This is a genomic window from Streptomyces sp. NPDC006458 (assembly GCF_040612135.1).
In the GTDB taxonomy this organism is placed as follows: Bacteria; Actinomycetota; Actinomycetes; order Streptomycetales; family Streptomycetaceae; genus Streptomyces.
Window position 1 is genome coordinate 112290 of record NZ_JBEXPR010000011.1, and the last position, 55851, is coordinate 168140.

The 55851-nt window shown below is 73.0% G+C and carries 48 protein-coding genes and 3 pseudogenes (1 of these 51 cut by a window edge); 18 read left to right on the forward strand and 33 right to left on the reverse strand.

Features of this window, described 5'->3' with window-relative positions:
• Positions 1–136: 136 nt before the first annotated feature.
• A pseudogene (locus tag ABZZ79_RS17120) lies at positions 137–241 on the forward strand (DUF6314 family protein); the annotation flags it as partial.
• On the opposite strand, the gene ABZZ79_RS17125 reads toward ABZZ79_RS17120, so the two are convergent.
• From ABZZ79_RS17125 to ABZZ79_RS17135, 3 genes are all read right to left on the reverse strand, one after another.
• Entirely contained in the window at positions 223–810 is a 588-nt protein-coding gene (locus ABZZ79_RS17125; RefSeq protein ID WP_356689733.1) for a histidine phosphatase family protein, read from the reverse strand. The pseudogene ABZZ79_RS17120 and the gene ABZZ79_RS17125 sit on opposite strands and share 19 nt — an antisense overlap.
• 73 nt (positions 811–883) lie before the next feature.
• Positions 884–1324 (reverse strand): GNAT family N-acetyltransferase, encoded by a 441-nt coding sequence (locus tag ABZZ79_RS17130; protein ID WP_356689734.1) that lies wholly within the window; start codon positions 1322–1324, stop codon positions 884–886.
• 20 nt (positions 1325–1344) lie between these two features.
• On the reverse strand, positions 1345–2805 hold the full coding sequence (locus ABZZ79_RS17135; protein WP_356689735.1) for a PLP-dependent aminotransferase family protein: 1461 nt from the start codon (positions 2803–2805) through the stop codon (positions 1345–1347).
• Between ABZZ79_RS17135 and ABZZ79_RS17140 the strand changes: the two genes are divergently transcribed.
• A complete protein-coding gene (locus ABZZ79_RS17140) occupies positions 2804–3718 on the forward strand; it encodes a DMT family transporter (RefSeq protein ID WP_356689736.1) in 915 nt (304 codons plus the stop codon). The genes ABZZ79_RS17135 and ABZZ79_RS17140 overlap by 2 nt on opposite strands.
• Positions 3719–3806: 88 nt before the next feature.
• Positions 3807–4007, forward strand: coding sequence for a DUF1918 domain-containing protein (locus tag ABZZ79_RS17145; protein WP_356689737.1), 201 nt, complete (start codon positions 3807–3809; stop codon positions 4005–4007).
• A 10-nt stretch (positions 4008–4017) separates the two neighbouring features.
• On the opposite strand, the gene ABZZ79_RS17150 is transcribed toward ABZZ79_RS17145, so the two are convergent.
• Positions 4018–5247 carry a family 10 glycosylhydrolase gene (locus tag ABZZ79_RS17150; RefSeq protein WP_356689845.1) on the reverse strand — a complete coding sequence of 410 codons (1230 nt, stop codon included), beginning with the start codon at positions 5245–5247 and terminating at the stop codon, positions 4018–4020.
• Between the two features lie 179 nt (positions 5248–5426).
• Here ABZZ79_RS17150 and ABZZ79_RS17155 point away from each other — a divergent pair, with 179 nt between their 5' ends.
• Positions 5427–6287 carry a 3-hydroxybutyryl-CoA dehydrogenase gene (locus ABZZ79_RS17155; protein WP_356689738.1) on the forward strand — a complete coding sequence of 287 codons (861 nt, stop codon included), beginning with the start codon at positions 5427–5429 and terminating at the stop codon, positions 6285–6287.
• A 229-nt stretch (positions 6288–6516) separates the two neighbouring features.
• Here the strand turns inward: ABZZ79_RS17155 and ABZZ79_RS17160 are convergent.
• From ABZZ79_RS17160 to infC, 10 genes and pseudogenes are all read right to left on the reverse strand, one after another.
• Positions 6517–7061: pseudogene (locus ABZZ79_RS17160) on the reverse strand (NUDIX hydrolase).
• A gap of 128 nt (positions 7062–7189) precedes the next feature.
• A complete protein-coding gene (locus ABZZ79_RS17165) occupies positions 7190–8530 on the reverse strand; it encodes a transcriptional regulator (RefSeq protein ID WP_356689739.1) in 1341 nt (446 codons plus the stop codon).
• Positions 8531–8801: 271 nt separating this feature from the next.
• A complete protein-coding gene (locus ABZZ79_RS17170; protein WP_356689740.1) occupies positions 8802–9857 on the reverse strand; it encodes a PP2C family protein-serine/threonine phosphatase in 1056 nt (351 codons plus the stop codon).
• Positions 9858–10183: 326 nt separating this feature from the next.
• Positions 10184–12733 (reverse strand): phenylalanine--tRNA ligase subunit beta, encoded by a 2550-nt coding sequence (gene pheT / locus ABZZ79_RS17175; RefSeq protein WP_356689741.1) that lies wholly within the window; start codon positions 12731–12733, stop codon positions 10184–10186.
• Positions 12733–13854: a phenylalanine--tRNA ligase subunit alpha gene (gene pheS, locus ABZZ79_RS17180; protein ID WP_356689742.1), complete on the reverse strand. Its 1122-nt coding sequence runs from the start codon at positions 13852–13854 to the stop codon at positions 12733–12735. Before pheS ends, pheT begins: the two co-directional genes overlap by 1 nt.
• Before the next feature lie 137 nt (positions 13855–13991).
• Positions 13992–15239 carry an ATP-binding protein gene (locus ABZZ79_RS17185; protein WP_356689743.1) on the reverse strand — a complete coding sequence of 416 codons (1248 nt, stop codon included), beginning with the start codon at positions 15237–15239 and terminating at the stop codon, positions 13992–13994.
• A 93-nt stretch (positions 15240–15332) separates the two neighbouring features.
• On the reverse strand, positions 15333–16181 hold the full coding sequence (locus tag ABZZ79_RS17190) for an RNA methyltransferase (RefSeq protein WP_356689744.1): 849 nt from the start codon (positions 16179–16181) through the stop codon (positions 15333–15335).
• Positions 16182–16366: 185 nt separating this feature from the next.
• On the reverse strand, positions 16367–16750 hold the full coding sequence (rplT, locus tag ABZZ79_RS17195; protein ID WP_003989074.1) for a 50S ribosomal protein L20: 384 nt from the start codon (positions 16748–16750) through the stop codon (positions 16367–16369).
• Between the two features lie 101 nt (positions 16751–16851).
• On the reverse strand, positions 16852–17046 hold the full coding sequence (gene rpmI, locus ABZZ79_RS17200; protein ID WP_004933563.1) for a 50S ribosomal protein L35: 195 nt from the start codon (positions 17044–17046) through the stop codon (positions 16852–16854).
• A 112-nt stretch (positions 17047–17158) separates the two neighbouring features.
• On the reverse strand, positions 17159–17860 hold the full coding sequence (infC, locus tag ABZZ79_RS17205; protein WP_356689846.1) for a translation initiation factor IF-3: 702 nt from the start codon (positions 17858–17860) through the stop codon (positions 17159–17161).
• Between the two features lie 365 nt (positions 17861–18225).
• Between infC and ABZZ79_RS17210 the strand changes: the two genes are divergently transcribed.
• Positions 18226–18582 (forward strand): DUF1844 domain-containing protein, encoded by a 357-nt coding sequence (locus ABZZ79_RS17210; RefSeq protein ID WP_356689745.1) that lies wholly within the window; start codon positions 18226–18228, stop codon positions 18580–18582.
• A 55-nt stretch (positions 18583–18637) separates the two neighbouring features.
• Here the strand turns inward: ABZZ79_RS17210 and ABZZ79_RS17215 are convergent, their stop codons facing one another.
• On the reverse strand, positions 18638–19369 hold the full coding sequence (locus ABZZ79_RS17215) for an SseB family protein (RefSeq protein ID WP_356689746.1): 732 nt from the start codon (positions 19367–19369) through the stop codon (positions 18638–18640).
• A 110-nt stretch (positions 19370–19479) separates the two neighbouring features.
• On the opposite strand from ABZZ79_RS17215, the gene ABZZ79_RS17220 reads away from it, so the two are divergent.
• On the forward strand, positions 19480–20424 hold the full coding sequence (locus ABZZ79_RS17220) for a serine hydrolase (RefSeq protein WP_356689747.1): 945 nt from the start codon (positions 19480–19482) through the stop codon (positions 20422–20424).
• A gap of 349 nt (positions 20425–20773) precedes the next feature.
• Here the strand turns inward: ABZZ79_RS17220 and mycP are convergent, their stop codons facing one another.
• Complete coding sequence (gene mycP, locus ABZZ79_RS17225; RefSeq protein WP_356689748.1) at positions 20774–21943, reverse strand: type VII secretion-associated serine protease mycosin; 1170 nt, start codon at positions 21941–21943, stop codon at positions 20774–20776.
• Positions 21940–23253, reverse strand: coding sequence for a hypothetical protein (locus ABZZ79_RS17230; RefSeq protein WP_356689749.1), 1314 nt, complete (start codon positions 23251–23253; stop codon positions 21940–21942). Before ABZZ79_RS17230 ends, mycP begins: the two co-directional genes overlap by 4 nt.
• A gap of 272 nt (positions 23254–23525) precedes the next feature.
• On the opposite strand from ABZZ79_RS17230, the gene ABZZ79_RS17235 reads away from it, so the two are divergent.
• Complete coding sequence (locus ABZZ79_RS17235) at positions 23526–24728, forward strand: amino acid deaminase/aldolase (RefSeq protein WP_356689750.1); 1203 nt, start codon at positions 23526–23528, stop codon at positions 24726–24728.
• 120 nt (positions 24729–24848) lie between these two features.
• On the opposite strand, the gene ABZZ79_RS17240 is transcribed toward ABZZ79_RS17235, so the two are convergent.
• The 4 genes from ABZZ79_RS17240 to ABZZ79_RS17255 are packed head-to-tail and all read right to left on the reverse strand — an operon-like array spanning position 24849 to position 29322.
• Positions 24849–25772: a DUF2510 domain-containing protein gene (locus tag ABZZ79_RS17240; RefSeq protein WP_356689847.1), complete on the reverse strand. Its 924-nt coding sequence runs from the start codon at positions 25770–25772 to the stop codon at positions 24849–24851.
• A gap of 27 nt (positions 25773–25799) precedes the next feature.
• A complete protein-coding gene (locus ABZZ79_RS17245) occupies positions 25800–26591 on the reverse strand; it encodes a 3-oxoacyl-ACP reductase (protein ID WP_356689751.1) in 792 nt (263 codons plus the stop codon).
• Positions 26588–27955 carry an aldehyde dehydrogenase family protein gene (locus ABZZ79_RS17250; protein WP_356689752.1) on the reverse strand — a complete coding sequence of 456 codons (1368 nt, stop codon included), beginning with the start codon at positions 27953–27955 and terminating at the stop codon, positions 26588–26590. Before ABZZ79_RS17250 ends, ABZZ79_RS17245 begins: the two co-directional genes overlap by 4 nt.
• An 8-nt stretch (positions 27956–27963) precedes the next feature.
• Positions 27964–29322 (reverse strand): glutamine synthetase family protein, encoded by a 1359-nt coding sequence (locus tag ABZZ79_RS17255; RefSeq protein ID WP_356689753.1) that lies wholly within the window; start codon positions 29320–29322, stop codon positions 27964–27966.
• A 96-nt stretch (positions 29323–29418) separates the two neighbouring features.
• On the opposite strand from ABZZ79_RS17255, the gene ABZZ79_RS17260 reads away from it, so the two are divergent.
• Together ABZZ79_RS17260 and ABZZ79_RS17265 are read left to right on the forward strand one after the other, a co-directional pair.
• On the forward strand, positions 29419–30138 hold the full coding sequence (locus ABZZ79_RS17260; RefSeq protein WP_356689848.1) for an FCD domain-containing protein: 720 nt from the start codon (positions 29419–29421) through the stop codon (positions 30136–30138).
• A 204-nt stretch (positions 30139–30342) separates the two neighbouring features.
• A complete protein-coding gene (locus ABZZ79_RS17265; RefSeq protein ID WP_356689754.1) occupies positions 30343–31029 on the forward strand; it encodes a gamma-glutamyl-gamma-aminobutyrate hydrolase family protein in 687 nt (228 codons plus the stop codon).
• A 349-nt stretch (positions 31030–31378) separates the two neighbouring features.
• Here ABZZ79_RS17265 and ABZZ79_RS17270 read toward each other — a convergent pair whose 3' ends face one another.
• On the reverse strand, positions 31379–32314 hold the full coding sequence (locus tag ABZZ79_RS17270; protein WP_356689755.1) for a LysR family transcriptional regulator: 936 nt from the start codon (positions 32312–32314) through the stop codon (positions 31379–31381).
• A gap of 71 nt (positions 32315–32385) precedes the next feature.
• Here ABZZ79_RS17270 and ABZZ79_RS17275 point away from each other — a divergent pair, with 71 nt between their 5' ends.
• The gene (locus ABZZ79_RS17275) at positions 32386–33663 is read left to right on the forward strand and encodes a TDT family transporter (RefSeq protein WP_356689756.1); all 1278 of its coding nucleotides are present in this window, start codon (positions 32386–32388) and stop codon (positions 33661–33663) included.
• Here the strand turns inward: ABZZ79_RS17275 and ABZZ79_RS17280 are convergent.
• Both ABZZ79_RS17280 and ABZZ79_RS17285 read right to left on the reverse strand, forming a co-directional pair.
• Complete coding sequence (locus ABZZ79_RS17280; protein WP_356689757.1) at positions 33590–34309, reverse strand: helical backbone metal receptor; 720 nt, start codon at positions 34307–34309, stop codon at positions 33590–33592. The two genes, ABZZ79_RS17275 and ABZZ79_RS17280, sit on opposite strands and share 74 nt — an antisense overlap.
• 164 nt (positions 34310–34473) lie before the next feature.
• On the reverse strand, positions 34474–35040 hold the full coding sequence (locus tag ABZZ79_RS17285; RefSeq protein WP_356689758.1) for an XRE family transcriptional regulator: 567 nt from the start codon (positions 35038–35040) through the stop codon (positions 34474–34476).
• A gap of 402 nt (positions 35041–35442) precedes the next feature.
• On the opposite strand from ABZZ79_RS17285, the gene ABZZ79_RS17290 reads away from it, so the two are divergent.
• From ABZZ79_RS17290 to ABZZ79_RS17300, 3 genes are all read left to right on the forward strand, one after another.
• The gene (locus ABZZ79_RS17290) at positions 35443–36372 is read left to right on the forward strand and encodes a 5'-3' exonuclease (protein WP_356689849.1); all 930 of its coding nucleotides are present in this window, start codon (positions 35443–35445) and stop codon (positions 36370–36372) included.
• A gap of 98 nt (positions 36373–36470) precedes the next feature.
• On the forward strand, positions 36471–37316 hold the full coding sequence (locus tag ABZZ79_RS17295; RefSeq protein WP_356689759.1) for a siderophore-interacting protein: 846 nt from the start codon (positions 36471–36473) through the stop codon (positions 37314–37316).
• Positions 37317–37558: 242 nt separating this feature from the next.
• Positions 37559–39220 (forward strand): amino acid permease, encoded by a 1662-nt coding sequence (locus ABZZ79_RS17300; protein ID WP_356689760.1) that lies wholly within the window; start codon positions 37559–37561, stop codon positions 39218–39220.
• A gap of 54 nt (positions 39221–39274) precedes the next feature.
• On the opposite strand, the gene ABZZ79_RS17305 is transcribed toward ABZZ79_RS17300, so the two are convergent.
• Positions 39275–39856, reverse strand: coding sequence for a GNAT family N-acetyltransferase (locus tag ABZZ79_RS17305; RefSeq protein WP_356689761.1), 582 nt, complete (start codon positions 39854–39856; stop codon positions 39275–39277).
• Positions 39857–40011: 155 nt separating this feature from the next.
• Here ABZZ79_RS17305 and ABZZ79_RS17310 point away from each other — a divergent pair, with 155 nt between their 5' ends.
• On the forward strand, positions 40012–40962 hold the full coding sequence (locus tag ABZZ79_RS17310; RefSeq protein WP_356689762.1) for a pseudouridine synthase: 951 nt from the start codon (positions 40012–40014) through the stop codon (positions 40960–40962).
• A gap of 17 nt (positions 40963–40979) precedes the next feature.
• Here the strand turns inward: ABZZ79_RS17310 and ABZZ79_RS17315 are convergent, their stop codons facing one another.
• From ABZZ79_RS17315 to ABZZ79_RS17345, 7 genes are all read right to left on the reverse strand, one after another.
• On the reverse strand, positions 40980–42503 hold the full coding sequence (locus ABZZ79_RS17315) for a cytochrome P450 (protein ID WP_356689763.1): 1524 nt from the start codon (positions 42501–42503) through the stop codon (positions 40980–40982).
• A gap of 132 nt (positions 42504–42635) precedes the next feature.
• Positions 42636–43256 carry an ATP/GTP-binding protein gene (locus ABZZ79_RS17320; protein WP_356689764.1) on the reverse strand — a complete coding sequence of 207 codons (621 nt, stop codon included), beginning with the start codon at positions 43254–43256 and terminating at the stop codon, positions 42636–42638.
• Positions 43237–43644 (reverse strand): DUF742 domain-containing protein, encoded by a 408-nt coding sequence (locus tag ABZZ79_RS17325; protein WP_356689765.1) that lies wholly within the window; start codon positions 43642–43644, stop codon positions 43237–43239. The genes ABZZ79_RS17320 and ABZZ79_RS17325 overlap by 20 nt, the downstream gene beginning before the upstream one ends.
• On the reverse strand, positions 43641–44048 hold the full coding sequence (locus ABZZ79_RS17330; protein WP_356689766.1) for a roadblock/LC7 domain-containing protein: 408 nt from the start codon (positions 44046–44048) through the stop codon (positions 43641–43643). The genes ABZZ79_RS17325 and ABZZ79_RS17330 overlap by 4 nt, the downstream gene beginning before the upstream one ends.
• Entirely contained in the window at positions 44045–45670 is a 1626-nt protein-coding gene (locus ABZZ79_RS17335) for an ATP-binding protein (RefSeq protein ID WP_356689767.1), read from the reverse strand. Before ABZZ79_RS17335 ends, ABZZ79_RS17330 begins: the two co-directional genes overlap by 4 nt.
• A 276-nt stretch (positions 45671–45946) precedes the next feature.
• Complete coding sequence (locus ABZZ79_RS17340) at positions 45947–46345, reverse strand: hypothetical protein (RefSeq protein WP_356689850.1); 399 nt, start codon at positions 46343–46345, stop codon at positions 45947–45949.
• Between the two features lie 291 nt (positions 46346–46636).
• Complete coding sequence (locus ABZZ79_RS17345; RefSeq protein WP_356689768.1) at positions 46637–47263, reverse strand: TetR/AcrR family transcriptional regulator; 627 nt, start codon at positions 47261–47263, stop codon at positions 46637–46639.
• 207 nt (positions 47264–47470) lie between these two features.
• On the opposite strand from ABZZ79_RS17345, the gene ABZZ79_RS17350 reads away from it, so the two are divergent.
• The 4 genes and pseudogenes from ABZZ79_RS17350 to atzF form a co-directional block, all read left to right on the forward strand.
• Complete coding sequence (locus tag ABZZ79_RS17350) at positions 47471–48295, forward strand: urea amidolyase associated protein UAAP1 (protein WP_356689769.1); 825 nt, start codon at positions 47471–47473, stop codon at positions 48293–48295.
• The gene (locus ABZZ79_RS17355; protein WP_356689770.1) at positions 48292–48915 is read left to right on the forward strand and encodes an urea amidolyase associated protein UAAP2; all 624 of its coding nucleotides are present in this window, start codon (positions 48292–48294) and stop codon (positions 48913–48915) included. Before ABZZ79_RS17350 ends, ABZZ79_RS17355 begins: the two co-directional genes overlap by 4 nt.
• Entirely contained in the window at positions 48912–52427 is a 3516-nt protein-coding gene (locus ABZZ79_RS17360; protein ID WP_356689771.1) for a 5-oxoprolinase/urea amidolyase family protein, read from the forward strand. The genes ABZZ79_RS17355 and ABZZ79_RS17360 overlap by 4 nt, the downstream gene beginning before the upstream one ends.
• Positions 52428–52440: 13 nt before the next feature.
• Positions 52441–53685 (forward strand): annotated as a pseudogene (gene atzF, locus ABZZ79_RS17365) (allophanate hydrolase); the annotation flags it as partial.
• A gap of 65 nt (positions 53686–53750) precedes the next feature.
• Here the strand turns inward: atzF and ABZZ79_RS17370 are convergent.
• Positions 53751–55851, reverse strand: the 3' portion of a protein-coding gene (locus tag ABZZ79_RS17370) for a DEAD/DEAH box helicase (RefSeq protein ID WP_356689772.1). Its footprint extends 749 nt past the window's final position; only the last 2101 of its 2850 coding nucleotides appear in the window; its start codon lies beyond the right edge, outside the window; its stop codon occupies positions 53751–53753.

Genomic DNA, 55851 nt, shown 5'->3' on the forward strand with positions numbered 1-55851 from the left:
CCGCCCGCCATGAGCACCGTTCGGAACAGCGGACATCGGTCGGCGTCTCGAACGGCAGGATGAGGAGGAGGCATTGAGGCGTGAGCGGGTCGCGCGACGACGGACGGAACGGAGAGCGGGAGGCGATGGGCGATGGGGCGAGTTCACGGTCACCGGCGCGGACCACTGGCGCACGGTGTGGCGGGTCGGCGGACCGGCCAAGGACCTGCTGCTGGTGACCGACTACGAGGCGCGGGCGTAGGAACCGTCGAAGCGGAGGTTCCAGCGGCCCGAGTGGCCCGCCAGGGTCGTGATCGACAGGGGCCGCACGTCGAGGTTCCAGTAGGTCGCGGGGGGCGCCTTCAGGGCGTAGACCAGCGCGGCCCGGATGACGGAGGGCTCGGCGACGGCGACGATCCGGCAGCCGTCCTCCGGCGGCCGGGTGTCCAGCCAGCCGCCGACCCGGGAGATGAACCCGATCAGCGACTCACCGCCGTGCGGCATCGAGCGCGGGTCGGCGAGCCAGGCGTCGACCGCGCCCGGCTCACGCGCCATCGCCTCGCCGAGGGTGAGCCCGCGCCAGCGGCCCATGTCGCAGTCGCGCAGGGCGAGCTGCACCAGCGGCGCGTAGCCGAGGGCGTCGCCGGTCGCGCGGCTGCGCGGGGTGGGCGAGCAGTAGCGCAGGTCGGCGCCCGCGAGCGGGAACAGCCCGCCGGCCTCGTACTGGATCTCGTCCCAGCCCGCCTGGTCCAGCGGCCGTTCGTCCTGGAAGCGCTCCGCGAGCAGCGAGGAGCTGCGCGCGGCCGCGACGAAGGTGACCCGAAGTGCCATGCCGGGATGGTCTTCCGAGAAACGGGGCAGGTCAAGACCTGTTACCTGTGGGTCACCCAGGGTGTTCCGGATTTCACTGGCCGAGAACGAGCGCCATCCACAGGTCCGGCTGCTCCAGCGGGGCGAACCCCGCCTTCGCGTACACGCCGTGGGCGTCGTGCGTGGCCAGCAGGATGCGCCGCAGCCCGAGAGGTCGCAGGTGGTCGCGTACCGCCGCCGCCAGGGCGGTGCCGATGCCCTTGCCGCGCACCGAGGGGTCCACATACACATCGCACAGCCAGGCGAAGGTGGCCCCGTCGGTCACCACGCGCGCGTACGCCACCTGCTCGCCCGAGGCGCTGTCGTAGACCCCGAGATTGAGTGACGCGGCGATGGCCCGGTCCTGCTTCTCCCGCGGCCGGCCGATCGCCCAGTACGCGTCGGTGGACAGCCAGTGGTGCACGCGTGCCGCGTCGACGCGGTCGGGGTCGGTGGAGATCTCGTAGCCGTCGGGCAGGGCGGTGGTGTCTGTCATGCGGGGAGGCTCGCAGGTCGTCACCGGCCGGAGCGAGGGGTTTTCGACCGGAGCACCTCGTCGCAGGCCGCCCGCAGCCGGCGTACGCCCTCCGTGATCTCGCCGGTCCCGGCGACCGCGGCGAAGCTCAGGCGCAGATGGCCCGCGGGCGGTTCGGCGCAGAAGTAGGGGCGGCCGGGGGTGAGGGCGACGCCCGCGCGCGCCCCGGCGGCTGGGAGAGCGGACTCGTCGAGGCCTTCGGGCAGCCGCGCCCAGAGCTGGTAGCCGCCGGAGGGCACATGCGGCAGGTCGAGCTCGGGCAGCGTCAGCCGCAGCGCCGAGACCATGGCGTCGCGCCGGACCCGCAGCTGCGCCCCGAGGGCTCGCAGATGGCGGGGCCAGGCCGGGGAGCCGACCAGTTCCAGGGCCGCCTCCTGCAGGGGCCGGGGCACGAAGAAGGTGTCGACGACCTGGATGGCGCGCAGCCGTTCCAGCACCGGCCCGCGGGCGGCCAGGGCGCTCACCCGGAAGCTCGGCGAGGTCGCCTTGGTGAGCGAGCCGACGTGGACGACCACGCCGTCGGGGTCGTCGGCGGCCAGCGGGCGCGGCAGTTCCCCGGCGTCCTCGTGCGCCAGCCGCCGGACGAAGTCGTCCTCGACGACGAACGCGCCGGCCTCGCGCGCGATGCGCAGCACCTCGCCGCGGCGCTCGGGGGCGAGTACCGCGCCCGTGGGGTTCTGGAACAGCGGCTGGCAGACGAACACCCGGGCCCCGGTCGCCCGGAAGGCGTCGGCCAGCAGGTCGGGGCGTACGCCCTCGGCGTCCATCGGCACCGGCACCGGGCGCAGTCCGGCCGCGCGGGCGATGGCGAGCATGCCCGGGTAGGTGGGCGACTCGACGAGGACGGGGGCGCCGGGCGGGGCAAGGGCGCGCAGGGCGGTGGTGAGCGCGGACTGTCCGCCGGCGGCGATCAGGACGTCGGCGGCACCGACGGTGTCCCCGATGCCGCGTGCGAACCACTCGCGCAGTTCGGGCAGTCCGTCCAGCGGTGGCCGCCCCCAGGCGCCGGGGCGGCGCCCGGCTCGCGACAGGGCCGCCGCCATCGCCCTCTCGGGCTGCAGGGAGGGGTGCAGATAGCCGCCGTTGAACTCGGTCACGCCGGGCGGCGGAGCCGCGAGCGACACCGTCACCCCGGAGGCGTCCACCGTGCGCGGTACGACATCGGCGGCGCCGTCGGCGCTGAGGGCGACTTCCTGCCAGGAGGTGTCCCCGGCCGCAGCGGGCGTCTCGCGCGGCCTGGCCCGGAAGGCACCGGCTCCTGGCCGGGTCACCACGAGGCCCTCGGCGGCGAGCTGGGCGAGGGCCCGCGACACGGTCACCGGGCTGACCCGGAACCGTTCGACGAGGGCCCGGCTCGACGGCAGCTTCTCATCCGGAGAGTAGCGGTTGAGCTCACTCCGCAGACTGTTGGCCAGGTCACCGACACTGCTACGCTCTTGCATGAGAGCACAGAGTAGCGCTATCGCCCCGAGCCGGATAGCAGTCGACGCCCCGCAGCAGCCCGCCCTCGGCATCGTCCAGGCGGCTCTCGGCGTCATCGCCTTCTCGCTCACCTTCCCCGCGACCGCGTGGGGCCTGGAGGGATTCGGCCCCTGGTCGCTGGTGGCGGTGCGCAGCGTGCTGGCCGCGCTGATCGCGGGCGGCTGCCTGCTCGCGCTGAGGGTGCCGCCGCCCGCGCGGGCGCACTGGCCGGGGCTCGCCGTGGTCGGCGCCGGGGTCGTCGTCGGCTTCCCCCTGCTGACCACCCTCGCGTTGCGGACCTCCACCACCGCGCACGCGGCCGTCGTGGTCGGCCTGCTGCCGCTGACCACCGCTCTCTTCTCCGCGCTGCGCATGGGCAACCGTCCCTCGCGCACCTTCTGGACGGCGGCCCTGGCCGGCGCGGCCGCGGTCGCGGCGTTCACGGTGCAGCAGGGCGGCGGTGCCCTCAGCAGCGCCGACCTCTATCTCTTCGCCGCGCTGCTGGTGTGCGCGGCCGGCTACACCGAGGGCGGCCGGCTGGCCCGGGTGATGCCCGGCTGGCAGGTGGTGGGCTGGGCGCTGGTGCTGTGTCTGCCGCTCGGTGCGGCCGGGGCGGCGGTGGCGCTGTCCCACGAGCCGGTCGAGCTCACCGCGCACAGTGTCGGCGGGCTGCTCTGGGTCGCGGCGGGCTCGCAGTTCCTCGGTCTGGTCGTCTGGTACCGGGGCATGGCCGCCATCGGCATTCCCAAGGCCAGCCAGTTGCAGTTGGCGCAGCCCCTGCTCACACTGGTGTGGTCGGTGCTGCTGCTGGGCGAGCACCTGACAGTGGCCGCCCCGCTGACGGCCGCGGCGGTGCTGGTGTGCATCGCCGTCACCCAGCGGGCCCGCGGCTGAGCGGACCGCACGGACCGCTCTCCCGCGCGCCCGTCCGCCGTGGACTCAAGGCCACGGACCGCTGCTCCGCACCCGTGAGGAGACCCAGATGCGTGCAACCGTGGGCGACCAGCTTGTCCAGCACGGAAGGGTGGTCGGCCAACACGACAAGATCGGCGAGATCGTCGAAGTGATGGGCCAGAAGGGCAATCCCCCGTACCGCGTCCGCTTCGAGGACGGCCACGAGGGCATCTGCTCGCCCGGACCGGACACCGAGATCCGGCACATGAAGCCGATGGCAGGACAGTGAGCCGGCGCGGTCAGCGCGGGGGCACCGCCGGCCCGGTGTAATGGTCGGCGATCACCCGCTTCATCGCCCCGACACGGTCGGCGGCCACGTCCGCCGCCGCGAAGAAGACGTGCCCGCGCACCTCGGCGTGGCTCCGGGCCAGCGTGAGGTGCCGGGAGAGTTCCGCCGGTTTCTGCCAGGCCGCCGGCTGCGCCGGGTCGCCCGCCCTGTACAGGGCCTCACCGATGTAGAGCTGGGTGCCGCTGCCCTTGGCGACCTGGGCCCACCAGGGGACCAGCTCGGCGTAGTCGGCGGGGGCGTGGCCGATGTGCCAGTACAGCTGCGGGCAGACGTAGTCGATCCAGTTCTCGCGCACCCATTTGCGGGTGTCGGCGTACAGGTCGTCGTACGCCTGGAGAGCCTGGGTGTCCGAACCGCGCGAGTCGCTCGCCTTGTTGCGCCACACGCCGAACGGGCTGATGCCGAAGCGGGTGCCGGACCGGACCTGCCTGATCCCGGCCGCGGTGTCCCGCACGAGGCGGTCGATGTTGTCCCGCCGCCAGGCGGCTCTGCTGGTGAACGCGCCGCCGTAGGTGTCGTAGGCGCGGCCGTCGTCGAAGGTCTGGCCGGGGACGGGATAGGGGTAGAAGTAGTCGTCGAAGTGCACGGCGTCGACCGGGTACCGGCGGACGGCGTCCAGCATCGCGTCCCGCACGAAGGAGCGGACCTCCGGCAGGCCCGGGTTGTAGTAGAGCCTGCCCGCGTGAGCCACCACCCAGCCGGGGTTGCGGCGGGCCGGATGGGCGGCGACCAGCCTCCCGGGGTCGGCGTGGAGCGCGATCCGCAGCGGGTTGAACCAGGCGTGCAGCTCCAGCCCGCGAGCGTGCGCCTCGGTCACGGCGGTGCCCAGCGGGTCCCAGCCGGGGTTGCGGCCCTGCACCCCGGTCAGGCACTCGGCCCACGGCTCGTACGGCGAGGGCCACAGCGCGTCGGCGGTCGGCCGGACCTGGAAGATCACCGTGTTCAGACCGCACGCGGCGGCCCGGTCGAGATGGGCGATCAGTTCGCGCCGCTGCGTGGCGGCGGACAGTCCGGGGAGCGAGGGCCAGTCACGGTTGGAGACGGTCGCGAGCCACATCCCCCGCATCTCCACGAGGGCCCGCGGACGCCGGAGCGGGGCCGCGCCGACGCCCCCGGCCTCGGCCTCGCCCGCCGTCACCAGGCTGGACAGTGCCGCCACCGCGAACGCGCGCCGTGACATCCGTCCCATGCGGGCACCCCTTGCTTTCCGTATCGGCTCCAGCACGCTTCGAGTACTCGCCCAGCATGCCCCGACCCCGGCGATCGATCATCGATTCCTGGGGGTAACGTGCACGAACGGAGCACGGCGGAGACACCGCCGACTGCCCACAGCCGTACACAAGCAGCGAAAGGGACGATGTGACAGACATCGAGCGCGTCGGAGTGGTGGGCTGCGGTCAGATGGGCGCGGGCATCGCCGAGGTGTGCGCCCGCGCCGGACTGGACGTCAAGGTCGCCGAAACCACCGGCGAGGCCCTGGAGATCGGCCGCACCCGGCTGTTCAACTCCCTGGCCAAGGCCGCCGAGCGCGGCAAGCTCTCGGAGGAGGAGCGGGACGCCACGCTGGCGCGCCTGAGCTTCACCACCGATCTCGGCGAGTTCGCCGACCGCGATCTGGTGATCGAGGCGGTCGTGGAGAACGAGCAGGTCAAGACCGAGATCTTCCAGGTCCTGGACCAGGTCATGACCCGTCCGGACGCGATCCTGGCCTCCAACACCTCCTCCATCCCGCTGGTGAAGCTGGCCGTGGCGACCTCGCGCCCCGACCATGTGATCGGCATCCACTTCTTCAACCCGGCCCCGGTGCAGAAGCTCGTCGAGCTGATCCCGGCGCTGACCACCTCCGAGGGCACGATCAGCCGCGCCCAGGTCTTCGCGGAGAAGCTGCTCGGCAAGCACGCCATCCGCGCCCAGGACCGCTCGGGCTTCGTGGTGAACGCGCTGCTGGTGCCCTATCTGCTCTCGGCGATCCGGATGTTCGAGTCCGGCATCGCCAGCCGCGAGGACATCGACAACGGCATGGAGTTGGGCTGCGCCCACCCGATGGGCCCGCTGAAGCTCTCCGACCTGATCGGTCTGGACACCATCGTCTCGATCGCCGACTCGATGTACGCGGAGTACAAGGAGCCGCTGTACGCCGCTCCCCCGCTGCTCCAGCGCATGGTGGACGCGGGCCGGCTGGGCCGGAAGTCCGGATCGGGCTTCTACACCTACGGCTGATCACGCTCGGTCTTCGTCGCGGGCCCGGCACTCTTCGGAGTGCCGGGCCCGCGGCGTTCGCACACCGTGTGCGCGCCGGGCACGCATATGCCCCTCGCACACTCTCCCCACGCGCTCACCAGGCGAGTCGACTCCTGATGCGCATGCAAGGGATGTGAACCGACTACGGGAAGGAGTCGTGACCGTCTGGCAGGTGCTGGGACGTCAGGACCCGTCCGACGGACAGGCCCTAGACACCGACGTCCTGGCCCAGTCTGAGGCGGTGCAACAACAGCAGTGCGGCCGCCATGTTGGCGGCCGGGACCTCGCCGCGGGCGACCATGTCGGGAACGAGCTTGAGGGGGATCCATTCCCGGCGGTCGGACTCGAAGTCGTCCACGGGGTGCCCGACGTACTCGCCCTCGTCGGACCAGTAGATGTGGTGCCGGGCGTCGGTGAGGCCGTTGGACGGCTCCACGCTCATCAGGTGGCGCAGGGGTCCCGGCCGCCAGCCGGTCTCCTCCTCCATCTCCCTGGCGGCCGCCCGCGCTATGTCCTCGCCGTCCTCGACGACGCCCGCCGCGAGTTCCCAGCCCCAGCTGTCGGTGATGAAACGGTGGCGCCACAGAAGCAGGACCTCGTTGGCGTCGTTCACCACCGTCCCACGGCGACGGGCCGCATCCGGATCAGGAAGTGGTCGAGATGCCGGCCGTCGGGCAGCTCGACATCCGCCAGATTGACGCTGAACCAGCGGTTTGAGTACACAGTTTGTTCGTTCTGTTTCGTCCACTGCACGGTTCTGCCACCTTCCGTCGAGTAAGTGGCAATATCGCAGCAGGAGCGGTCCGGCAGCAGGCGCAGGGACGAGCCATCGCAGCGCGATGGGCGCACGGATTCACACGGGCGCCGGGGCCCTCAGGCCGTCACAGCGGTACGCGCAGGGCCCCGTCGATGAGTTCCGCCGCCTCGGTGGTACCCGCGCAGCCGCTGCTCACCAGGTGCTCGCGCACCGCCCGGAGTCTGTCCCGCAGTCGCTGCGACTCCATGCCCCGGGCCTGCTCGGCCATCTGCACCGCGGTCACCACCGCTTTGTCCGCGTTCCCCTGGCGCAGCTCGATCGTGCTGAGCATGGCCAGGCGGTGCACGCGCCCCCGGTCGTGGGCGGGGTTGTCCACCGCGGCCGCGGCGTGCTCCGCGGCGGCCCGGATCTCCCCGAGGCTGAGCAGCGCCTCCGCCACCTGGACGTTGACCAGGCCCGGCTGGACATAGCCGGTCTCATCGGGTTCGTGCCCCCGCCGGATGCGTCCGGCGGCCGTCTCGGCCCGCCGGATGCAGGACAGCGCGCTCGTGCCGTCGCCCAGGTGCGCGTACGCCTTCGCCTGCATCGCGTACAGGTCGGAGGCGAGCGCGGGCGTGATGTGCTTGCCCGCGGCCCGCAGCGCGGCCTCCGCGAAGGCGACCGCCTGGCGGTGCTCGCGCATGAACAGCGCCTGGTTGACCAGCAGCGCGATCACATACGCGCCAAGTCCCCGGTCCCCGCTGGCCTTCGCCAGCCGCAGCGCCTGGTGGAAGTAGCGCTGGGCGAGCCCGTGCGCGTCGGAGTCGTAGGCGCAGATCCCGGCGATGGCCACCAGTCCGCCGGTGGCCCGGTGCAGTTGACGGCCCGTCGCGTCGGTGTAGCCGCCGCGCAGCAGCGGGGCGGCCTCGGCGTTGAGGAAGCCGACGATACGGCTGCGGGTCGCTATGCCGCCGGCCTTGCGGTACAGCTGCTCGTAGTGCGTACGGGCCGCCCGCAGCATGTCCAGGTCGGCCGGGGTGACCCGGTGCCGGCCGCCGCGCGAGACATCCACGTCCTCCGGCGGGTTCTCCCACTCCCACACCGGCATCACCGCGGGCGTGCCGGTGACCGCGGGCGCGCCCAGGATGTGCGGGCGCTGCTGCTCGTCGGAGCGCCACAGGGCGGTGGCCCGCTCGACGAACCCGCACAGCGTGCCGGAGTGGGCGACGGTCGGCTCGCCGGGGACGCCCAGGCCGATGTCGTCGAGGGTGACCGGCCGGTGCAGCCGGGCCGCGAGCACCTCGCAGATCAGGTCGGGGACCTGGCCGCGCGGGCGCTGGCCCTTCAGCCAGCGGGCCACGGCCGTGTGTTCGTAACGCAGCGTCAGGCCACGGGCTCTCCCGGCCTGGTTGACGTGCGCGGCCAGCCCCGCGTGCGAGACCCCGGCCTCGTCCAGGATCGCGTCGAGCAGAGTGTTGGGCTGCATGGGTGCCCCCCGAAGACTCGGTGCCGGACAGCGTAGTGGTTCGGACTTCACACGGGGTGTGAACGGAGTGCGCGAATCCGCACCGTGTGCGCGCTGTTGCGCAGAGTTTCCGGCCGGTTGACTGAGGTGCCTCGCAAGAGGCCGGCCGGGCCGTCGGCTCCCCCTCGTACAGTACGGCGGCCCGCTCTCCCGCCGTCCGCCCAGCTGCCTGCCCGACACTCCGTGGCGGGGCGGACGGCGACGCCGGCCAGTGCGATGAAACGCCATGGGGTCAAAGGGGGTTGGTCGGCTGCGGGTGCATCGTGGTCTCTCGCGGCCGCCCGGCTGAGGCGCTGATGTCGGCGTCCCGCGCTCCCAGGGGCATGCGCTGAGGCCCTGTTCTCTCGTTGCGCAGCACCAGCAGGGCGACGTCGTCCGCCGGTCTGCCGCCTGTGTGGTGCAGCAATGAGCGCAGGACCGTACGGAGGATCAGGCGGGGAGAGCCGTCCGCCGTCAGGACCAGTGCCTGGCGGAGGTCGAAGTAGCGGCCCCGGCGGTCCCGGGCGTCCTCCGCTCCGTCCGTGTAGAGCACCAGGGACTGGCCCGACTGAAGGTGACCGCAGGGCAAGAGGGGGAGGTCGGAGGGCAGTGGGAAGAGGCCGAGAGGAGGCAGCGGGTCCGCCCTCGCCAGGAGTTCCACGGCACCGCCCGCGATGCGATAGGGCCAGGGGTGACCGCAGTTGAGGGCGGTGATCTCGCCGTCCCGGTGGATCTCCAGGAGCAGCAGGGTGACGAACTCCTCCGCCACAGAGGTCTCGTGGGCCCGTTCGCGCAGATGCCGGGCCAGGGCGCGGTCCATCCGGCGCAGCACCCGCCCCAGATCGGGTTCGTCGTGCGCGGCCTCCCGGAAACTGCCGAGCAGCGCGGCGACGGTCCCGAGCGCGCCGATTCCGTGCCCGCGTACGTCGCCCATCACCACCCGGACGCCGTGCTCGGTGGCGACGGCCTCGTACAGGTCGCCCCCGACGCACGCGCCGCGGTCGGCGGAGAGCTGGGCGGCGGCGGTGTTCAGCCCGTCGATCCACGGGGGCAGCGGCCGCAGCAGCACGCTCTGGGCGGCCCGGGCGACGCGGCGCGCCTGCCGCAACTCCCGCAGCAGAAGCCGCCGGACGTGGAGTATCAACCCGGTTCCGACGGCGAAGAACACGGCGCTGGTGACGATCCGCTCACCGAGCCCGGACGGCTGCTCGGCCGGCCAGGCCAGCTTGTACGTGATCGCCATGGCACCCCACACCGTGGGCGGCCCCAGCAGTCGGGCCCCGCGCAGCGGCCGCCTGATGCGGATCATGTCCTTGGCCCCCCCATCCAGGCCCTGACAGCACAGATCGACCGGCCTCGAAAGGCCGGTCCGATTCTGTCGACGTCATGGCCCGCAGAGGCCAGGAGGACGGAGATTGTCACTCGGATGAGTGACTGAACAGCAGGATCCCTCTATGGGGGCACATCAAGAGGCGCGGGGAACTGCGCGACCAGCCGCGGACAACCCGCAGCCGGCGTCAAAGCGCAGTCCCCCGGCACTCAGCCGCGAGGAGGCGCCCCTCAGGGGGCGCGGGGAACTGCGCGAGGAGCGACCGCGAACCCGCGGCCGGACCCCTCACGCAGCCCCCGTCGCACTCACCCTCGAAGAACGGCGCCGGTCCGCTCGCCCGCGAGGGCCACCGCGGCGTCACGGGCGGCCGAGGCCTCGTCCACCGTCAGCGTCCGGTCGACGGCCCGGAACCGCAGGGCATAGGCGAGGGACTTGCGCCCGTCACCCAGCTGCTCGTCGTTCTCGTAGACGTCGAACAGCCGGATGGCCTCCAGCAGTTCACCGGCCCCGTCACGCAGCGCCGCCTCGACCTCCGCGGCCGGCACCGGCTTGTCCACGACGAGCGCGACATCCTGCGTGGCCACGGGGAACGTGGAGATGCTCGGCGCCTGGGGCGTGCCGTCCGAGGCCCGCTCCAGCGCGTCCAGGTCCAGCTCCATCGCACAGGCGCGATCGGGCAGACCGAAGGCCTTCACGACCCGCGGGTGCAGCTCACCGGCGTACCCGACGACCGTCTCCGCGCCGTCGGTGACGACGACGAACTCGGCGCAGCGGCCCGGGTGCCACGGCCCGTAGGCGCCCTTGCGGACGACCAGGTCGGCCCCGGCCTCGCGCGCCACCAGCCGACCGGACTCGACCGCGTCGGCCCAGTCCGCCGGACGGCCCTTGCCCCACCAGCCGGCCTGCTCACGGGCGCCCGCGAGCACCGCGGCGACATGGCGCGGCTGCTCGGGCAGCGCGGCGTCGAGCTCGGCGATCTCCGCGTCGGTGGGACGCCGGTCGACCGGCAGGTGCGTGGCGGCACGCCGCCGCTCGCGCGGCCGGAAGACCAGCCCCGTCTCGAACAGGGCGAGGTCGTGCGAACCGCGGCCGTCGTTGCGGCGCAGCGCGCCGAGCAGACCCGGCAGCAGCGACGTACGGAGCGCGGGCTCCTCGTCGTTGAGCGGGTTGACCAGCTTCACGACGCGGCGGGCCGGGTCGTCGGCCTCCAGCGCGAGCTGGTCGAAGACCTGCTCGCCGATGAAGGGGTAGTTGGGCGCCTCGACGTAGCCGGCCCCGGCCAGGGCCCGGCCGACGCGGCGGTGCAACCGCTGGCGGTGGGTCAGACCGCGGCCGGACGGGGGCTTGGGCAGCGTGGAGGGCAGGTTCTCGTAGCCCTCCAGGCGGATGACCTCCTCCGCGAGGTCGTTGACCTCCTGGAGGTCGGGGCGCCAGGACGGGACGGTGACGATCAGCTCGTCCTGCCCGTAGACATCACAGCCGATCTCCTGCAGGCGGCGGACCACGATCTCGCGGCCGTAGGTGACGCCCGCGACCTTGTCGGGGTGGTCGGCCGGCAGGGTGATGCTGTGCGGCGCGGAGGGCCCGACGACCTCGGTGACACCCGCGTCGGCGGTGCCGCCGGCGAGGAGGACCAGCAGGTCCACGGTCCGCTGGGCGGCGGCCGCGGCGGCGGCCGGGTCCACGCCCCGCTCGAAGCGGCGCGAGGCCTCGGAGGACAGCTTGTGGCGGCGGGCCGTACGGGCGATGGAGACGGCGTCGAAGTGCGCGGCCTCGATCACCACGTCACTGGTGGCGTTCTCCAGGTCGATGGGGGTACCCCCGGTCGAGCCCGTTCGGGACAGGGGGACGTCGGCGATCTCGGTGTTGGCGCCGCCCATGACACCGGCCAGGCCGATGGGACCGCGCTCGTCGACGATGACCAGGTCCTCGGCGTGCAGCCTGCGCTCGACCCCGTCGAGGGTGACGAGCTTCTCGCCCTCCCCGGCACGGCGTACGCCGATGGTGCCCTGGACCAGCTTGCGGTCGTAGGCGTGCAGCGGCTGGCCGAGCTCCATCATCACGTAGTTGGTGACGTCGACGGCGAGGGAGATCGGGCGCATGCCGACCTTCTGCAGCCGGCGCTGGAGCCAGATCGGGGAGCGTGCCTCGGGGGCCAGACCGGAGACGGTCCGGGCGGTGAAGCGGTCGCAGCCGACCGGGTCGGAGACCTGGACGGGGTAGCCGTAGGCGTTGGGCGCGGGCACGTCGAGCAGGGCCGGGTCGCGCAGCGGCAGGCCGTAGGAGATGGCGGCCTCGCGGGCGACACCGCGGATGGACAGGCAGTCGCCGCGGTTGGCGGTGACGGCGATGTCCAGGACCTCGTCGACCAGTTCCAGCAGCTCGACCGCGTCACGGCCGATCTCGGTCTCCGGCGGCAGGATGATGATGCCCTTGGTGCCGTCGTCGCCCATGTTCAGCTCGTCGCTGGAGCAGATCATGCCGCGGGAGATCCGGCCGTACGTCTTGCGCTCGGCGATCTGGAAGTCGCCGGGCAGCACGGCGCCGGGGAGGGCCACGACGACCTTGTCGCCGACCTGGAAGTTGCGGGCGCCGCAGATGATCTCCTGGGGCTCGCCGGTGCCGTTGGCCTGGCCGACGTCGACGGTGCAGAAGCGGATCGGCTTCTTGAAGTCCGTCAGCTCCTCGATGGTCAGCACCTGGCCGACGGCGAGGGGGCCCTTGAGGTCGTGGCCGAGCTGCTCGACCGTCTCGACCTCCAGACCGGCCGAAATGAGCTTGGCCTGGACGTCACGGCCGGTCTCGCTCGCCGGCAGGTCGACGTACTCCCGCAGCCAAGAAAGCGGGATCCGCATCAGATCTCCATCCCGAAGGGCCGGGTGAACCGGACGTCACCCTCGACCATGTCTCGCATGTCATCGACGTTGTGGCGGAACATCAGCATCCGCTCGATGCCGAACCCGAAGGCGAAGCCGCTGTACTTCTCCGGGTCGACTCCGCAGGCGGCCAGCACCTTCGGGTTGACCATGCCGCAGCCGCCGAGCTCGATCCAGCCCTCGCTGGAACAGGTACGACAGGGCCGGTCGGGGTTGCCGACGGACTCGCCGCGGCAGACGTAGCAGACCATGTCCATCTCGGCGGACGGCTCGGTGAAGGGGAAGAAGTTCGGGCGCAGCCGGGTCTTCATGCCCTCGCCGAACAGGGACTGGACCATGTGGTCCAGGGTGCCCTTGAGGTCGGCCATGGTCAGGCCCTCGTCCACGGCGAGCAGTTCGACCTGGTGGAAGACCGGGGTGTGGGTGGCGTCCAGCTCGTCGGTGCGGTACACGCGGCCGGGGCAGATGACGTACACCGGCAGCTCGCGGTCGAGCAGGGAGCGGATCTGCACCGGGGAGGTGTGGGTGCGCAGCACGACGCCGGACTCGGAGCCGCCGTCGGGCGCCTGCACGAAGAAGGTGTCGGCCTCGCCGCGGGCGGGGTGGTCCGGGCCGATGTTGAGGGCGTCGAAGTTGAACCACTCGGCCTCGACCTGGGGGCCCTCGGCGACCTCGTAGCCCATGGCCACGAAGACGTCCTCGATGCGCTCCGACAGCGTGGTCAGCGGGTGGCGGGCGCCGGCCGGTACGCGGTCGTACGGCAGCGTGACGTCCACGTCCTCCTCGACCAGTACGCGCGCGTCACGCTCGGCCTCCAGCTCCACCTGGCGGGCCGCGAGCGCCTTGTTCACCGCGCCGCGGGCCTGACCGACCAGCTTTCCGGCGGCGGCCTTGGCGTGCGGGGGCAGGGCGCCGATCTCGCGGTTGGCGAGGGCCAGCGGGGAGGTGCCGCCGGCGTGGGCGGTCTTGGCCTCCTGGAGCGCGTCGAGGGAGTCCGCGGCGGCGAAGGCGGCGAGCGCCTCGTCCCGCATGCGCTCGATCTCTTCCGGTTTCAACGCCTCGACCTCGACAGGGTCGTACGACTTATTCGGTGCCGACATCTCTTCCCGTGCTTCCGATTGGCTGGCGGATGGTCCCCGTGACCGGCCGGTGAGCTCGGCAGGGCCGTGTGCAGGACACAAAGGTGCCAAAGGCCGAGTCTAACGGGGTGGAGGTACGCGTATGCGCCCGTGGGCCACTAGGCGAGATACGCCGGGGCTGCCACGGGCAGGGTAAATCGGAACTCCGCGCCGCCGACGGGGGCGCGTCCGACCGTGATGGTGCCGCCGTGGGCCTCGACGATGCCCTTGACGATGTAGAGCCCGAGCCCGGTGCCGCCGCGCTTGCTGCCCCGCCAGAAGCGGGTGAAGACGCGGTTCATGGACTCCTCCGGGATGCCGGTGCCCTCGTCGCTCACCGTGACCGACGTGCCGGTGTCCTCCCCCTCACGGGGGGACGGGGCGGGCCTGACCTCGATCGTGACAGTTCCCTCACCGTGCCGCACGGCATTTTCGAGCAGGTTGCCGAGCACCTGGTCGATCTTGTCGGGGTCGGCCCACAGGTCGGGCAGCGGCTGTTCGAGCCGCAGCAGGAACCGGTCGGCGGGCTGTCCCGCGGCCACGTACGCCTGGATGTGCCGGCCGACGGCGGCGCCGATGTCGACGGGCTGCCGGCGCACCTCCAGGCGCCCGGAGTCGATCCGGGAGATGTCGAGCAGCTCGGCGATCAGCCGGGTGACCCGGTCGGCGTCGGCGTCGACGGTCTCCAGCATCAGCCGCTTCTGGTCGTCGGTGAAGCGTGCCCACTTGGCGAGCAGGGTCGCGGTGAACCCCTTGACCGAGGTGAGCGGGGAGCGCAGTTCGTGCGCGACCGTGGCGATCAGTTCGGCGTGGCTGCGCTCGGTGCGCCGGCGGGCCTCGGTGTCCCGCAGACAGACGACGACGCGCTGGACGGGCCCGGTGGGTTCGGTACGCACATAGCGGGCGGTCACCAGCACCTCGCGGCCGCCCGGCAGCAGCAGGTTCCGCTCCGGCTGCCCGACCCGGATGGCGAGCCCGCCGTAGGGGTCGGTGATCTGCCACCACCGCCGCCCCTCCAGGTCCTCCAGCGGCAGCGCCTTGTCCAGCCGTCGCCCGAGCGCGTCCGCGGCGGCGACCGCGGTGATGCGCTCGGCGGCCGCGTTGAAGCAGACGACCCGCCCGTCCCCGTCGGCGACGACGAGCCCGTCGGGCAGGTCGTCGGGGTGAACGCCGAGGCCGGCGGGGTCGGGGTGCCCGGAGCCGGCGGGATCGTGGCGCGTGGGGCCGGCGGTGGAGTCCGCGGGGACCTGGCGCCGGGGGCCGGTGGGCGGCCCGGCGAGGTCGTGGGGCCCGGGGGCGTCGGGGCGTGGCTCGGGCGGGCGGCCTGCCTCGTTCGCCCCCGGTGCGCTGCCCGTGCCGACGGTCATATCCCCGTACCCCACCTCTCAGACGGCATGGAGGTGCCTCCCCGCTCAGCGCAGCCGAGAGCTTGGGGGAGGGCCCCCGGGCAGGTCACCCTACTAGCTCCCGGTGACAGAGCGGCAGCCTCCGGCGGCGCGCTGTGCACGGGCCGAGGCGTACAGGCATACGGCCGCGGCGGTCGCGAGGTTCAGGCTCTCGGCCCGGCCGTGGATGGGCACCCGCACGACGGCGTCGGCGAGGGCACGGGTCTCCTCCGGCAGCCCCCATGCCTCGTTGCCGAACACCCAGGCGGTGGGCCCGCCCATGGTCCCCTTGTCCAGTTCCTCGTCGAGGTCCCGGTCCCCCGCCCCGTCGGCGGCCAGGATCCGCACACCGGCCTCCTGGAGCCCGGCGACGGCCCGCTCCACCGGGACCCCGACGGCCACGGGCAGATGGAACAGGGAGCCCACGGAGGCCCGTACGGCCTTGGGGTTGTACAGGTCGACGGAGGCGTCGGTGAGGACGACCGCCTCGGCGCCGGCGGCGTCGGCGCAGCGCAGCACGGTGCCGGCGTTGCCGGGGTCGCGCACATGCGCCAGTACGGCGACCAGCTTCGGCCGCGCCCGCAGGATCTCCTCGAAGGGCGTGTCCAGGAACCGGCACACGCCGACCAGGCCCTGCGGCGTCACGGTCGTGGAGATGTCCTCGATGACCTGCTCGGAGGCGAGGTGCACCCGGGCTCCCGCGTCCCGCGCCTCCCCCACGATGTCGGCGTACCTCTCGGCGGCCTCCACCGTCGTGAACAGCTCCACGAGGTTGTCCCCGTACGCCGCCGCCTCCCGCACGGCCTGCGGCCCCTCCGCGAGGAACAGCCGGTCCCTGCCCCGGAAGTTCCGCCTGGCCAGCCGCCGGGCGGCGGCCACCCGGGCGGAACGCGGAGAGATCAGCTCGGGGCTGACAGGAGACATGCGGTTCACCTTCATCAACTCGTTCTCGCCGAGTGGCGATCAGCACCTCTTCTCCGCCGCGACGGCGATCAGCCACGACGGCGGGAAGCGGCGGTGCCCGTCACACGGGCACCGCACAAAGCAACGGACCCGTGGGCGAAAACCCACGGGTCCGTCCAGTACGTCGACTCAAGGCCGGCGCGGCGTCACGCGGCCTTCGGCGCGTTGACGTCGCTCGGCAGCGCCTTCTGGGCCACCTCGACCAGCGCGGCGAACGCACCCGCGTCGTTGACGGCGAGCTCCGCGAGGATCTTGCGGTCGACCTCGACGTTGGCGGCCTTCAGACCCTGGATGAAGCGGTTGTAGGTCATGCCGTTGGCGCGGGCAGCGGCGTTGATGCGCTGGATCCACAGCTGACGGAAGTCGCCCTTGCGCTTCTTGCGGTCGTTGTAGTTGTAGACCAGCGAGTGGGTGACCTGCTCCTTGGCCTTGCGGTACAGGCGCGAACGCTGACCGCGGTAGCCGGAGGCCTGCTCCAGGATCGCCCGGCGCTTCTTGTGGGCGTTGACTGCCCGCTTGACGCGTGCCACTTGTTAACTCCTTGTAGCGGGGCCGTGGGTGTCCTCACACGGCCCGAAATCGATTGGGTCCCGGTCCTGACGTACGGCGCTCGATGTCGGCGCCGCTCACGTCACTTGCCGAGAAGCTTCTTGATCTTCGCGGCGTCGCCCGGGGCCATCTCGGCGTTGCCGGTGAGGCGACGCGTCACGCGGGACGACTTGTGCTCGAGCAGGTGGCGCTTGCCGGCGCGCTCACGGAGCACCTTGCCGGAGCCGGTGACCTTGAAGCGCTTGCTGGCACCGCTGTGCGACTTGTTCTTCGGCATAGCGCCGTTATCTCCTCGTCGGTGGCGCTCCTGTGCCCGGTCGTGAAACCGGGCACGGTGGAGCGTCGCTCTTGTTATCGGTTACATCCTCGGGGACTCGCGTCCCTGGGGATCACGCCTCGGCGGAAGCCTCGGCAGGGGCCTCGGCGGCCTCGGGCTCCGCGGCGGTGTCGATGTCCGCGGCGGTGTCGATGTCCGCGGCGTCGTCGATGTCCGCGGCGTTCTGCGAGCGGCCGGGGTTGGCCTTCGCCTCAGCCTTGCGGGCTTCCTGCGCCTGGCGGGCCTCGGCCATCGCCTCGGTCTTCTTCTTGTGCGGACCGAGAACCATGATCATGTTCCGGCCGTCCTGCTTCGGGTTCGACTCGACGAAACCGAGGTCCTGGACGTCCTCCGCGAGACGCTGCAGCAGTCGGTAGCCCAGCTCGGGCCGGGACTGCTCGCGACCACGGAACATGATCGTGATCTTGACCTTGTCGCCCTGCTTGAGGAACCGAACGACGTGACCCTTCTTGGTGTCATAGTCGTGCGGGTCGATCTTCGGCCGGAGCTTCATCTCCTTGATGACCGTGTGCGCCTGGTTCTTGCGCGCCTCACGGGCCTTCATGGCCGACTCGTACTTGAACTTCCCGTAGTCCATGAGCTTGCACACGGGCGGACGGGCGGTCGCCGCCACCTCGACCAGGTCGAGGTCGTACTCCTGCGCAAGCTCCAGTGCCTTCGCGAGCGGCACGATGCCGACCTGCTCGCCACTGGGACCGACAAGTCGCACCTCGGGAACGCGAATCCGGTCGTTGATGCGGGGCTCGGCGCTGATGGATCCTCCTCGGTAGCACCACGCGACGGTCTGGCTTGAGCGCCGCGATATGTGTGTTTTCGTTAGACGTAACCGCGCCGAAGCACAAAAAATGCCCCGGACGATCACAGACGGGGCTCCGAGAACACTACCGGAGCACCGCCGCGATGATCACGGGGCGCACTTTCGGGCGACTCCATCGTCCGTACGGAACGATGGTGGCCGCCTGACCGGGGTGACCCGCCGTCCCTGAGGGCGGTCGGGTGGGAGATCGGAGCCTCCACTTGTGGGCCGGACACGCGAGCGTCCAGCCGGTCGTCACACAAGGTTAGCAGCATCCCGGGGGTGGTGCTAACCGGCGTACACCGGGGCCTATCGTGTGGGACATGAGTGAGACCTCCCCAGAACCGCGCCCCTTCGACGAGCTGACCCGCGACATCGCCGAGGTGCCGGCGGTCGAGGTGATCGTGACCGTCGCCGTCAACCTGATGAGCGCCGCCGCCGTGAAGCTCGGCCTCACCGAGGAAGGCGACAAGTTCAAGGACCTGGACGAGGCCCGCAAGCTGGTCACCGCCCTCGCCGGTCTGCTGGACGCGAGCGCGACCGAGATCAGCTCCTTCCATGCCGCCCCGCTGCGCGACGGCCTGAAGTCCCTCCAGCTCGCCTTCCGTGAGGCGTCGATCGTCCCGGACGAGCCGGGCCAGGGCCCGGGCGAGAAGTACACCGGCCCGGTCTACGGCTAGCGCGCGGGCGGGTGCGGCCACTGCCTCACCCGCGTACGGCTACGGGGCCCAGGCCTCAGCCACGTACGAACAGGGGCTCGCCCGGAGGCGTGGTCCCGGCCGGCAGTACTGCCAGGTCGAGGCCGCGCACCAGGCGGGCCCTCAGCGTCTCGTCGGCGGCGAGCCGCCGGGCGACCGCGCGGGCGGCCTCGGCCGGGGGCGTCGCCGGGGCCAGGACCAGTGCGAGCGTGCCGTCCGCCTGTCCCGGGCCGAGGTGGGCGCTGAGCACGGCGGGCTCGGCCGCGACCGCGGCGCGCACCGCCGCCACCACCGCCGGGTCCGCCAGCGGGTCCGTGGTCGTACGGCCCTCCGCGAGCGCCAGCAGCGCCGGCCCGGTCAGCTCGAACGCCACCGGACCCGACAGGTCCAGCACCACCGTGTCGGCCTTCTCGTGCGCGGCCGCCCGGAGCGCCTGGTGCAGGGGCACGGCCACGGGGCGGGCCTCGGGGTCCCAGCGCGCCAGCGACTCGGTCGAGGTGAAGGCGGGCAGCGCGGTACGGTTCCCGGCCTTCAGGGTCGGCACGGCCATGTCGCTGGTCTTCTCCCGGCGCAGCCCGTTCTCGTCCTCCTCGACCTCGCCGAGCACGGCGACGACGGGGACGAGGAGCCGGGCGCCCTTGAGGGCCTCCAGCACGGGTCCGACGGCGGTGCGGTCCTCGGCCCAGACGGCGAGGGCGGCGGCCAGCCGGGGGTCGGCGGAGCCGTCGTCGTCGCGGAAGCCGGGGTCGGGGATGTTCTTGTTCACCACGTGCCCGACCCTATCGGGGGCGGGTCGCTCACCTTTTTCTCAGGGTTCCCGTACGCGGATCTAACGTCCGTCTAACGGCCCGCACATACACGGCCCCCACGATCTCGGGCATGCAGTCGTCGCCCGGAGTCCGCCCCAGCCGCCGTCCGCTTCTGTGGATCCTGTGGTTCCTTCTGTCCGTCCTCGCCTGTGCCGTCGTGATCGCCGGTGCGGCCGCCGGGGTGGTCCGTGTGCAGGCGCACCCGCGGGCCTTATCGTCACCCACCGGATCCGCGACGGGGTCCGTCGTGGTGGAAGGGGAGGCGTCTGTGGAACCTGTGGTGAGGCCCGTGGTGGACCGTGACGCGCTGCTGGCCGAGGCCGTGGGCGCGCTGTCCGTGCCGGACGGGGTCCGGCTGTCCGTCGCCGTGCTGGACGTGGGGTCCGGGGCCCGCGCGGTCTACGGCGACGACTCCTTCGACACCGCGAGCATCGTCAAGGTCGACATCCTGGCCGCGCTGCTGCTTCAGGCGCAGGACGCGGGGCGGGAGCTCACCTCTGCCGAGAAGGCGTACGCCGTGGCCATGATCGAGCGCAGTGACAACGACTCCGCGTCCGCGCTGTGGGAGTCCGTGGGGAGGGCTTCGGGGCTGGCGGCGGCGAACGCGCGGCTGGGGTTGACCGGCACGGAGGGGGGTGAGGGGATGTTGTGGGGGCTCACGCAGACGACGGCCGCGGATCAGCTGGTGCTGCTTGAGCAGGTGTTCGGGGGTGAGTCGGAGTTGAGTGGGGCTTCTCAGGCCTATGTCCGGGGGCTGATGGGGCGGGTCGTCGAGGGGCAGCGGTGGGGGGTGTCCGCCGTGGCGGACGGGGCGGGGTGGGCGCTCAAGAACGGGTGGCTGCCGCGGTCGGCCACGGGGCGGTGGGATGTCAACAGTGTGGGGAGGGTTGTCGTGTCCGGGCGGGAGTTTCTGGTGGCTGTGCTGTCCGACGGGCATGCGGCGCAGGGGGAGGGTGTTGCGTTGGTGGAGGGTGCGGCTGCGGCCGCGGTGGGGGTGTTCGCCGAGGCGCCGTAGGGGTCTGTCGGGTTGGGGGTGCGGGCCGTCTGTGGCTTGTCGCGCAGTTCCCCGCGCCCCTTTTCTCGGCGTTGCTCTGCGGGCTCCTCGGGGGGCCGCTGCGGGTTCTTCCTCGGCTGTCGCGCAGTTCCCCGCGCCCCTGATGAGGGGTTGGCCTGCGGGCTCCTCGGAGAGCTGCTGCGGGTTCTTCCTCGGCTGTCGCGCAGTTCCCCGCGCCCCTTACTCGGCGTTGGTCTGCGGGCTCCTCGGGGGGCCGCTGCGGGTTCTTCCTCGGTCGCGCAGTTCCCCGCGCCCCTATTCTCGGCGTTGGTCTGCGGGCTCCTCGGAGGCTGCTGTCCCCGCGGCCTTTTCAGGGCGTTTGTCTGCGGCCTCGCCAGAGGACTGCTGCGGCTACCAGGAGAACTGCGCCCGCGCTGCCTGCCAGGGGGCCTGCCCAGGCTGCGGTGGTGGTGGCGGGGTCGGGGGAGTCGGGGCCGTCGCCGAAGTACTTCTTGCCGTATGCCGCCGAGCTGAGGCCTTCGGGCTCGATGCGGGCCGCCTGTTCGATGGCCGCCGCCGGGTCGACGAAGCCGAAGCCCCGCGAGTCGTCGCGGCCGCCCTCCGGGGAGTTGCGGGCCGTGTCCTCCAGGAGCTTCTTGATCTGGGCCGGGGTCAGGCCGGGGTGGGCCGACTTGACCAGGGCGGCCGCGCCGGAGACGAAGGCGGCCGCGGCGCTGGTGCCCCAGCCCTCGTAGTACTTGTGGTCGGGGTCGGCGATGATGACGTCGACCCCGGGGGCGCTGACGGTGGCGTACCAGCGGCGGGTGGAGAAGGAGGCGCGGGTGCCGAACTTGTCGACGGCGGTCGCGGCGATGACTCCCGGGTAGGCGGCCGGGTAGGAGATGTGGTCGCCCTTCTCGCCGCCGTTGCCCGCCGAGGCGACCACGACGGAGCCCTTCCGCAGGGCGTACTGGACCGCCTCGTCCTCGGCGGGTTCGGGGTGGGCGGACTTGGAGTCGTCGCCGAGGGAGAGGTTGATGACGTCGGCGTCGTGGTCGGCGGCCCAGCGGATGCCGTCGGCGAGGGCGTTGCCGCGGGTCTTGCGGGCCTTGCCGCGGGAGGGGTCGCCGTCCTCCAGGATCACGCGCACCGGGAGGATCCTGGCGGCGGGGGCGATGCCCAGGACGCCGTCGCCGCCGTCGGGGCCGTGTCCGTGGCCCGCGATGATGCCGGCCATCGCCGTGCCGTGCCGGGCCCAGGCGCGGTCGCCCTTGCCGGCGCCGAAGCCGACCATGTCCTTGGCGGGCAGCACATTGCCCACGAGGTCGGGGTGGCTCGCGTCCACGCCCGTGTCCAGGACGGCGACGGTGATGCCCTCGCCCTTGGTGGTCCGCCAGGCCTCCTCGGTGTGCATGGCCTCCAGGGCCCACTGCGAGGCGCGTATGACGTCCGCGTGCGCGGCCGTGGACGGCACCAGGGCGAGGGAGGCGGCGAGGAAACCGCCGAGGAGCGCGGCCCTGACGGTCGTACGTGCGGTCATGACGGCTGCTCCGTGGCCCGGGCGACGTCCTTGCGCAGACCGCGCTCGACGCGGTCGGCCAGGCCCTGCGCCTCGTGGCCGAGGCCAGCCTGGGCGGGGGCATCGACCGCTCCGTCGCGGGTGGCGTCGGCGGCGGGCTCCGGGGTGTCGACCGTACGGGCGTCGGCCCAGCCGGAGACGGCGTACACGACGACCGGGGCGTCGGTGAGCACCGAGACGGTCCAGGAGGCGCGCTGGTGGACGCCGAAGCGCGCGGCGACCGTGCCCTCGGCGGCGTAGGGGCGGGGCATCAGGTCGGTGCGCTCGTCGAGGTCCTCGTCGTCGAAGCGGCGGTCCAGGGAGCGCATGGCGGTCGCGTCGGCGTCGGTGAACAGCAGGCCGACGGTGGTGACATGGCTCTGCGTGGCGTCGGTGTACGTGGCGCGCAGCAGTCGCTCGCAGCCCACGGGCGCGAGGGCCTTGCGCAGCAGCGGGTCGAAGGCGTCGGCGCAGCCGGAGTCCGGGGCCACGGCGATCCGGGTCCAGGCGCGGTCGGCTCCGCCGGGCCCCGCGCCGGTGCCCTGGACGGTGGCCGGGAAGAGGCGGTCCACGGGCACGTTGTGCCACAGGTCGCCTGCGGCAGTGAAGGCGCTGCGCTCGCGCTCCTCGGCGGAGTTGCCGACCAGCCAGCTGCCTGCCACGGCGCCGCCGATGAGGCCGAGTCCGAGGACGACACACGCGGCCGCGGCGACGGTGTGCGCCCGGCCCCGGGGGGCGCGCGGGCGGTCGTCGTACATCTCGGGCAGGCCGAAGGTGACGACGGGCCGGGGAGTGGGGGCGCCCCAGGCCGGGGCTGGGTCGGAGGCCGGGGCCGCCGAGGGGGCGCTCCAGGACTGGGCCGGGGCGGGGTCAGGGGCCGAGGGGGCGCTCCAGGACTGGGCCGGGGCGGGGTCGGTGACCGGGGCCGAGGGGGGCTGTGCCGGGATTGGGCGCAGCCGGGTGGTGGTCTCGTCCCGCGTCTCGTGCGGCGCGCCGCCGGGCATCGGCGGGGTGTCCGGGAAGCGGGCCGAGGCGGCGGGGGGCGGCGGGGTGAGACGGGGCGCGGCCGTCGTGTCCGGGCGGGGCCGGGAGTTCAGGCTCGGGAAGCGTGGCGGGCGGCCGGCGAGGCCGTCTCCGTCCTGGTCGCGGGGCCCGGCGGACGGACGGGGCGCCGGCGCGGCACCGGCTCGGGCGGCGGGGGCCGACGGGTCGGCGGCGGGCTCGGCGGAAGTGCGGGCGGGCCGGTCGCGGTCGGGCCGGGCGGTGGGGCGCGGTGGGGGGTCCGTGGGCATCGGGGGTGAGGTCGGCATCGGTGGGGTGGCGGGGCGTGGAGGGACGGGGGCGCGCCGCGCTTCCGTGCTCATGCACCCCCCGTTTCGTCGTGCCGTGCCGGCGCCCTGACGGACGGGCCCTCGCGGGGCGGACCGGACGGTGTCGTCGCTGCGTGCGTGCGCGTCACTCTACGGGTTGACCGGCGACTTGGGGGAACCGGTCCGACGACCCGAAGGCATCTGCCCGGATCGTCCCCCTACCCCGCGGTAATCCCGTCTGGCAGGCTGCGCTCATGACTGCGCGTGCCGCTGACCGGGCCCGTTACGACCGGGCCACCGCCCATCTCGACGCCCCCGTCGCGATCGTGGATCTGGAGGCCTTCGACGCCAACGCGGACGACCTGGTCAGCCGGGCGGGCGGGAAACCGGTCAGGGTCGCGAGCAAGTCCGTGCGCTGCCGGGCCCTGCTGGAACGGGTCCTGGCCCGGGACGGCTTCGCGGGGATCATGTCGTACACGCTCGCCGAGTCGTTGTGGCTGGCCCGCTCCGGCTTCGACGACGTGCTGCTGGCCTATCCGTCGGCCGACCGTGCCGGTTTCGCCGAACTGGCGGCGGATCCGAAACTGGCCGCCGCGGTGACGGTGATGGTGGACGATCCGGCGCAGCTCGATCTGATCGAGGCGGCGCGGGCGGGCGGGCGTGAAGTGGTGCGGGTCTGCCTGGAGTTGGACACGTCCCTGAAGCTGCTGGGCGGCCGGGTGCGGGTCGGGGCGCTGCGCTCACCGCGCCACTCCCCCGCCCAACTCGCCGAGCTGGCAAGGTCGGTGAGCCGCCGGCCGGGTTTCCAGGTCGTGGGGATCATGGCGTACGAGGGTCATGTCGCGGGCGTCGGGGACGCGCTGGCCGGGCGGCCGCTGCGGTCGCGGGCGATCCGGCTGATGCAGTCCGCGGCCCGCCGTGAGCTGGCCGAGCGCAGGGCCGCCGCCGTGCGCGCGGTGCGCGAGGTCGTGCCGGGGCTGGAGTTCGTCAACGGCGGTGGCACGGGCAGTGTGCAGCACACGGCCGCCGAGGACGCGGTCACCGAGATCGCCGCGGGGTCGGGGCTGTATGTGCCACGGCTCTTCGACAACTACACGTCGTTCAGCGGGCGTCCGGCCGCGCTGTTCGCGCAGCCCGTGGTCCGCAGGCCGGGCGTGGGAATGGTGACGGTCCTCGGGGGCGGGTATCCGGCCTCGGGGGCGGCGGGGGCGGACCGGTCGCCGGTGCCGTATCTGCCCGAGGGGCTGCGCTACGACCCGCGGGAGGGGGCGGGCGAGGTGCAGACGCCGCTGCTCGGGGCTCCGGCGGACGACCTGCTGATCGGCGACAAGGTGTGGTTCCGGCACGCGAAGGCCGGTGAGCTGTGCGAGCGGTTCGAGACGCTGCACCTGGTGGAGGGCGACCGGGTGACGGCGACCGTGCCGACGTACCGGGGCGAGGGCCGTACGTTCCTGTAGTCCTGGGCCGTCGTCGTGCGCTCCGCCGTCGTCGGCGTGCTCTCCCAGGCCGTTGCCGTGGGCCTCGGCCGTTCCTGAGGTGCTCGGCGTCGCCGACGGCGTTCGCGTGGCCCTCGGCGCTCAGTCGCTCGGGCCCACGCCCGAGCCCACGCCGCCGCCGGTGTCCGCGTCGCCGACGGGGCGGATGCCGTCGGTGATCAGGTCCATGTCGGTGAGCGGCGGGCCGTCCTCGCCCGCGTCGAAGACGAAGCGGACGACGACCGGCGACTCCACGCCGACGGCGGCTGGGAAGACCAGCGACTGCACGTATCCGCCGGGGCCCTGCGCCGTCGTCACACGCCAGCGCACGAAGTACCCGGCCCGGCCGGCCACGGCGACCGGGCCGGCCGCGACCTGGCGGTGGGACTCCATGCCGCCGAAGGGCCGTTGACCGATCGCGTTGCGGTCGTAGGCGGCGTCGGCGGCGTCCGCGATGTCGGCCTCGGCGAGCTCCTCGGGGGTCTCGCCGTCGGAGCCGACCGTGCGCGAGCTGACCAGTCCGTGGCGGCACAGGCCGTAGTCGCCGGGGCAGTCGTAGGTGCCGTGGGTGGTCATCACGACGGTGTTGTCGGTGATGTGCTCGGGCCTCACCCAGCCCTGCGGCAGGGGGAAGGTGATGCCGCTGAGCTGGTCGACGACGACCGACGGGTCGGCGGACCCCTCGCCCGTCGGGGACGGCGCCTCGCTCGTCGGCGGTCCGGTCGTGGGCGGTCCGGTCGTCGGCGCGGCCGGGAAGGAGGTGGTGGGCGCCGGGTCGGCCGGGGTGTCGGGCTCGTCGTCACCGCCGAGCAGGATCGCGCCGGTGGTGATCGCGGCGACCAGGACGGCGCCCGCCGTGGTCAGCGCGACGGCCCTGGCCCGCCCCGGGCCCGTGGGCGGGGCGACGGGCGCCGGCGGCCCCGAGGCCTCGGGGGCGCGCCGGTGCTCGGTCCAGGCGGCCCCGTCCCACCATCGCTCCAGGTGGGGGGCGTGCGGGTCGGGGTACCAGCCGGGCGGAGGTGTCATGCTCACTGAGGCACTGTAGGTCGTGGCCTACAGCGGCGTGACGTACGCCCCCGAGATCCCGCCGTCGACCAGGAAGTCGGTGGCGTTGACGAAGGAGGAGTCGTCGCTGGCGAGGAAGGCGACGGCGGCGGCGATCTCCTCGGCCTCGGCGAACCGCCCGAGCGGGATGTGCACCAGGCGGCGCGCGGCCCGCTCGGGGTCCTTGGCGAACAGTTCCTGGAGCAGCGGGGTGTTGACCGGCCCCGGGCACAGGGCGTTGACCCGGATGCCCTCCCGGGCGAACTGCACGCCCAGTTCGCGGGACATGGCGAGGACGCCGCCCTTGGAGGCGGTGTAGGAGATCTGGGAGGTGGCGGCGCCCATCCTGGCCACGAAGGACGCGGTGTTGATGATGGAGCCCTTGCCCTGGCGGCGCATGTAGGGCAGCGCGGCCTTGCAGCACAGGTAGACGGAGGTGAGGTTGACCTCCTGGACGCGCTTCCAGGCCTCCAGGCCGGTCTCCAGGATGGAGTCGTCGTCGGGCGGGGAGATGCCGGCGTTGTTGAAGGCGATGTCGACGCTGCCGTAGGTGTCGTACGCCGTCCTGAACAGCGCCTCGACCTGCTCGGGGTCGGTGACGTCGACCTTGACGAACAGTCCGCCGATCTCTTCGGCGGCCGCCTTGCCACGGGCCTCGTCGACATCGCCGCAGACGACGTGGGCGCCCTCGGAGGCGAGGCGGCGGGCGGTGGCGAGGCCGATGCCGCTGCCGGCTCCGGTGACGACGGCGGTACGGCCGACGAGGCGGCGGCAGACGGTGCCTTCGGTTTCTACGGTCACTGTGCGGGGCCCTCCGTGCTGATGAAGACGTTCTTGGTCTCGGTGAAGGCGGCCAGGGCGTCCGGGCCGAGTTCGCGTCCGATGCCGGACTGCTTGAATCCGCCGAACGGGGTCGAGTAGCGGACGCTGGAGTGGGAGTTGACGGACAGGTTGCCGGCGCGGACGGCCCGCGAGACGCGCAGGGCACGGCCGATGTCACGGGTCCACAGGGAGCCGGACAGGCCGTAGGAGGTGTCGTTGGCGAGGCGGATCGCGTCCTCCTCGTCGGTGAACGGCAGCAGGACGGCGACCGGGCCGAAGATCTCCTCGCGGACCGCGGCGGAGTCGGGCCGTTCGCCGGTGAGCACGGTCGGCGCGAACCAGAAGCCGGGCCCGTCGGGCGCGCTGCCGCGCAGGGCGGGGGCGTCCTCGGGGACGTAGGACCGGACGCGGTCCAGCTGGCGGCGTGAGATCAGCGGGCCCATCTGGGTCTTCTCGTCGGCAGGGTCTCCTACGACGACCGCGGCGAGGGCGTCGGCGAGCAGTGCGCGGACCTCGTCGTAGACCGGTTCCTGGACGAGGATGCGGGTGCGGGCGCAGCAGTCCTGGCCGGAGTTGTCGAGGAAGGAGAAGGGGTCGACGGCCGCGGTGAGGTCGGCGTCGGCGAAGACGATGTTGGGGCTCTTGCCGCCCAGTTCGAGGGTGACGCGCTTGAGCAGGGCGGAGCCCTTCGCCACCACCTGTCGACCCACGGCCGTTGACCCCGTGAAGACGATCTTCGCGACGCCGGGGTGCTCGACCAGGGCGTTCCCGGCGACCGGGCCGTGGCCGGGCAGCACCTGGAAGAGTCCCTCGGGAAGTCCGGCCTCCAGGGCCAGTGCGGCGAGGCGCAGGGCGGTCAGCGGGGTCGTCTCGGCGGGCTTGAGCAGCACCGCATTGCCGGCGGCGAGGGCGGGGGCGGTGCCCCAGGCGGCGATCGGCATGGGGAAGTTCCAGGGGGCGATGACGCCCACCACGCCGAGCGGTTCGAGGAACGTGACGTCCAGTCCCCCGGCCACCGGGATCTGGCGGCCGGTCAGCCGCTCCACTCCCCCGGCCGCGTAGTCCAGCAGGTCACGGACGTTGCCCGCCTCCCAGCGGGCGTTGCCGATGGTGTGCCCGGCCTCACGGACCTCCAGCCGGGCGAGTTCCTCACGGTGTTCGTCGACGGCGACGGAGAAGCGGCGCAGCAGGCGCGCGCGGTCGGCGGGGGCGAGGGCGGCCCACGTCACCTGCGCGGTGGCGGCCCGTGCCACGGCGGCGTCCACATCGGCCGGGCCCGCGGCCCCGACGGTGGCGACGATCTCTTCGGTGGCCGGGTTGAGTACCTGAAGTTCTTCGGACAAGAAGGGCCTCACATGCGTTCGAAGGAGCGCCGCAGCTCCCAGTCGGTGACCGCGGCGTCGAAGGCCTCCACCTCGACGCGCGCCATGTTGCGGTAGTGCGCGACGACCTCGTCGCCGAACGCGGCCTTGGCGAGGGGGCTGTTCTCCCACAGCTCGGCCGCCTCGCGCAGGGTGGTGGGGACGTGCTCGTAGTCGGCGGTGTAGGCGTTGCCGGGGCAGGGCTCGGGCAGCCGGAGCTTGTGCTCGATGCCGTACAGGCCCGCCGCCACCATGCCCGCGACCGCGAGGTGCGGGTTGACGTCGCCGCCGGGCAGGCGGTTCTCGAAGCGCAGTGAGCGGCCGTGGCCGACGACGCGCAGGGCGCAGGTGCGGTTGTCGTGGCCCCAGGCGACGGCGGTCGGTGCGAAGGAGCCGGGCTGGAAACGCTTGTAGGAGTTGATGTTCGGCGCGTACAGCAGCGAGAAGTCGCGCAGCGCGGCGAGCTGTCCGGCGAGGAAGTGGCGCATGGTCTCGGACATGCCGTGGCCGTCGGCCAGCACGTTGCCGCCGTCGGCGTCGGCGAGCGAGAGGTGGATGTGGCAGGAGTTGCCCTCGCGCTCGTTGTACTTGGCCATGAAGGTGATCGACACGCCCTCCTGCGCGGCGATCTCCTTGGCGCCGGTCTTGTAGACCGCGTGCTGGTCGCAGGTGACGAGGGCCTCGTCGTAGCGGAAGACGATCTCGTGCTGGCCTGGGTTGCACTCGCCCTTGGCGGACTCGACGGTGAGCCCGGCGGCCGCCATGTCGTTGCGCAGGCGGCGCAGCAGGGGCTCGATGCGGCCGGTGCCGAGGATGGAGTAGTCGATGTTGTACTGGTTGGCGGGGGTCAGCGCGCGGTAGTTCGCGTCCCAGGCCGCCTCGTAGGTGTCCTTGAAGACGATGAACTCCAGCTCGGTGCCGACCTGGGCGATCCAGCCGTGTTCGGCGAGGCGGTCGAGCTGACGCCGCAGGATCTGGCGGGGCGCGGCGGCGACGGGGGTGCCGTCCTCCCAGGCGAGGTCGGCGACGACCATGGCCGTTCCCGGGTTCCAGGGCACCCGGCGCAGCGTGGTCATGTCGGGGTGCATGGCGAAGTCGCCGTAGCCCCGGTCCCAGGAGGACATGGCGTAGCCGTCGACGGTGTTCATGTCTGCGTCGACGGCGAGGAGGTAGTTGCAGCCCTCGGTGCCGTGCCGCAGGACCTCGTCGAGGAAGAACCGCGCGGCGAACCGCTTGCCCTGGAGCCGTCCTTGCATGTCCGGGAAGGCCAGGACGACGGTGTCGATCTCACCGGCGGCGACGAGGGCGTGCAGTTCCTCGACGCCGAGCGGCGGTGTGCGGTCTGCCACGGGAAAGCCTCCTTAAGGCTTCTTGGGTCAGCCGGGAGCCATAAGGTATTGCCGAGAACCATTGCTTGGGAAGGGGGCACGGCGGTGCCGGAACAGATGGCGGACGCGGCGGACGGGCTGACGCCGGTGCTGCGCCCCGTGCGGGCGGGCAACGGCTTCGAGGAGGCCCTGGAGCAGATCCTCCAGGTCGTGCGGCTGGGTCTGGTGCCGGCCGGCGGACGGCTGCCCGCCGAACGGGAGCTGGCCGAGCGGCTCGGGATCAGCCGGGTGACGCTGCGCGAGGTCCTCAAGGTGCTCCAGGACCAGGGCCTGGTGGAGTCGCGGCGGGGCCGCTACGGCGGAACGTTCGTGCTGGCGCGCGCCGACGGCGGCGGCGAGGACGAGCTGCGGCGCCGGGTCGCCGGGGTGGACGTGGAGGACGTGCTGCGCTTCCGCGAGGTGCTGGAGGTGGGCGCGGTCGAGCTGTGCGCGGCGCACGGTCTGACCGAGGAGCGCGCCGCCCGGCTGCGCGAGGCCCTGGCCCGCACCCATGACGCGCCCCTGACGGACTACCGGCGCCTGGACACCCTGCTCCACCTCACGCTCGCCGAGCTGTCCGGCTCCCCCTCGCTGACCGCCCAGTACGCGGCCGTGCGGGCCGGGGTGAACGACCTGCTCGACTGCATCCCGCTGCTGGTGCGCAACCTGGAACACTCCCAGCGCCAGCACACCGCACTGGTCGAGGCGGTGCTCGACGGGGACGCGGACGCGGCACGGGAGATCATGCGCGAGCACTGCGCGGGGACGGCGGCCCTGCTGCGAGGATTCCTCACGTGAGCACGGCTGCGCCGAAAAGGTACACGGACGGTCCATTGAGGACCTGGGAGACGAGGGTCCATGCGGACCTGGGATTCGACGTCCACTGAGGACCTGGAAGACGGCGGTCCATTGAGGACCTGGAAGACGGCGGTCCATGAGGACCTGGGATACGACGGTCCATGAGGACCTGGGAGACGGTCGATGGACGACCTGGGAGGGCGCATGGCGGACAGACCGCTGATCGGGATCAGTACGTATCTGGAGTCCGGTGTGCGCTGGGGGGTGTGGGAGCTGCCGGCGGCCCTGCTGCCGGCCGGCTACGCCGGTCTCGTCCAGCGCGCGGGCGGCCTCGCGGCGATGCTGCCGCCGGACGAGCCGGACCTGGCCGCCGCCGCCGTCGCCCGCCTCGACGGCCTGGTGATCGCGGGCGGCCCCGATGTCGACCCGGCACGCTACGGCGCCGACCGCGACCCGCGCACCGGCCCGCCCGCGCATGCCCGCGACGCCTGGGAACTGGCCCTGATCGACGCCGCGTTGAGCGCCCGCCTGCCCCTTCTGGGCGTCTGCCGGGGCATGCAGCTCCTCAATGTCGCCCTCGGGGGCACCCTGACCCAGCACATCGACGGCCACGCCGAGGTCCCCGGCGTCTTCGGCCGCCATCGGGTCGAGCCGGTCCCGGGCACCCTGTACGCCGGGACGGTGCCGGAGGAGACCGCCGTACCGACCTACCACCACCAGTCGGTCGACCGCCTGGGCATCGGCCTGATCCCCTCCGCCCACGCCCCCGACGGCACGGTGGAGGCCGTCGAGCTGCCCGCCCCGCACTGGGCCCTCGGCGTCCAGTGGCACCCGGAGATGGGTGAGGACCTGAGGGTGATGCGGGCGCTGGTCGCGGCGGCGGGTGCCTGACCAGCGGTCGGGCGGGGTCCTGACCAGCGGTCCGGCGGGGTCCTGACCAGCGGTCCGGCGGGGTCCTGACCAGCGGTCCGGCGGGGTCCTGACCAGCGGTCCGGCGGCTCCCTTCGTGCACCGCGGCGGGCAGCAGGGGCTTGACGCCCGTCGTCGGGCTGCCGCCGTACATGGTTGCTCGCGCAGTTCCCCGCGCCCCCGACGGGAGCGTTGCCCCGCCGCCGTCAAGGGGCGCGGGGAACTGCGCGAACGGCCACGGCGAACGGAAACGCGGCAACCCGCCCGATGCGGGCCCGGCCGGCGGCCACCGGGGCCTGGCGCCCGCCCGGCCCGGACGTGGCCCCGCTGCCTACCCCCGCGTCAGCGACAGCAGCTCCCGGGCCGGTCCCACCGGCCGGTGCCCGGTCGGCCACACCGCCCGCAGGTCACGGGCCAGGGCGACGCCGTCGACCGGCACACTCACCAGCCGCCGCATCGCCAGTTCCTCGCGCACGGCCAGTTCGCTCAGCACCGCCGGACCGGCGCCGCTGACCGCCGACGCCTTCACCGCCGTGGTGGACGACAGCTCGATGAGCGGGCGGGCCAGGCCGCCCAGCGCCGTGTCCAGGACCTGACGGGTGCCGGAGCCCTTCTCCCGCAGGATCAACGGCGTCGCCGCCAGCTCGGATGCCTCCAGCGGCCGCCTGCGACGGGCCCAGGGGTGGCCGGGGGACGTCACCACTATCAGCTGGTCGTGGGCGATGACCACGGAGTCCAGCCCGGTCGGCACCGTGAGCCCCTCCACGAAGCCCAGGTCCGCCTCGTCGGACAGCAGCAGCTCGGCCACGACCGTCGAGTTGCCGGCCTGCAACGACACCGCCGTGTCCGGCCGCTGCGCGCGCAGCGCCAGCAGCCAGCCCGGCAGCAGGTACTCGGCGATCGTCATGCTCGCGGCGACCCGGAGGCGGGAGTCGCGCCGGTCCCGCAGTGCCTGCGCACCCACGTCGAAGGCCTCGGCCGCCTCCACCACCCGACGCGCCCAGTCGGTCACCAGCGCGCCCGCGTCCGTGAGCCGGGAGCCGCGCGGCGAACGGTCCACCAGGGCCACGCCGAGCTGACGTTCCATGGAACGGACCCGGCTGCTCGCGGCGGGCTGGGTGATGCCGACCTCGCGCGCCGCCGCGCCGAGACTGCCCAGCCGGGCGACGGCCAGCAGCAGCTCCAGGGCGCCCAGGTCAGGCACCCGGTGCGCCAGCGAACCCGCGCCCGGTCGTGTGTCCCCGTCCCGCCCATTGCTGCTGCTCATAACCCCACCTTATGTCGTGATAGAGACATAGCCCCTGGTCGAGGCAGCGAGACGGCCGGAAGGTGGGCGTCATGGTCACCGCCGCCCAGCCCCTCTCCCCCGCGCCCACCCCGCGCGTCGAGCACGCTCCCGCATCGCCCGTCACCCGGGGGAACTCCCCCGCATCGTCAGTCGGACGCCACACGCAGGCACCCGCGACCCGCCACCGGGCGTCCCCCACCCCGTACCCGGCCACGCCCCGCCGCCCCCGGGCCGCCGCCGTCCGCCACCTCGGCCCGAACTGGTACGCCACCGTCATGGGCACGGCCATGGTCGCCACCGCGCTCCCGGGGCAGCTCCCCGCCCTGCGCCCGCTGCGCGCCGCCGTCTGGGCGCTCGCCCTCGCCCTGCTCGTCGTGCTGCTGGCCGCCCGCGCCCTGCACTGGCGCCACCACCGCGACCAGGCCCGCGCCCACCTGCTCGACCCGGCGGTCGTGCCGTTCTACGGCTGCCTCTCGATGGGCCTGCTGGCCGTCGGCGGCGGCGCGATGACGGCGGGGCGGGACTGGATCGGCCCCGAGGCGGCCCTCGCGCTGGACGCGGTGCTGTTCAGCGCCGGTACGGCCGTGGGGCTGGCCGCGGCCGTCGCCGTCCCGTTCCTGATGGCCGTACGCCACCGGGTGACCGTGGAGCAGGCCACGCCGGTGTGGCTGCTGCCGCTGGTGGCGCCCATGGTGTCGGCGGCACTGGGCCCGCTGCTGGTGCCGCATCTGCCGCCGGGGCAGGCCCGCGAGACGCTGCTGCTGGGCTGCTTCGCGCTGTTCGGGCTGAGCCTGCTGGCCACGCTGGTGATGCTGCCGCTGGTGTTCGCCCGCCTGCTCACGGGCGGCCCGCTGCCGCTCGCCCTGACCCCGACGCTGTTCCTGGTGCTCGGTCCGCTGGGCCAGTCGACCACCGCCGTCGGCCACTTCGCCGACGCGGCCCCGGGCGTGGTGCCCGCCCCGTACGCCGACGGCTTCGCGCTCCTCGCGGTCCTCTACGGCGTCCCGGTCATGGGCTTCGCGCTGCTGTGGCTGGGCCTGGCCATCGTGCACGTGATGCGGGCCCGGCGGCACGGGATGGGCTTCGCGATGACCTGGTGGGCGTTCACCTTCCCGGTGGGCACCTGTGTCACGGGCGCCGAGTCCCTGGCCCGGCACACCGGTCTCCTCGCCTACGACGCCCTCGCCGCGGTCCTCTACGCCGTCGTGCTCGCCGCCTGGGCGGCCGCGGCGGCCGGGACCGTACGGGGACTGCTCAGCGGAGAGCTGCTCGCAGGGCCTCGCCCAGCATCCGGGGCGCCGTCGCCAGCGACGGCCCGTACCAGGTGAGGTGCCGGCCGTCGACGAGCGCGCAGGGCAGTCCGGGGAACGCCTCGGGGCCGTCGTCGGCGGTGAAGCGATAGGGCTCGTCCGGCAGGACCACGACGTCCGGGGCCGCGGCCCGCAGCTCCTCCAGCGGGACGCGCGGATACCGCTCCGCGTGCCCCGCGTAGAGGTGGCCGACGCCGAGGCGGGCCAGGACGTCGCCCGCGAAGGTGTCCCGGCCCAGCACCATCCAGGGCCGCCGCCAGATCGGCACCACGGCGGTCGTCCCGCCGGGCAGGGCGGGCGGTGCGGCCCAGGCGGCCTCGGCCTCGTCCAGCCAGCGCGGCCGGCCCGGTGCCCCGCAGGCGCGCAGCACCCGCTCCAGCTCGCCGAAGGCCTGCGGCACGTCACGCACCTCGGTGACCAGCACCTCGACGCCCGCGGCGCGCAGGGCGGTCAGGTCGGGCTCGCGGTTCTCCTCCTCGTTGGCGAGGACGAGGTCGGGGCGCAGGCCGATGATCCGGTCCAGCGCGGGGTTCTTGGTGCCGCCGATCCGGGTGACGCCGAGGTCCGCCGGACGACTGCACCAGTCGGTGGCGCCGACCAGCACACCGGGCAGGGACACGGCCACGGCCTCGGTCAGGGACGGTACGAGAGAGACGACGCGCACTAGTGCCCCGGCAGGCAGCGTTTGCCCGTCAAGGAGCGGCGTCCGGCGCGTGCTCTCGGTGTGCCGGGTGCAGGCCCTCGTACTGGATGTACTTGGGTCTGTGCCCGGTGCGGCGAGAGGGCGTGCCGGGCGTCGCGACGGGGCGAACGTTGCCTGTCGGGGCACTAGCGGGGCCGGTCCTCTACGGCCTCGATGTGCTCGGCGACCGCGACCACGATCACCCGGGTCTCCGGCCCGGTCGCCCGCCAGCGGTGGCGCACCCCGCCGGTCAGGTAGAGGGTGTCGCCGCGGCCCAGCCGGTAGGCGCGGCCCTCCGCCTCGATCTCCGCACCGCCGTCGGCGACATACAGCAACTGGTCGTTGCGGTACTGGAATTCACGGCCCGCGTCATGGTCGCCGGTGTACTCCGAGGCATGCATCTGGTGATGGCCGCGCACCAGGGAACGCCCCTGCGGCGCGGGGCCCTGCTCGGGGTCCTCGGCGCGCACGACGTCGACGCTGCACGCCGGGTCGGCCGCCGCGAGGAGTTCGACGGCCGTGGTGCGCAGGGCGTCGGCGAGCTTCTCCAGGGAGGCGGTGCTGGGCCGGGCCCGGTCGTTCTCGATCTGGCTCAGGAAGGGCACCGACAGGCCGCTGCGTTCGGCCACGACGGCGAGGGTGAGCTCCAGCGCCCGGCGACGTCGCCGCACGGCCGCACCCACGCGCAGAGGCTGCTCTTTGTGGTCGCCCATCGCTCCGGCTCCCTCCTTCGCTCGTCTTCGTTCATCGGCCGGTCACCGTCGCGCCGCTCCCGGTGGATTCTCCTGATGACTTCTCTGCACCCTACGCATGTTCGGCAAACCGTTTCATGCGGCCGTCACATCGCCGACACATTGTCCGAGCTACGACCCCTCAGTTCGCGCCAGCGGACAGCCGCGCTCCGCATCCGCCCGACCCCGTTCCGTGCGGATTCCAGGCGCTTCGCGCGGCCCGGACCCGAACTCGGGGCCCCGTCCGGCGCGTTCACAGGCCCCTACGTGGCTCTGCGTGGTTGTCCGGATCCATGTGGTGGCCGTACGGCGGAAATGTCGAGCATTTCTGTGGCGGCACACGACTGCTGCGCCGAAGGGTTCCTGTCGGTGGTGTACGGCATGATGCGAGGCGTGACCGGACGACTGATGCTCCTCGACACCGCCTCGCTCTATTTCCGCGCCTACTTCGGCGTCCCGGAGTCCGTGAAGGCCCCGGACGGCACTCCGGTGAACGCCGTACGCGGGCTGCTGGAGTTCATCGACCGCCTGGTGCGGGACCACCGCCCGGACCAGCTGGTGGCCTGCATGGACGCCGACTGGCGACCGCAGTGGCGGGTCGAGCTGATCCCGTCGTACAAGGCGCACCGGGTCGCCGAGGAGCACGACGCCGGGCCGGACGAGGAGGAGGTGCCGGACACCCTCTCCCCGCAGGTGCCGGTGATCGAGGAGGTCCTGGACGCGATCGGCATCGCGCGCGTGGGCGTCGCGCGCTACGAGGCCGACGACGTGATCGGCACGTTCACCGCACGCGCCGAGGGCCCGGTCGACATCGTCACCGGCGACCGCGACCTCTACCAGCTGGTCGACGACACGCGCGGAGTGCGCGTGCTCTATCCCCTCAAGGGCGTCGGCATGCTCCAGCTCACGGACGAGGCGGTGCTGCGCGAGAAGTACGGCGTCGACGGTCCCGGCTACGCCGACCTGGCCCTGCTGCGCGGCGACCCCAGCGACGGGCTGCCCGGCGTGCCCGGCATCGGGGAGAAGACGGCCGCGAAGCTGCTCGCGGAGTTCGGCGACCTCGCCGGGATCATGGCCGCGGTGGGTGACCCGAGGGCGAAGCTGACACCGACGCAGCGCAAGCGGCTCACCGAGGCGGGGCCGTATCTCGCGGTCGCCCCGAAGGTGGTGCGGGTCGCGGACGACGTGCCCCTGCCGGACGTGGATCCGGCCCTGCCGCGCACCCCGCGCGACCCGGCGGCGGTGGCGGAGCTGGGTAGCCGCTGGGGACTGGGGAACTCGTTGCACCGGCTGCTGCTCACCCTGGGCGCGTGAGACCTGCCGGTGCTCATATGGGCCGCCGGTCGGACACATGTCAGGGGGCGTGGTGCTAACTTAGGTATGCCTAAGCAAGGGAACGCAGGGAGGCCGCCATGGCACTACGTCCGGCCCGCGGGGCACGGAAGCCCCACTCCGCGCAGGTCGTCCGCACCGAGCGGCTGACCCCGCACCTGCAACGCGTGGTGCTCGGTGGTGACGGCCTCGCCGAATTCTCGGTGGGCACCCACACCGACCACTACGTGAAACTGCTGTTCCCGGCCGAGGGCGTGAGCTATCCCGAGCCGTACGACCTCCAGCGCATCCGCGAGGAGTTCCCGCGCGAGCAGTGGCCCGTGACCCGTACGTACACCGTGCGTGCCTGGGACCCCGAGGTGCGCGAGCTGACCCTGGACTTCGTGGTCCACGGCGACGAGGGCCTGGCCGGCCCCTGGGCGATCCGGGTGCGGCCCGGCGAGACCGTGCGCTTCCTGGGCCCCGGCGGCGCCTACGCCCCCGACCCGACGGCCGACTGGCATCTGCTCGTCGGCGACGAGAGCGCCCTGCCCGCCATCGCCGCCGCCCTGGAGGCACTGCCCGACGACGCCGATGTGCGCGCCTTCGTGGAGATCTCCGGGCCCGAGGAGGAGCTGAAGATCGACGCCGTCGCGGAGGTCGTCTGGCTGCACCGCGACGGCCGGCGCATCGGCGAGGCGCTGATCGAGGCGGTCCGCTCGCTGGACTGGCCCGAGGGCCGGCCGCACGCCTTCGTGCACGGCGAGGCGAGCTGGGTGAAGCAGCTGCGGCACCTGCTGCGGGTCGAACGGGGCATCCCCCGCGAGGACCTGTCCATCTCCGGCTACTGGCGTCTCGGCCACGACGAGGACGGCTGGCAGGCCTCCAAGCGGGAGTGGAACGAGCGCATCGAGCGCGAGCAGGAGGGGGCGGCACCGGCCGCGTGAGCAGGGCGAAGCGGCGGTACCCGGCACGGGTGCCGCCGCTTCGGCGTTCTCAGGGGGCGCATCCGGGCTCCGGCGGGACAACCACCTGAGCGTCGTGAGGACTTGGGCGCGTAGGTGACACGGACGCGTCATGCAGGTGAAACAGGCCGTCCCTAATTTCTGTCGCCCGACAGGAAATGGGTTCCGCCCCGCACCGCGACCCGTACGACGCCCTCCCCCTCCCGCCGAAGGCAGGTGCCGCCGTGACCACCACCGCCCCCTCCGACCTGCGCCCCGACCCACCCGGGCCCGGCTCCGGCCGCCCCGCGCCCGACCGCTCCCTCGCCGAGTTCGGCTACCGCCAGGAACTGCACCGCAGCCTCGGCCGGTACGCCTCGTTCGCGGCCGGGTTCTCCTTCATCTCGGTCCTGACGACCGTCTTCCAGTTCTTCGCGTTCGGGTTCGCCTTCGGCGGCCCGGTCTTCTTCTGGGCCTGGCCGGCCGTGCTCGCCGGGCAGTTCCTCGTGGCGGCGTGCTTCGCGGAGCTGGCCGCGCGCTACCCGATCTCGGGCGCGATCTACCAGTGGTCGACACGGCTGTCGAACGCCGCCTTCGGCTGGTTCGCCGGCTGGATCATGGTGATCGGCCAGATCGTGGTCGTCGCGGCGGCCGCCCTCGCGCTCCAGATGGTGCTGCCCGCCCTGTGGTCCGGCTTCCAGCTGATCGGTGACGACCCGGCGCCCACCTCCCCCGACGGCGCGGCGAACGCGGCCGTGCTGGGCGTCGTCCTGCTCGCCCTGACCACCCTGGTCAACGTCGTCGACAACCGCGTGCTCTCACTGATCAACCGCGTCGGCGTCACCGCCGAGATCATCGGGGCCGTCCTCATCGTCGTCCTGCTGCTCACCCACTCCGAGCGCGACCCCGGCATCACCTTCCACACCGGCGGCGGTGACCTCAGCGGCGCGCTGCTGGTGGGCTCGTTCACGGCGGCGTACGTGCTCATCGGGTTCGACAGCGCGGGCGAGATGAGCGAGGAGACCCGCGACCCGAGGCGCACCGCGCCGCGCACGATCCTCACCGCGCTCGGCGCGGCGGGCCTGCTGGGCGGACTGATCGTGCTGGGCGGACTGCTCGCCGCGCCCAGCCTCACCGACGGCCGCCTGGCCGTGGACGGGCTCTCCTACGTCCTGACCAGCAGCCTGGGCGACGGGGTCGGCCGGGTGCTGCTGGCCGACGTGGTGGTCGCCATCGCGGTGGCGACCCTGGCGATCCAGACCTCGGCCTCCCGCATGCTGTTCTCGATGGCCCGCGACGGCCAACTCCCCTTCTCCGGCCGCCTCGCCCATGTCAACCCGCGCACCGGCATGCCCGGCGCCCCCGCGACGGTCGTCGGCGTCCTCGCGGCGGCACTGCTCCTGCTCAACTTCGCCTCCCCCGAGGCGTTCCTGGCCATCGGCACCACCTGCATCGCCCTGCTGTACCTGGCCTACGCGATGGTCACCGGCCCGCTCCTGCTGACCCGCCTGCGCGGCCGCTTCCCGGCGGGCGGCACGGACGAACGCGGCGCCCCGCTGTTCTCCCTGGGCCGCTGGGGCGTCCCGGTCACCGCGCTCGCCGTGCTCTACGGCCTGTTCATGACCGTCAACCTGGCCTGGCCCCGCGCCGAGGTGTACGACCCGGCGGGCGGGCACTGGTACTTCCAGTGGTTCACCCTGCTGTTCCTGGCTGTCACCGTCGCCGCGGGCGTGGCCTTCCGCGCGTACCGCAGAGGTACGACGGCCTCCGCGACGCTCGCTGAGCCGGAGCCCGGGACGGAGCCGGAGACGGGGACGGAGCCGAAGCCGGAGACGGGGACCGAGACGGCGACGGCGACGGGGACGGGGACCGAGACGGGGACGGGGACCGAGACGGTGAAGGTCTAAGGGCTGTCGTCCGAACGACAGCCCCAAGGTCGACGCCCGACCGGCAACCGCTGGTCAGTCGCCGCGCACGCGGGCGTGCAGATGCATGTCGTGCCAACCGTCCGCGTGCAGGCCCGAGCTGCGCTTGGTGCCTTCGAGGAGGAAACCCGACTTGGCGGCGACACGGCAGGATCCCTCGTTGGCCACGGCGTGCAGCAGTTCCAGGCGCTGCAGGCCGATGTCCTCAAGGGCCCAGTGGGACAGGGCGGTGGTGGCCCGCGCGGCGACGCCCCGTCCGCGGGCCGCCGCCGTGGTCCAGTAGGCGACCTCGGCGACACCCTCGTCGAGGCGTATCTCGCGCAGGGCCACCCTGCCCAGAAGCCGCTCACCGCCCGGCTCGACGACGGCCCACTGCGCGGAGGACTCCTCCACCCAGTCGGTGATCCACTCCCCGATCCACTCACGCACCTCCTCCACCGACTCAGCGGCCCGCAGATGCCAGCGGTGGATCAGCGGGTCCTGGAAAGCGGCGTGCACCGCCGGCGCGTCCGAGTCCAGCCAGGGGCGCAGCAGCAGGCCGTCGCCGGTGTCGAGCGTGGGCTGCGGCATGCAGGCGAGGGTTCCGGCGGGCAGGACCGGGCGGGTGAGATAGGGCATGATCGCCATCCTGCCAAGGCGCCACGGCCGGTCCAACGGGTTTAACAGCCGCCCCCTCCGCCGCTTCAGTGGCTCCGCCGGGTCCTGCCCGCCAACGGCTCCGCCGGGTCCGGCGCGTCAGGGGCTTCGTGGGGGCGACGTAGGCTTGCCTGACCATGAGCCGCCGTCGTCCGCACCCGCCCTCCCCGCTGCCGCAGCGCGACGGCGTGGATCCGGTGCGGGTGCGGCTGCCGGGCGAGGGCGAATGGGCCACCGTCGGCGAGCACCTGGTGGACCGGCTGTCCGGCGCGGGCGCCGGGGTCGTACGCGGGATGCTGGACGACGGACTGGTCGTGGGCGCGGACGGCCGCCCCGTGGCCGCGGACGCGGCCTATGTGCCCGGCATGTACGTGTGGTTCCACCGCGAGCTCGCCCCCGAGGTGCCGGTGCCGTTCCCGGTGGAGGTCGTCCACCGGGACGAGCACATCGTCGTCGCGGACAAGCCGCACTTCCTCGCCACCACCCCGCGCGGCTCACACATCACCCAGACCGTGCTGGCCCGGCTCCGTCACGATCTGGGCATCCCGGCGCTGAGCGCGGCACATCGTCTGGACCGGCTGACGGCCGGCCTGGTGCTGTTCACCGTACGGCCCGAGGAGCGCGGCGCGTATCAGACGCTGTTCCGCGACCGCCTGGTGCACAAGGAGTACGAGGCGGTCGCGCCCTACGACCCCGGGCTCGAACTCCCGCGCACGGTGCGCAGTCGCATCGTGAAGGAGCGCGGGGTGCTCACCGCCCAGGAGGTCGAGGGCGAGCCGAACGCGGTCAGCCGGATCGAGCTGGCCGAGTGGCGCGGTGAGGGCCCGGCCCGGTACCGGCTGCTGCCCGCCACCGGGCAGACCCATCAGCTGCGGGTGCATATGACCGCGCTCGGCCTGCCGATCCTCGGCGACCCGCTGTATCCAGAGCCGGGCCCGCCCGTGCCGGCCGGTGACTTCCGCCGCCCGCTACAACTGCTCGCGCGTGCAATGGAGTTCACCGACCCGGTCACGGGCGCGAACCATCGCTTCGTCAGCGGCCGACAGCTCACCGCATGGACGTCGTACGCCGACTGGGCCGGTTTGTAGCGCTGCGGGAGCCCGGGTCAGTCGCCCCGCCACCACCGCAGCAACCGCTGCCACATCCCGGGGCGTCCGGCCGGTACGGGCGTGGGGGCCTGGGCGGGCGGCGCGGGCTGGGGCTGAGGTTGCAACTGGGACTGGGACTGGGACTGCGGCTGGGGCTGGGGCTGGGCGGCGGGGGCCTGCTGGGGCGCGGGCGGGCCGACCTGCCAGGCGGGCCGCTGCGGCGGGAGCGGCCGGATCGACGGCTTCTCCATGATGTCCTGCTGGGCCTTCGGCGCGAACTGCACCGGCAGCGACACGAGATGGCGGGAGGCGATGGACTCGGTCCAGCGCAACTCCTCCTCCTCGACGTCGAGTTCGACGTCCGGCAGCCGCATCAGCAGCGCGTCCACGCCCACGTCGGCGATGGCACGGCCGATGTCCTGGCCGGGGCATTCGTGCGGGCCGCCGCCGAAGGACAGGTGCGAGCGGTTGCCCTGCATGTTGACCGCCAGGTCGGGCCGCACCCGCGGGTCGACATTGCCGGGGGCGGGCGCGAACAGCAGCCCGTCGCCGCGCCGGATGCGCTGGCCGCCCAGCTCGGTGTCCGCCTTGGCGAAGTAGGCGAAGACGGTGCTGAACGGCGGTTCGTCCCAGAGGGACTGCTCGACCGCCTCGGGCACGGTCATCTGGCCGCCGTTGAGCTGCGCGCGGAAGCGCGGGTCGGTCAGCACCATGCGGATCGCGTTGGACAGCAGATTGACGGTGGCCTCGTAGGCGGCGTAGAGGACCACCCGCAGGTGCTCGCGGACCTCGTCGTCGGTCAGCCGGGCCGGGTGCATGATGAGGAAGCTGGTGAAGTCGTCGTCGGGCCGGGCGCGGCGGCGGGTGGTGAGCCGGCCGAGCGCGTCCATGACGTAGGCGTTGCTGGCGATGGCCGTCTCGGTGCCCTTGAGCGCGTCGCGGGCGGAGTGCACGAGCCGGTCGTTGTACTCCTCGGGCATGCCGAGGACCTCGCACATGACGGCCATCGGCAGGTGCTCGGCGAACTGACCGACGAGGTCGGCGCTGCCCTCCTCGCAGAAGCCGTTGACCAGCCGCTGGGTGTAGCGGTTGATGTGCCGGCGCAGGCCGCGGTGGTCGATGGTGGACATGGCACCGGTGACCGCGCCGCGCAGCCGCAGGTGCTCGTCGCCCTCGGCGTGGGAGCAGATGGGCTGCCAGGCGATGTGCGGCATGAGCGGGTGGTCGGGCTTGACCATGCCCTCCAGCAGCGGGGTCCAGATGCGGCTGTCCCGGGTGTACTGCGAGGGCGTGCGCACCATGTGCAGGTTCTCGGCGTGGCCGAGCACCACCCAGACCGGCACGTCCTCGTGGAGCAGCGCGGGGGCGACGGGCCCGTGGTCGTCCCGCAGCTTCTCGTACAGCTCGCCGAGGTCCGCCGCGCCGGGGCCGTAGAGCCGTTGGAGGCCGCCGGGGCCGATGCCGTGGGCGGGGCAGCCGGGGGGCGGGGCGAGGTGGGTCGGGTCGTCCGTTCCGGTCGGTGCGTGGGGTTCAGGCGTCACTGTGGAGGCTCCGAAGCTGGTGGATCAGGTGTCGGGGGATTCGGGACGGGTGGGGGCCGTGCGTGTGGGGGATGCGGGCGGGCGCGGATGGATCGCCGTGTGGGCGCGTCCGGTTTCGCGGCGGCCCAGGGGTCAGGTGAGCGCGCCGGTCAGGGCGAGGTCGTGCAGGAACCGCATCAGCGTCATCAGGGCGTCCCGGCTGGAGGCGCGGCGGCGCGCGTCGATCTCCATGATCGGGATCTCCTCGGGCAGGTCGAGGGCGGTGCGCAGCTCGTCCATGGGGTATCGGGGCGCGTCCGGGAAGGAGTTGATGGCGACCACGAACGGCACGCCGCGTTCCTCCAGCCGCCCTATGACGTCGAAACTGACCTCCAGCCGCCGGGTATCGACCAGCACGACCGCACCGAGCGCCCCCTCGAACAGGCCGTTCCACAGGAACCAGAAGCGTTCCTGGCCGGGGGTGCCGAAGAGGTAGAGGACCAGTTGGTCGCTGACGCTGATACGGCCGAAGTCCATGGCCACGGTGGTGGCGGTCTTGGTCTCGGAGCCGTAGTTGTCGTCGACCCCGACGCCGGCCTGCGTCATGGTCTCCTCGGTGGTCAGCGGCCTGATCTCACTCACCGAGCCGACCATCGTGGTCTTGCCGACCCCGAAGCCGCCCACGATCACGATCTTCACCGCCGCCTGGGCCGTGTGCGGCAGATGGTCCTCGGTGCGTGGGCCGGGAATGGTGTCAGAGCTTTTGAAGTCCATGCATCACCGCTTCGAGGAGGGAACGGTCGGCGAGCGACTTGCGGACGACGGGGACGCGCGCCTGGACCAGTTCGGCCGCCAGCATCTCGGTGAGCAGCACGGTCACCACACTGAACGGCAGGCTGAGATAGGCCGACAGCTCGGCCACTGACAGAGGGGCGGCGCACAGCCGGAGCACCGCCGCCTGTTCCGGGGTGGTCGACGGCGACGGCTCGGCGTGCGCCACGATTAACGTGACCAGGTCGAGCTCCGCGCGCCCGCCGTCCGCGCCGCCGATGACGAACAGCCTTTCGGGGTTGGGGCGTTCGCCCTCCTTGCCGGAGGACGGGGGCGGGGCGGACTCGGGCTCGGGCTCGGAGGTGCGTCGCTGGCGTTGCGGAGGCGTCATACGGTCTGCCCGTTGCGTCGGGGCGGACTCGTCAGATGGGCGCCGATCCGGACGACGAGGTCGCGCATCCGGGCACTCATCATGCTGGGGTCGCAGATCATGTCGGCGAGGACGGCGAGGTAGGCGTTGGCACCGGCCGCCATCATGTAGAAGTAGCCGCGGTCGACCTCGATGAGCACCATGTTCATCTCCCCTTCGCTGGTGGGGATCTCCTGAGCCACCGCGTTCGCCAGGCTTTGCAGTCCCGCGCACGCCGCGGCGACCCGGTCCGCGGTGTCGGGGTCGCCGCCGTGCCGGGCGATGCGCAGTCCGTCGGCGGAGAGCACCACGATCATGGCGACGCCCGGTACGCCGTCGGCGAGCTCCTTGAGCATCCAGTCGAAGTTCGCTCGCTGCTGGATCACTTGAGATCCCCCTCGTCGTCGGCCTCGCTGCGGGCCGGGTCATCGATCAGATGGGTGTATGCGGTGGGGTTGCGGGTGAACGCGGTGGGGTGTTCGCCGGGAGCGGCGACCTTCTTCAGTCCCTCCCAGAAGGCCTCGAACGCCACCCCGGGAGCGGGCTGGTCGTCCTTCTTGCGGGCCGGTTCGGCCTTGAGCTCCGACCACTGGGGTCCGGGATCGCGCCCTTCGCGCAGGGCGCGCTCGGCGGCGGCCTGTTCGGCGAGGCGCTGGCTGAGCGGGGTCCTGACCCGGCTGCGGCGCTGCGGCAGGCCGCCCGCGGTCCACTCGGTGACCTCGGGAACCTCGTCCTCCATGGAGACCGTCGCGGGGATGCGGGGGCTGGTGGGGCGGCGCTTCTTGGCCGGGCGCTTGGGCCCTTCGAGCGCGTCGATCGCCTGGGGCAGGGCGGTGGCTCCGATGCCGTGCGCGAGGCCGACGCCGGGCTCGGTGGTCATCATGTCGCTGGGCACGATGAGCACCGCGCGGACGCCGCCGTAGGCCGAACTGCGCAGCGACACCTGCATGTTGAACGTCGAGCACAGCCGGCCGACGACGGCGAGGCCGAGGCGGGGGCTGTCGCCGAGCTCCTGGAGGTCGACACCGGCCTTGGCGCGCTCCAGCATGCCCTCGGCTCTCGCGCGGGCCTCCTCGCTGAGGCTGACGCCGCCGTCCTCGATCTCGATGGCGACACCGGTCTGCACCTCGAACGCGGTGACGTGGACCTTGGTCTGCGGCGGGGAGTAGCGGGTGGCGTTGTCGAGCAGCTCGGCGCAGGCATGGATGACGGGCTCGACGGCGGTGCCCTTGATGTTGACCTTGGCGATGTTGTCGAGCGAGATGCGCCGGAACTCCAGGATCCGGGACATGGCGCCGCGCAGCACGCTGTAGAGGGCGACGGGCTTGGGCCACTGGCGGCTGGGGCGGCCGCCGCCGAGGACGCCGATGGAGTCGGCGAGGCGGCCGATCAGCGCGTTGCCGTGGTCGATGCGCAGCAGGTCGTCGAAGACCTCGGGGTTACGGCCGTGGTCCTCCTCCATCTCGCGCAGTTCCGCGGCCTGCTGGTGGATGATCGCCTGGACGCGCCGGGCGACGTTGACGAAGGAGCGCTGGGCGGAGTCGCGCAGCGCTTCCTCGTGGTCCACGATCCGCACCATGTGAAAGATGAGATGGCGCTCGGCCTCGCTCAGGTCCCGGTAGGAGGGGTCGATGTCGCCTAGGTCGCGCATCACCTCACCGGGGGAGTTACCCACACGCAGCCGGTGGATGGCCGCGGGCACGACCTCCCGGCCGAGCCGGACCATCCGGGCGTCGCGGGCGGCGAGGCGCTGTTCCAGATACGCGCTGTGACTGGCGTGCTCGGCGCGCAGCTCGCGCACCGTGCGGCCGCGGCGCACGGCCTCGGCTCCGGTCAGGATCACCAGCAGGGTGGCGATGCCACCGCACACGGCGACCGCGTTCTGCGCCGGCCGCGCGACGAGTGCCACGGCGGCGCCGGTTGCCACGGCCATGACTATCGCCGGGAGCAACAGCACGCGGGCGAAGGGGAGTTCGCGGCGTACGGGTGGGGTCTGGACACTCACCATGTGGGCCCTCTGAAACGAATCGGCTGGTACGCGGGGGTGCTTGCAGCGGGGTACGTCATGGAACTGTCGGGATCTAAGGGAGTTTTGGGAACAAGCGCACGAATACATCTCAACTCGGCGCGCTGCGGGCGAGCTTAGTCCGACCGGATCATCGCCGTGTCATATTCGGCAAGCGCCTGAGACGGCGCCCGCGGCAGGAGTACGCTCGGCCCCATTTGCACGCTGCGACCACGCTCGCACACGCTCCGTAGCGGCGTACAGACATGCGAAGATAACTCACCGTAACGAGTGAAGCGGCCTCGCGGCCCGTCGGAGAACTGCCCCACGGGCCGCCGACGAACACCCCGAAGCCCGCCCCGCACCGCCCCGCGGCCCTCGCCAGACCCCGGCACCCGTCAGCGCCACGCCCACGCCGGACCGGCACCCCCGCCGGGCCCCGGCACCCCCGAACACCACACCCGTCGGACCCCCGCGACCCTCAGCACCACACCCCCGCCGGTGCCGGCACCCCCCGAGTGCCGCAGCCTCACCGGACCCGGCACCCCACGAGCGCCGCCCCTGCCCTGCTCCAGCAAGGCCCACCACAGGGTGCCGGAACCGCTTCAGCGGCCCGCGCCGCACGGCCACCTCGCACTCCTCCCACGGCCGCGCGAACTCCTCCCCGGCCGCAGACAGTTCGCCCCCAGCACGACCGCCTCCCGGCCCTCCGGGCGCGCGTCGCCCGCCAGGGCCTCGCCAGCGCGTTGCACGCGAGGACGTCCCCTGCGTCCGTCACCACCTGCGCCGAGCAGTCGTACAGCCGGTCAGACCCCCGCGACCCTCAGCACCACACCCCCGCCGGTGCCGGCACCCCCCATCGCCACACCCCGCAGGACCGGCACCCCCCGAGCACCACACCCCCGCCGAGCCGGCACCCCTCATCGCCACACCCCCACCGGACCCCGGCACCCCCGAGCCCCGCCGCCCTCAGACCCCCGCGACCCTCAGCGCCGCGTCCGCCGTCGCCGCCGCGAACGCCGACACCGGCCGCTCGGGGTCGGACCGGTGCACCAGGATGACGCCCTCGATCAGCCCGAAGACCAGGTCCGTGCGCAGCTCCAGCTCACTCTTGGCGAGCGCCCCGCCCGCCTCGGTCGCGGCCAGCAACTGCCGGTAGGCGTCCTTCAGTTCGGCCCGCACCGCATGGAAACCGGCGAACCGCTCGGTGCGCACCTCGGGCAGCAGATACAGCACCCCCAGGTTGTGCGGCCCGCCGCACAGCAGCTGCACGTCCGCCCGGCACAGTTCCCACAGCCGTCGCGCGGCCGGGCCGCCGTCGTCGGCCAGCAGCTCGCGCGCGTACGCCAGCGACGGCGTGACCGTCGACTCCAGCAGCGCGGCGAGGAGTTCCTCCTTGCCGGAGACGTAGTGGTACATGGACGCCTGCCGCATACCGGCACGCTCGGCCACGGCCCGGGTGGTGGTGGCCGCGTAGCCGTTCACCGTGAACAACTCCGCCGCGGCCGCGAGCAGTTCCTCGCGCGGCGGCAGACCGCTGTCCGGCCGCTGCGCGGCGCGCGGCCGGCCGACGCGACGGCCACCTGTCGTCCCCATGCGTTCGATCCTCGCACACGGCACCGTCCGCGCTCGCCCGGCCGACAGCGAGAGGCCCGGGGCGGACGGGCACCACCGCGGCCCCTCGCCGGACCCCGCGGTGAGGGCCCGGTAACGGCGCGGCAACCGCAGGGCAACGCCGTCGACCCACCGCACTCCTAATTTCTGTCGCGCGACAGAAACCGCATCGGAGCCGGAGGCCCATCCATGGCGACAGCCACACCGCACGGAGCCCGCGCCCACGCCCGCGCCCAGGACGGCACCCGCGCCGAGGCCATGCCCGTCGTCCCGGCCCGCGACTGGCCGGACCCGCCCTGCACGGCCGGCCACCTGGTCTGGGCCGAGACCGTGGCCGGCGGCAACTACACCCACCGCCTCCTCGCCCGCGGCACCGAGCTGCGCCTGACCGACCTCCACGGCGACGCCTGCGCGCACCTCCTGCTGCACGCCGCAGACCGCCCCTTCGAACGGCTCAACGTCGCCGACACGGTCAAGGTGCAGTGGAACGCCTACCTGGGCGAGGGGGTGCTGCTGCTGTCCGACCAGGGCCGTGTGCTGGCCTCGGTCGTCGCCGACACCTCCGGCCGGCACGACGCCCTGTGCGGCACCTCCACCCTGGCCCGCAACACCGCCCGCTACGGCGACGGCACCCCCCAGTCCGCCTCCCCCGCCGGACGCGAACTGCTGAAACTGGCCGCCGCCAAGAACGGCCTGGAGCCGCGCGACCTGCCGCCGTCGCTCTCCTTCTTCCAGGGCGTACGTGTCACCGACGACGGCTCCCTGGACTTCACCGGCTCCGCCGGACCCGGCACGAGCGTCACCCTGCGCGCCGAGCAGGACGTCATCATCCTGATCGCCAACGTTCCGCACCCGTCCGACCCGCGCCCCGACTACATCAGCACACCGCTGGAGGTCCTGGCCTGGCGCGCGGCGCCCACCGCACCCGGCGACCCCCTGTGGGACGCCACCCCGGAGGGCCGCCGCGCCTTCCTCAACACCACCGAATTCCTCACCGCGAGGGGGCTCGCATGAAGACCGTCGTCCCGGCCCGCGCCGCCTGGTCCGCCGTCGTCCGCACCGGCCAGACCCTCACCGTCACCGACCTGCACGGCAACCAGGCCGTCGACTTCCTCCTCTACGACGCCCACGACACGTCGATCCGCTACAGCGCACCCGACACCGTCCACGCGCAGGGCACCATCTTCCTCACCACCGGCAGCGTGCTGCTCTCCAACGAGCACACCCCGCTGATGACGGTCGTCGCCGACGACGTGGGCCGCCACGACACGGTCGGCGGCGCCTGCTCCAAGGAGTCCAACACCCTGCGCTACGGCCACCACACCTGGGCCCAGCACGCCTGTGTGGACAACTTCCTCGCCGAGGGCGCCCGGCACGGCCTCGGCAAGCGCGACCTCGTCTCCAACATCAACTGGTACATGAACGTGCCCGTCGAGCGGGACGGCACCCTCGGCATCGTCGACGGCCTCTCCGCACCGGGCCTGTCCCTGACCCTGCGCGCCGAGCGCGACGTGCTGGTCCTGGTCTCCAACTGCCCCCAGATCAACAACCCCTGCAACGGCTTCGAGCCGACGGCCGTACAGATGACGATCGAAGACGCCGACGTGACGACGGCCGAAGGCGGCGCCGCATGACCTTCGACACCCTGCTGATCGCCAACCGCGGCGAGATAGCCGTCCGCATCCTGCGCACCGCCCGCGAACTCGGCCTGCGCACGGTCGCCGTGTACTCCGACGCCGACCGCTCCGCCCCGCACGTCCGCCTCGCCGACACAGCCGTACGCCTGGGACCGGCGCCGGCGAAGGAGTCGTACCTCGACCCCGATCTCGTGCTGCGCGCGGCCAAGGACACCGGCGCGGGCGCCATCCACCCCGGCTACGGCTTCCTGTCCGAGGACGCGGCGTTCGCGCGGCGCTGCGAGGACGCCGGGATCGCGTTCGTCGGCCCGACGCCCGCGCAGTTGGAGCTGTTCGGCGCCAAGCACACCGCGCGGGCCGCGGCGACGGCCGCGGGCGTGCCGCTCGCCCCCGGCACGGACCTGCTGGCCTCCCTCGACGAGGCCGTGGCCGAGGCGGCCCGCATCGGCTACCCCGTGATGCTGAAGGCGACCGGCGGAGGCGGCGGTATCGGTATGTCGGCGTGTCGATCCGCCGACGAACTGACCGGGGCCTGGGAGCGGGTGCAGCGCGTGGCCGCCGCCTCGTTCTCCTCGGCCGGCGTCTTCCTGGAACGGCTCGTGGAGCGCGCCCGCCATGTGGAGGTGCAGGTCTTCGGGGACGGCGAGGGCCGGGTCGTCACCCTCGGCGACCGCGACTGCTCCCTACAGCGCCGCAACCAGAAGGTGCTGGAGGAGGCCCCCGCCCCGGGCCTGCCCGACCACGTCCGTGACCGGATCTCCCGGTACGCGCGCGACCTGTGCGCCTCGGTCGGCTACCGCTCCGCGGGAACCGTCGAGTTCGTCTACGACGCCGCCCGCGAGGAGGCCTACTTCCTGGAGGTCAACACCCGGCTCCAGGTGGAACACCCCGTCACCGAGGAGATCTACGGCGTCGACCTCGTCGCCTGGATGCTGCGCCTGGCGCGGGGCGAGAGGGACGTCGTCCGCGACCCGGGCCCGCCCCGCGGCCACGCCGTCGAGGCCCGCCTGTACGCCGAGGACCCCTCCCGCGACCACCGGCCCGGCGCCGGACTGCTCACCCGGGTCGAGTTCCCGGCGGGGGTACGCGTCGACGCCTGGGTGGAGACGGGGACCGAGGTGACGACGTCGTACGACCCGATGCTCGCCAAGGTGATCGCCCGCGGTCCCGACCGCGCCCACGCGCTGGCCCGCCTCGACGAGGCCCTCGCCCGCACGCGGGTCGACGGCATCGAGACCAATCTGGGCCTGGTGCGCGCCGCGCTCACCCACGACGGGTTCCTGCGGGCTGCGCACACCACGGCCACCCTCGCCTCGGTCACCGACCCCACGCCCCGTATCGAGGTCGTCTCCTCCGGCACCCTCACCACCGTCCAGGACTGGCCGGGCCGCACCGGCTACTGGCAGGTCGGCGTGCCCCCGTCCGGCCCGATGGACGACCGCTCCTTCCGCCTCGGCAACCGCGCGCTGGGCAACCCCGAGGGCGCCCCGGGACTCGAATGCACCCTCCAGGGCCCCGCGTTGCGGTTCAGCCACGCCACGACGGTGTGCGTGACGGGCGCACCGGCACCGGTCACGGTCGACGGCACACCCGTCCCCCAGTGGGAGCCGGTGACGGTCCCGGCGGGGGCCCTGCTGGAGATCGGCGCCCCGGACGGTCCGGGCCTGCGCACCTACGTCCTCCTCGCCGGCGGAGGCCTCGACGCGCCCCCGTTCCTGGGCAGCGCGAGCACCTTCACCCTCGGCCGGTTCGGCGGACACGGCGGGCGGGCCCTGCGCACGGGCGACGTCCTGCACGGCGGCACGGCCGGGGAAGGGACGCCGGTGCCCGAGGCCGAACGGCCCTCGTTCACCGGCACCTGGCGGATCGGCGCGGTCGAAGGCCCGCACGCCGCACCGGAGTTCTTCACCGAGGACGACATCCGGGACTTCTACGCCGCCGACTGGAAGGTCCACTTCAACTCGGCCCGCACCGGCGTGCGGCTGGTCGGCCCGAAGCCGCGCTGGGCCCGCCCCGACGGCGGCGAGGCGGGGCTGCACCCGTCCAACATCCACGACACCCCCTACTGCGTCGGCGCCGTCGACTACACCGGCGACATGCCGGTGCTGCTGGGCCCGGACGGCCCCTCGCTGGGCGGGTTCGTGTGCCCGGCGACAGTCCTCAGCGGCGAGCGCTGGAAACTGGGCCAGCTGCGACCCGGCGACACCGTGCGGTTCATGCCCGTGCGGGCCGACGGAACGCCCCGGCCCGAGATCGCCGACGGCGGCGTACTGGCCCGCGACGGGGACATCACCTACCGCCGCAGCGGCGACGACAACCTCCTCGTCGAGTTCGGGCCGATGCAGCTGGACCTGGCCCTGCGCATGCGCGTGCACGCCCTGATGGAGGCGGTCGAGGCGGCGGGGATCGACGGCGTCGGCGACCTCACCCCGGGCATCCGCTCCCTCCAGATCCAGACGGACCCCCGCCGCCTTCCCCAGGACCGGCTCCTGGCGGCCGTGCGGCGGATCGCCGCGGACCTCCCGCCCACCGACGCGCTCGTCGTGCCCTCCCGCACGGTCCATCTCCCGCTGTCCTGGGACGACCCGGCCACCCGCGAGGCCATCGCCCGCTACATGGCGGGCGTCCGCGACGACGCCCCCTGGTGCCCGTGGAACATCGAGTTCATCCGCCGGGTCAACGGCCTGGACTCCGTGGCGGACGTGCACCGCACGGTCTTCGACGCCGAGTACCTCGTCCTCGGCCTCGGCGACGTCTACCTCGGCGCCCCCGTGGCTACCCCGCTGGACCCCCGCCACCGCCTGGTGACCACCAAGTACAACCCGGCCCGCACCTGGACGGCCGAGAACTCCGTGGGCATCGGCGGCGCCTACCTGTGCGTCTACGGCATGGAGGGCCCCGGCGGCTACCAGTTCGTCGGCCGGACCACCCAGGTGTGGTCGGCCTGGCAGCAGCGCGGCGCGTTCGAGCCGGGCTCCCCCTGGCTGCTGCGCTTCTTCGACCGCATCCGCTGGTACCCGGTGAGCGCGGACGAACTGCTCGACCTGCGCGCCGACATCGTCTCCGGCCGGTTCGTGCCCCGCATCGAGGAGGGCACGTTCTCACTCGCCGAGTACCAGGCTTTCCTGGCCGAACACGACGACTCCATCGCCGAGTTCAGGGCCCGCCAGCAGACGGCCTTCACGGCCGAGCGCGAGGCCTGGGAGCGGGCGGGCGAGTTCGCCCGCGCCGAAGCCGCCTCGGCGCCCCCGCCACCTCCCCGGGACATCGACGTACCGGCGGGCGGGCGGCTGCTGGAGGCCGAGTTCGCCGCCTCCGTCTGGCAGCTGAACGTGGCCCCCGGCGACACGGTGACCGCCGGACAGCCCCTGATCGCGCTGGAGGCGATGAAGATGGAGTCGAGGGTGCACGCCCCCGTGGACGGTGTGGTGACCGAGATCCTGGCGCGCCCCGGCGACCAGGTGGAGGCGGGCACGGCCCTGCTGGTGCTCGCGCCCGCGGCAGACTGAGGAGGAACAGCCGATGTCCATCACTCTCTCCCGCGTCCACAGCGCCTACGCGCGCATCGAGGCCGTCGACCGCCCGGAGATCTGGATCGACCTGCGCCGCCGTACCGAGGTGGAGGCGGAGGCCCGCGCCCTGGACGCCCGGCTGGCTGCGGGTGAACCCCTCCCCCTGGCCGGACGCCTGCTGGCGGTGAAGGGCAACATCGACGTGGCGGGCCTGCCCACGACCGCGGGCTGCCCGGCGTACGCCTACGAGCCCTCGGCGGACGCCCCCGCGGTGGCCCGGCTGCGCGCGGCCGGCGCGCTGGTGCTGGGCACCACGAACCTGGACCAGTTCGCGACGGGCCTGGTCGGCACGCGCTCCCCGTACGGCGCCGTCCGCAACGCCCACGACCCCGAGCGGATCAGCGGCGGCTCCAGCTCCGGCTCGGCCGTGGCGGTGGCCCTGGGCCTGGCCGATCTCGCCCTCGGCACGGACACGGCGGGCTCGGGCCGGGTCCCGGCCGCCTTGAACGGCATCGTCGGCCTCAAGCCGACCCGTGGGCTGATCCCCACCACCGGCGTGGTCCCGGCCTGCGCCTCGCTGGACTGCGTCTCCGTCTTCACCCGCACCCTGCGGGAGGCGGACCAGGCGCTCTCCCTGCTGGCCGACCCGCCCCCGCCGCCGACGCGCGCCCCGGGGCCGTGGCGCATCGCCGTCCCCGACCGCGACCGGCTCGGCGAACTCGACGAGGGCTGGGCCGAGGCCTACGAGGCCGCGGTACGGCGGTTCGCGGACACGGGCGCGCATGTGCGCACGATCGACCTCGCACCCTTCACCGAGGCGGCCACGATGCTCTACGAGGGCGCGTTCGTGGCCGAGCGCTACACCGCGGTCGGCGCGTTTGTCGACAAGGTGACCGCGGCGGGGGGTGAGGGGCTCGACCCCACGGTCGCCGGCATCATCACCCGGGCCCGTGACATCCCGGCCCACCGGCTCTTCGCCGACCAGGCCCGTCTGGCCGCCCTGCACGCCCGCGCCCTGACCGCGCTGGCGGAGGCGGACGCCCTGCTGCTCCCGACCACGCCGGGCCTCCCGACTCTCGCCCAGGTGGCGGCGGACCCCTTGGGCGCCAACGCCCGCCTGGGCCGCTACACCAACTCGACCAACCTTTTCGGCATGGCGGCGGTGGCGGCCCCGGCGGGCACGGTGCGGGGCCTGCCCTTCGGGGTGATGCTGCTGGGCCCGGCGGGCACGGACAGACGGCTGCTGGACATCGCCGGGCAGCTGTAAGGCGGTCGAAGGGCGCGGGAAACGACCGGCACCCCGCGCCCGACGACGGCGGGTCAGCCCACGGACGAGTAGGCGACGACTCCGCGCAGCAGCCCCTCGACGGCCTTGCGGGAGGCCTTCACCACGCTCGACCCCTGGGGCGCGGCCGCCTGGATCTGCCCGAGCACGTCGATCACCTGCTTGCACCAGCGCACGAAGTCGCCCGCGGGCATCTCCGCCTCCCGCAGCACCTCGTCGAGTCCCGTGCCGGAGGCCCACATGTACGCGGCCCAGGCGAAGCCGAGATCCGGCTCACGCTGCCCGACCCCCTCGGTCTGGGTGATCCGGAACTCCTCCTCCATCGCGTCGAGGCGGCCCCAGATCCGCACCATCTCGCCCAGCGCGGCCTTTGCCTTGCCGGAGGGCAGCTTCGGCGCGAGCGCGTCGTCACTGACCCGCGCCTCGTACACCAGCGCGGACACACAGGCGGCCAGCTCCGCCGGGTCGAGCCCCTCCCAGACCCCGGCGCGCAGGCACTCGCTGGCGAGCAGGTCGAGCTCGCCGTACAGCCGCGCCAGCCGCCGCCCGTGCTCGGTGACCTCGTCGTCGCGCAGATAGTCCAGCTCGGTCAGGAGCGCGACGATCCGGTCGAAGGTCCGGGCGATGGTGTTGGTGCGGCCCTCGATACGGCGCTCCAGCTGCGAGGTGTCGCGCTGCAGCCGGTGGTAGCGCTCGGCCCAGCGGGCGTGGTCCTCACGCTCGTTGCACCCGTGGCAGGGGTGTGCGCGCAGCGCGGTCCGCAGCCGCGCGATCTCGCGGTCGTCGGCGGCCTGGGAGCGGCGCTTGCGGTGCCGGTCGGGGACGATGTGCCCGGCCTTGGTGCGCAGCGCGGCGGCGAGGTCGCGGCGGGACTGCGGGGAGCGCGGGTTGAAGGACTTGGGGATGCGCATCCGCTCCAGCGCCTCCACGGGGACCGGGAAGTCGATCGAGGCCAGCCGCTTGACCTGCCGCTCGGCGGTCAGCACGAGCGGGCGCGGGCCGTCGTGGTGGTCGAAGCCGCGGTGGCCGTTGGACCGCCCGGCGGGCAGCCCGGGATCCAGCACCAGGGCCAGCCCGGCGTACTTGCCGGTGGGTACGTGGATGACGTCGCCGGGCTTGAGCCGCTCCAGGGCGACGGCGGCCTCCGCGCGGCGCTCGGTCGCGCCCTGCCGGGCCAGTTCGGTCTCGCGGTCCTTCAGCTCGCGGCGCAGCCGCATGTACCCCTCGAAGTCGCCGAGGTGGCAGGTCATCGACTCCTTGTAGCCGGCCAGCCCCTCCTCGTTGCGCTGCACCTGGCGGGAGATCCCGACGACCGACTTGTCGGCCTGGAACTGCGCGAAGGAGGTCTCCAGCAGCTCGCGCGAGCGGTGCCGTCCGAACTGCTCGACCAGGTTGACCGCCATGTTGTACGACGGCTTGAAGCTGGAGCGCAGCGGATAGGTGCGGGTGCCCGCGAGCCCCGCGAGCTGCTCGGGGTTCATGGCGCGCTGCCAGAGCACGACCGCGTGGCCCTCGACGTCGATGCCGCGCCGGCCCGCGCGTCCGGTGAGCTGGGTGTACTCGCCGGGGGTGATGTCGGCGTGCTGCTCGCCGTTCCACTTGACGAGCTTCTCCAGCACGACGGAACGGGCGGGCATGTTGATGCCCAGCGCGAGCGTCTCGGTGGCGAAGACGGCCTTGACCAGGCCGCGGACGAACAGTTCCTCCACGACCTCCTTGAAGGTCGGCAGCATGCCCGCGTGGTGGGCGGCGATGCCGCGCTCCAGGCCTTCCAGCCACTCGTAGTAGCCGAGGACGTGCAGGTCCTCGGTGGGGATGGAGGCGGTGCGCTCCTCGACGAGGGCGCGCACCTTGTCCCGCGCCTCTTCGTCGTTGAGTCGCAGGCCGGCGTACAGGCACTGCTGTACGGCGGCCTCGCAGGCGGCGCGGCTGAAGATGAAGGTGATGGCGGGCAGCAGTCCCTCGGCGTCGAGTCGCTCGATGACCTCGGGGCGGCCGGGCGTCCACACGCGTGAGCGCTGGCGCCGCTCGCGCTCGCGGTCGGCCTCGCGCATGGCGCGGCCGCGTCTGCGGTCCTGGTAGGACGGCCGGCTGGCCTCCATGCGGGCCATGCGGGTGAGGTCGGGGTTGACGGCC

What these genes read in the sequence shown, in the direction of transcription:
- rpmI (WP_004933563.1), bottom strand. Translation starts at nt 17,046, where the DNA reads ATGCCGAAGAACAAGTCGCACAGCGGTGCCAGCAAGCGCTTCAAGGTC.
- ABZZ79_RS17145 (WP_356689737.1), top strand. Translation starts at nt 3,807, where the DNA reads ATGCGTGCAACCGTGGGCGACCAGCTTGTCCAGCACGGAAGGGTGGTC.
- ABZZ79_RS17360 (WP_356689771.1), top strand. Translation starts at nt 48,912, where the DNA reads ATGACCTTCGACACCCTGCTGATCGCCAACCGCGGCGAGATAGCCGTC.
- ABZZ79_RS17210 (WP_356689745.1), top strand. Translation starts at nt 18,226, where the DNA reads ATGAGTGAGACCTCCCCAGAACCGCGCCCCTTCGACGAGCTGACCCGC.
- ABZZ79_RS17335 (WP_356689767.1), bottom strand. Translation starts at nt 45,670, where the DNA reads ATGGTGAGTGTCCAGACCCCACCCGTACGCCGCGAACTCCCCTTCGCC.
- ABZZ79_RS17305 (WP_356689761.1), bottom strand. Translation starts at nt 39,856, where the DNA reads ATGCCCTATCTCACCCGCCCGGTCCTGCCCGCCGGAACCCTCGCCTGC.
- ABZZ79_RS17165 (WP_356689739.1), bottom strand. Translation starts at nt 8,530, where the DNA reads ATGCAGCCCAACACTCTGCTCGACGCGATCCTGGACGAGGCCGGGGTC.
- ABZZ79_RS17350 (WP_356689769.1), top strand. Translation starts at nt 47,471, where the DNA reads ATGGCGACAGCCACACCGCACGGAGCCCGCGCCCACGCCCGCGCCCAG.
- ABZZ79_RS17295 (WP_356689759.1), top strand. Translation starts at nt 36,471, where the DNA reads ATGGCACTACGTCCGGCCCGCGGGGCACGGAAGCCCCACTCCGCGCAG.
- ABZZ79_RS17285 (WP_356689758.1), bottom strand. Translation starts at nt 35,040, where the DNA reads ATGGGCGACCACAAAGAGCAGCCTCTGCGCGTGGGTGCGGCCGTGCGG.
- ABZZ79_RS17190 (WP_356689744.1), bottom strand. Translation starts at nt 16,181, where the DNA reads ATGTCTCCTGTCAGCCCCGAGCTGATCTCTCCGCGTTCCGCCCGGGTG.
- ABZZ79_RS17230 (WP_356689749.1), bottom strand. Translation starts at nt 23,253, where the DNA reads ATGCCCACGGACCCCCCACCGCGCCCCACCGCCCGGCCCGACCGCGAC.
- ABZZ79_RS17220 (WP_356689747.1), top strand. Translation starts at nt 19,480, where the DNA reads ATGCAGTCGTCGCCCGGAGTCCGCCCCAGCCGCCGTCCGCTTCTGTGG.
- pheS (WP_356689742.1), bottom strand. Translation starts at nt 13,854, where the DNA reads ATGTCGGCACCGAATAAGTCGTACGACCCTGTCGAGGTCGAGGCGTTG.
- ABZZ79_RS17265 (WP_356689754.1), top strand. Translation starts at nt 30,343, where the DNA reads ATGGCGGACAGACCGCTGATCGGGATCAGTACGTATCTGGAGTCCGGT.
- ABZZ79_RS17355 (WP_356689770.1), top strand. Translation starts at nt 48,292, where the DNA reads ATGAAGACCGTCGTCCCGGCCCGCGCCGCCTGGTCCGCCGTCGTCCGC.
- ABZZ79_RS17135 (WP_356689735.1), bottom strand. Translation starts at nt 2,805, where the DNA reads ATGCAAGAGCGTAGCAGTGTCGGTGACCTGGCCAACAGTCTGCGGAGT.
- ABZZ79_RS17290 (WP_356689849.1), top strand. Translation starts at nt 35,443, where the DNA reads ATGCGAGGCGTGACCGGACGACTGATGCTCCTCGACACCGCCTCGCTC.
- ABZZ79_RS17345 (WP_356689768.1), bottom strand. Translation starts at nt 47,263, where the DNA reads ATGGGGACGACAGGTGGCCGTCGCGTCGGCCGGCCGCGCGCCGCGCAG.
- ABZZ79_RS17320 (WP_356689764.1), bottom strand. Translation starts at nt 43,256, where the DNA reads ATGGACTTCAAAAGCTCTGACACCATTCCCGGCCCACGCACCGAGGAC.
- ABZZ79_RS17235 (WP_356689750.1), top strand. Translation starts at nt 23,526, where the DNA reads ATGACTGCGCGTGCCGCTGACCGGGCCCGTTACGACCGGGCCACCGCC.
- ABZZ79_RS17275 (WP_356689756.1), top strand. Translation starts at nt 32,386, where the DNA reads ATGGTCACCGCCGCCCAGCCCCTCTCCCCCGCGCCCACCCCGCGCGTC.
- pheT (WP_356689741.1), bottom strand. Translation starts at nt 12,733, where the DNA reads ATGCGGATCCCGCTTTCTTGGCTGCGGGAGTACGTCGACCTGCCGGCG.
- ABZZ79_RS17170 (WP_356689740.1), bottom strand. Translation starts at nt 9,857, where the DNA reads ATGATCCGCATCAGGCGGCCGCTGCGCGGGGCCCGACTGCTGGGGCCG.
- ABZZ79_RS17140 (WP_356689736.1), top strand. Translation starts at nt 2,804, where the DNA reads ATGAGAGCACAGAGTAGCGCTATCGCCCCGAGCCGGATAGCAGTCGAC.
- ABZZ79_RS17310 (WP_356689762.1), top strand. Translation starts at nt 40,012, where the DNA reads ATGAGCCGCCGTCGTCCGCACCCGCCCTCCCCGCTGCCGCAGCGCGAC.
- ABZZ79_RS17270 (WP_356689755.1), bottom strand. Translation starts at nt 32,314, where the DNA reads ATGAGCAGCAGCAATGGGCGGGACGGGGACACACGACCGGGCGCGGGT.
- ABZZ79_RS17325 (WP_356689765.1), bottom strand. Translation starts at nt 43,644, where the DNA reads ATGACGCCTCCGCAACGCCAGCGACGCACCTCCGAGCCCGAGCCCGAG.
- ABZZ79_RS17150 (WP_356689845.1), bottom strand. Translation starts at nt 5,247, where the DNA reads ATGTCACGGCGCGCGTTCGCGGTGGCGGCACTGTCCAGCCTGGTGACG.
- ABZZ79_RS17185 (WP_356689743.1), bottom strand. Translation starts at nt 15,239, where the DNA reads ATGACCGTCGGCACGGGCAGCGCACCGGGGGCGAACGAGGCAGGCCGC.
- mycP (WP_356689748.1), bottom strand. Translation starts at nt 21,943, where the DNA reads ATGACCGCACGTACGACCGTCAGGGCCGCGCTCCTCGGCGGTTTCCTC.
- ABZZ79_RS17240 (WP_356689847.1), bottom strand. Translation starts at nt 25,772, where the DNA reads ATGACACCTCCGCCCGGCTGGTACCCCGACCCGCACGCCCCCCACCTG.
- ABZZ79_RS17125 (WP_356689733.1), bottom strand. Translation starts at nt 810, where the DNA reads ATGGCACTTCGGGTCACCTTCGTCGCGGCCGCGCGCAGCTCCTCGCTG.
- ABZZ79_RS17260 (WP_356689848.1), top strand. Translation starts at nt 29,419, where the DNA reads ATGGCGGACGCGGCGGACGGGCTGACGCCGGTGCTGCGCCCCGTGCGG.
- ABZZ79_RS17130 (WP_356689734.1), bottom strand. Translation starts at nt 1,324, where the DNA reads ATGACAGACACCACCGCCCTGCCCGACGGCTACGAGATCTCCACCGAC.